Source organism: Streptomyces sp. NPDC031210 (genome assembly GCF_055570395.1).
On the sequence record NZ_JBVIHH010000011.1, the window covers coordinates 1 to 57,671 of the forward strand.

The 57,671-nt window shown below is 72.3% G+C and carries 49 protein-coding genes (1 of these 49 running past the window's edge); 33 read left to right on the top strand and 16 right to left on the bottom strand.

All coding sequences use genetic code 11. The features are described from left to right. Positions 1-265: 265 nt before the first annotated feature. The 4 genes from ACZ45Z_RS20600 to ACZ45Z_RS20615 form a co-directional block, all read right to left on the bottom strand. A complete protein-coding gene (locus tag ACZ45Z_RS20600) occupies positions 266-2,686 on the bottom strand; it encodes a transglutaminase TgpA family protein (RefSeq protein WP_468364211.1) in 2,421 nt (806 codons plus the stop codon). Between the two features lie 109 nt (positions 2,687-2,795). Continuing rightward, entirely contained in the window at positions 2,796-4,172 is a 1,377-nt protein-coding gene (locus ACZ45Z_RS20605; protein ID WP_468364213.1) for a DUF58 domain-containing protein, read from the bottom strand. Beyond that, positions 4,172-5,203 (bottom strand): AAA family ATPase, encoded by a 1,032-nt coding sequence (locus ACZ45Z_RS20610; protein WP_468364216.1) that lies wholly within the window; start codon positions 5,201-5,203, stop codon positions 4,172-4,174. The genes ACZ45Z_RS20605 and ACZ45Z_RS20610 overlap by 1 nt, the downstream gene beginning before the upstream one ends. Before the next feature lie 285 nt (positions 5,204-5,488). Continuing rightward, a complete protein-coding gene (locus ACZ45Z_RS20615; protein ID WP_468364218.1) occupies positions 5,489-6,049 on the bottom strand; it encodes a beta-class carbonic anhydrase in 561 nt (186 codons plus the stop codon). A gap of 423 nt (positions 6,050-6,472) precedes the next feature. Between ACZ45Z_RS20615 and rsmH the strand changes: the two genes are divergently transcribed. The 16 genes from rsmH (at position 6,473) to ACZ45Z_RS20695 (ending at position 24,340) form a co-directional block, all read left to right on the top strand. Next, on the top strand, positions 6,473-7,441 hold the full coding sequence (gene rsmH / locus ACZ45Z_RS20620) for a 16S rRNA (cytosine(1402)-N(4))-methyltransferase RsmH (RefSeq protein WP_468364220.1): 969 nt from the start codon (positions 6,473-6,475) through the stop codon (positions 7,439-7,441). Next, positions 7,438-7,893, top strand: coding sequence for a cell division protein FtsL (ftsL, locus tag ACZ45Z_RS20625; protein ID WP_468364223.1), 456 nt, complete (start codon positions 7,438-7,440; stop codon positions 7,891-7,893). The genes rsmH and ftsL overlap by 4 nt, the downstream gene beginning before the upstream one ends. A gap of 72 nt (positions 7,894-7,965) precedes the next feature. Beyond that, on the top strand, positions 7,966-9,969 hold the full coding sequence (locus ACZ45Z_RS20630; RefSeq protein WP_468364226.1) for a peptidoglycan D,D-transpeptidase FtsI family protein: 2,004 nt from the start codon (positions 7,966-7,968) through the stop codon (positions 9,967-9,969). A gap of 17 nt (positions 9,970-9,986) precedes the next feature. Continuing rightward, entirely contained in the window at positions 9,987-11,738 is a 1,752-nt protein-coding gene (locus ACZ45Z_RS20635; RefSeq protein ID WP_468364228.1) for a UDP-N-acetylmuramoyl-L-alanyl-D-glutamate--2,6-diaminopimelate ligase, read from the top strand. A 62-nt stretch (positions 11,739-11,800) separates the two neighbouring features. Continuing rightward, positions 11,801-13,234: a UDP-N-acetylmuramoyl-tripeptide--D-alanyl-D-alanine ligase gene (locus ACZ45Z_RS20640; protein WP_468364231.1), complete on the top strand. Its 1,434-nt coding sequence runs from the start codon at positions 11,801-11,803 to the stop codon at positions 13,232-13,234. Between the two features lie 5 nt (positions 13,235-13,239). After that, complete coding sequence (gene mraY / locus ACZ45Z_RS20645) at positions 13,240-14,304, top strand: phospho-N-acetylmuramoyl-pentapeptide-transferase (RefSeq protein ID WP_468364801.1); 1,065 nt, start codon at positions 13,240-13,242, stop codon at positions 14,302-14,304. Next, positions 14,301-15,740, top strand: a complete 1,440-nt coding sequence (gene murD, locus ACZ45Z_RS20650; RefSeq protein ID WP_468364235.1) for a UDP-N-acetylmuramoyl-L-alanine--D-glutamate ligase — start codon at positions 14,301-14,303, stop codon at positions 15,738-15,740. The genes mraY and murD overlap by 4 nt, the downstream gene beginning before the upstream one ends. Positions 15,741-15,794: 54 nt before the next feature. Next, positions 15,795-17,147 carry a putative lipid II flippase FtsW gene (gene ftsW / locus ACZ45Z_RS20655; RefSeq protein ID WP_468364237.1) on the top strand — a complete coding sequence of 451 codons (1,353 nt, stop codon included), beginning with the start codon at positions 15,795-15,797 and terminating at the stop codon, positions 17,145-17,147. 6 nt (positions 17,148-17,153) lie between these two features. Further along, complete coding sequence (gene murG / locus ACZ45Z_RS20660) at positions 17,154-18,245, top strand: undecaprenyldiphospho-muramoylpentapeptide beta-N-acetylglucosaminyltransferase (RefSeq protein ID WP_468364240.1); 1,092 nt, start codon at positions 17,154-17,156, stop codon at positions 18,243-18,245. Between the two features lie 24 nt (positions 18,246-18,269). Further along, a complete protein-coding gene (locus ACZ45Z_RS20665; protein ID WP_468364242.1) occupies positions 18,270-19,094 on the top strand; it encodes a cell division protein FtsQ/DivIB in 825 nt (274 codons plus the stop codon). Between the two features lie 287 nt (positions 19,095-19,381). Further along, positions 19,382-20,602: a cell division protein FtsZ gene (ftsZ, locus tag ACZ45Z_RS20670; RefSeq protein ID WP_468364245.1), complete on the top strand. Its 1,221-nt coding sequence runs from the start codon at positions 19,382-19,384 to the stop codon at positions 20,600-20,602. Positions 20,603-20,615: 13 nt separating this feature from the next. Beyond that, positions 20,616-21,350, top strand: a complete 735-nt coding sequence (pgeF, locus tag ACZ45Z_RS20675) for a peptidoglycan editing factor PgeF (RefSeq protein WP_468364247.1) — start codon at positions 20,616-20,618, stop codon at positions 21,348-21,350. 3 nt (positions 21,351-21,353) lie between these two features. Next, a complete protein-coding gene (locus ACZ45Z_RS20680) occupies positions 21,354-22,088 on the top strand; it encodes a YggS family pyridoxal phosphate-dependent enzyme (RefSeq protein ID WP_468364250.1) in 735 nt (244 codons plus the stop codon). A gap of 123 nt (positions 22,089-22,211) precedes the next feature. Next, entirely contained in the window at positions 22,212-22,832 is a 621-nt protein-coding gene (locus tag ACZ45Z_RS20685; protein WP_468364252.1) for a cell division protein SepF, read from the top strand. Positions 22,833-22,899: 67 nt separating this feature from the next. Beyond that, on the top strand, positions 22,900-23,193 hold the full coding sequence (locus ACZ45Z_RS20690; RefSeq protein WP_393892293.1) for a YggT family protein: 294 nt from the start codon (positions 22,900-22,902) through the stop codon (positions 23,191-23,193). Between the two features lie 49 nt (positions 23,194-23,242). Beyond that, entirely contained in the window at positions 23,243-24,340 is a 1,098-nt protein-coding gene (locus ACZ45Z_RS20695) for a DivIVA domain-containing protein (protein ID WP_468364255.1), read from the top strand. Between the two features lie 162 nt (positions 24,341-24,502). Here ACZ45Z_RS20695 and ileS read toward each other — a convergent pair whose 3' ends face one another. Then, complete coding sequence (gene ileS / locus ACZ45Z_RS20700) at positions 24,503-27,652, bottom strand: isoleucine--tRNA ligase (protein ID WP_468364257.1); 3,150 nt, start codon at positions 27,650-27,652, stop codon at positions 24,503-24,505. 627 nt (positions 27,653-28,279) lie between these two features. On the opposite strand from ileS, the gene ACZ45Z_RS20705 reads away from it, so the two are divergent. From ACZ45Z_RS20705 to ACZ45Z_RS20720, 4 genes are all read left to right on the top strand, one after another. Then, positions 28,280-29,062: a TraR/DksA family transcriptional regulator gene (locus ACZ45Z_RS20705; protein ID WP_468364260.1), complete on the top strand. Its 783-nt coding sequence runs from the start codon at positions 28,280-28,282 to the stop codon at positions 29,060-29,062. A gap of 208 nt (positions 29,063-29,270) precedes the next feature. Further along, positions 29,271-29,873, top strand: a complete 603-nt coding sequence (gene lspA / locus ACZ45Z_RS20710; RefSeq protein WP_468364263.1) for a signal peptidase II — start codon at positions 29,271-29,273, stop codon at positions 29,871-29,873. A gap of 102 nt (positions 29,874-29,975) precedes the next feature. Next, on the top strand, positions 29,976-30,917 hold the full coding sequence (locus tag ACZ45Z_RS20715; RefSeq protein WP_468364265.1) for an RluA family pseudouridine synthase: 942 nt from the start codon (positions 29,976-29,978) through the stop codon (positions 30,915-30,917). Between the two features lie 117 nt (positions 30,918-31,034). After that, positions 31,035-32,630 (top strand): Na+/H+ antiporter, encoded by a 1,596-nt coding sequence (locus ACZ45Z_RS20720; protein ID WP_468364268.1) that lies wholly within the window; start codon positions 31,035-31,037, stop codon positions 32,628-32,630. A gap of 19 nt (positions 32,631-32,649) precedes the next feature. On the opposite strand, the gene ACZ45Z_RS20725 is transcribed toward ACZ45Z_RS20720, so the two are convergent. Continuing rightward, positions 32,650-33,744, bottom strand: a complete 1,095-nt coding sequence (locus tag ACZ45Z_RS20725) for a mechanosensitive ion channel family protein (protein WP_468364804.1) — start codon at positions 33,742-33,744, stop codon at positions 32,650-32,652. Positions 33,745-33,860: 116 nt separating this feature from the next. Between ACZ45Z_RS20725 and ACZ45Z_RS20730 the strand changes: the two genes are divergently transcribed. Beyond that, entirely contained in the window at positions 33,861-34,472 is a 612-nt protein-coding gene (locus tag ACZ45Z_RS20730; RefSeq protein ID WP_468364270.1) for a dienelactone hydrolase family protein, read from the top strand. A 55-nt stretch (positions 34,473-34,527) separates the two neighbouring features. On the opposite strand, the gene ACZ45Z_RS20735 is transcribed toward ACZ45Z_RS20730, so the two are convergent. The 6 genes from ACZ45Z_RS20735 to ACZ45Z_RS20760 form a co-directional block, all read right to left on the bottom strand. After that, positions 34,528-36,171, bottom strand: coding sequence for an alkaline phosphatase D family protein (locus tag ACZ45Z_RS20735; protein ID WP_468364273.1), 1,644 nt, complete (start codon positions 36,169-36,171; stop codon positions 34,528-34,530). Between the two features lie 89 nt (positions 36,172-36,260). Then, positions 36,261-37,214 (bottom strand): thioredoxin domain-containing protein, encoded by a 954-nt coding sequence (locus tag ACZ45Z_RS20740; protein WP_468364275.1) that lies wholly within the window; start codon positions 37,212-37,214, stop codon positions 36,261-36,263. Between the two features lie 39 nt (positions 37,215-37,253). Then, a complete protein-coding gene (locus ACZ45Z_RS20745; RefSeq protein ID WP_468364278.1) occupies positions 37,254-37,988 on the bottom strand; it encodes a hypothetical protein in 735 nt (244 codons plus the stop codon). A gap of 86 nt (positions 37,989-38,074) precedes the next feature. After that, positions 38,075-38,932 carry a thioredoxin domain-containing protein gene (locus tag ACZ45Z_RS20750; protein ID WP_468364281.1) on the bottom strand — a complete coding sequence of 286 codons (858 nt, stop codon included), beginning with the start codon at positions 38,930-38,932 and terminating at the stop codon, positions 38,075-38,077. A gap of 126 nt (positions 38,933-39,058) precedes the next feature. Beyond that, positions 39,059-39,718 (bottom strand): hypothetical protein, encoded by a 660-nt coding sequence (locus tag ACZ45Z_RS20755; protein ID WP_468364284.1) that lies wholly within the window; start codon positions 39,716-39,718, stop codon positions 39,059-39,061. A 120-nt stretch (positions 39,719-39,838) separates the two neighbouring features. Continuing rightward, on the bottom strand, positions 39,839-41,191 hold the full coding sequence (locus tag ACZ45Z_RS20760) for a DUF2252 domain-containing protein (RefSeq protein WP_468364285.1): 1,353 nt from the start codon (positions 41,189-41,191) through the stop codon (positions 39,839-39,841). A gap of 205 nt (positions 41,192-41,396) precedes the next feature. Here ACZ45Z_RS20760 and dnaE point away from each other — a divergent pair, with 205 nt between their 5' ends. After that, positions 41,397-44,939: a DNA polymerase III subunit alpha gene (gene dnaE / locus ACZ45Z_RS20765; RefSeq protein ID WP_468364288.1), complete on the top strand. Its 3,543-nt coding sequence runs from the start codon at positions 41,397-41,399 to the stop codon at positions 44,937-44,939. A 123-nt stretch (positions 44,940-45,062) separates the two neighbouring features. Here the strand turns inward: dnaE and ACZ45Z_RS20770 are convergent, their stop codons facing one another. Then, entirely contained in the window at positions 45,063-45,236 is a 174-nt protein-coding gene (locus ACZ45Z_RS20770) for a hypothetical protein (RefSeq protein ID WP_468364291.1), read from the bottom strand. 271 nt (positions 45,237-45,507) lie between these two features. On the opposite strand from ACZ45Z_RS20770, the gene ACZ45Z_RS20775 reads away from it, so the two are divergent. From ACZ45Z_RS20775 to ACZ45Z_RS20790, 4 genes are all read left to right on the top strand, one after another. After that, complete coding sequence (locus ACZ45Z_RS20775; RefSeq protein WP_468364294.1) at positions 45,508-46,812, top strand: NYN domain-containing protein; 1,305 nt, start codon at positions 45,508-45,510, stop codon at positions 46,810-46,812. Positions 46,813-46,885: 73 nt separating this feature from the next. Then, positions 46,886-47,896, top strand: a complete 1,011-nt coding sequence (locus tag ACZ45Z_RS20780) for an ABC transporter ATP-binding protein (protein ID WP_468364297.1) — start codon at positions 46,886-46,888, stop codon at positions 47,894-47,896. Positions 47,897-47,975: 79 nt separating this feature from the next. Then, positions 47,976-48,812, top strand: a complete 837-nt coding sequence (locus tag ACZ45Z_RS20785; RefSeq protein WP_468364299.1) for an ABC transporter permease — start codon at positions 47,976-47,978, stop codon at positions 48,810-48,812. 68 nt (positions 48,813-48,880) lie between these two features. Further along, positions 48,881-49,714 (top strand): ABC transporter permease, encoded by an 834-nt coding sequence (locus ACZ45Z_RS20790; protein ID WP_468364302.1) that lies wholly within the window; start codon positions 48,881-48,883, stop codon positions 49,712-49,714. Between the two features lie 38 nt (positions 49,715-49,752). Here ACZ45Z_RS20790 and ybaK read toward each other — a convergent pair whose 3' ends face one another. From ybaK to ACZ45Z_RS20805, 3 genes are all read right to left on the bottom strand, one after another. Continuing rightward, a complete protein-coding gene (gene ybaK, locus ACZ45Z_RS20795) occupies positions 49,753-50,265 on the bottom strand; it encodes a Cys-tRNA(Pro) deacylase (RefSeq protein ID WP_468364304.1) in 513 nt (170 codons plus the stop codon). A gap of 17 nt (positions 50,266-50,282) precedes the next feature. Continuing rightward, complete coding sequence (locus ACZ45Z_RS20800; protein ID WP_468364307.1) at positions 50,283-51,029, bottom strand: LON peptidase substrate-binding domain-containing protein; 747 nt, start codon at positions 51,027-51,029, stop codon at positions 50,283-50,285. A 76-nt stretch (positions 51,030-51,105) separates the two neighbouring features. Further along, on the bottom strand, positions 51,106-52,707 hold the full coding sequence (locus ACZ45Z_RS20805; protein ID WP_468364309.1) for an oxidoreductase: 1,602 nt from the start codon (positions 52,705-52,707) through the stop codon (positions 51,106-51,108). Positions 52,708-52,960: 253 nt separating this feature from the next. Between ACZ45Z_RS20805 and hisD the strand changes: the two genes are divergently transcribed. The 7 genes in view from hisD to ACZ45Z_RS20840 are tightly spaced (at most 46 nt apart) and all read left to right on the top strand, a layout consistent with a single transcriptional unit that may run on beyond the window. Further along, positions 52,961-54,310 carry a histidinol dehydrogenase gene (hisD, locus tag ACZ45Z_RS20810; RefSeq protein WP_468364312.1) on the top strand — a complete coding sequence of 450 codons (1,350 nt, stop codon included), beginning with the start codon at positions 52,961-52,963 and terminating at the stop codon, positions 54,308-54,310. A gap of 8 nt (positions 54,311-54,318) precedes the next feature. Further along, on the top strand, positions 54,319-55,437 hold the full coding sequence (locus tag ACZ45Z_RS20815; protein WP_468364807.1) for a histidinol-phosphate transaminase: 1,119 nt from the start codon (positions 54,319-54,321) through the stop codon (positions 55,435-55,437). A gap of 46 nt (positions 55,438-55,483) precedes the next feature. Continuing rightward, positions 55,484-56,077 (top strand): imidazoleglycerol-phosphate dehydratase HisB, encoded by a 594-nt coding sequence (gene hisB / locus ACZ45Z_RS20820; protein WP_468364314.1) that lies wholly within the window; start codon positions 55,484-55,486, stop codon positions 56,075-56,077. Beyond that, entirely contained in the window at positions 56,074-56,238 is a 165-nt protein-coding gene (locus tag ACZ45Z_RS20825) for a hypothetical protein (protein ID WP_468364316.1), read from the top strand. The genes hisB and ACZ45Z_RS20825 overlap by 4 nt, the downstream gene beginning before the upstream one ends. Continuing rightward, positions 56,229-56,873 carry an imidazole glycerol phosphate synthase subunit HisH gene (hisH, locus tag ACZ45Z_RS20830; RefSeq protein WP_468364319.1) on the top strand — a complete coding sequence of 215 codons (645 nt, stop codon included), beginning with the start codon at positions 56,229-56,231 and terminating at the stop codon, positions 56,871-56,873. Before ACZ45Z_RS20825 ends, hisH begins: the two co-directional genes overlap by 10 nt. Then, a complete protein-coding gene (priA, locus tag ACZ45Z_RS20835; protein ID WP_468364322.1) occupies positions 56,873-57,604 on the top strand; it encodes a bifunctional 1-(5-phosphoribosyl)-5-((5-phosphoribosylamino)methylideneamino)imidazole-4-carboxamide isomerase/phosphoribosylanthranilate isomerase PriA in 732 nt (243 codons plus the stop codon). The genes hisH and priA overlap by 1 nt, the downstream gene beginning before the upstream one ends. Before the next feature lie 25 nt (positions 57,605-57,629). Then, positions 57,630-57,671 carry the start of a Rid family hydrolase gene (locus ACZ45Z_RS20840; protein ID WP_468364324.1) on the top strand. Its footprint extends 363 nt past the window's final position, so the window shows 42 of its 405 coding nt (coding positions 1-42); it begins with the start codon at positions 57,630-57,632; its stop codon lies off the right edge, out of view.

A 57,671-nucleotide genomic window follows, 5' to 3' on the forward strand; every position in this document is an offset into this window, starting at 1 on the left:
ACCACCACCCCCCCCCCCCCCCCCCCCCGCCCCCCCCCCCCCCCTCCCCCCCCCCCCCCCCCCCCCCCCCCCCCCCCCCCCCACCACCCCCCCCCCCCCCCCCCGGCGCTTTTTCGTGGGGAATGCCTGGGGGAATCCTTGCGCCGGGTGCCGTGGCCCGGTTGCCGTGCCCGTCGGTCAGGGCCGTTGGTAAGGCTCGTTCGTGAGGCCCCTCCCGAGGCTCGTCCCTCGGGATCCGCCCCGCCGCCGGCCGCCCCGCCGTCGGCTAAGCCCGCTGTCGTCCCGGCCGGAGGGCGGCGCCCGCGCGGCGGGCCTTGGCCACCGGGCGGCTGGTGGCGCAGCGGGTGACCACCGCGCCCCACCGGTCGGACAGGGCCCGCGCCAGGCGGCTCGCCGAGCGCGGGGCCAGCAGCGCGCGCAGCCGCATGCCACGGGTGGCCCCCTCCCGCAACCCCGCCCGCACCCGCTCCACGTCGGCGGCGAGCCCGGACGCCGGCCGGGGGCGCGGGGCGTACAGCGCCTGCTCGACCGCGGCCGCCACCCGCTCCGCGGCCGCCGCGGCCTCCGGTTCCAACTGCCCCACGCGCACGAGGCGCGCGACCGCACCACGCGGGCTCAGCGACTCGTCGGGCGGTATGCCGTAGTCCCACGCGGTGTCCAGCAGCTCGCGCCAGGCCGCCACCGTGACCTCCGCGCTCTCGCGGCCGAAGCCGCCGGGCGCCAGCCGCCGGGACCGCTCCCGGATCCGCCACAGCAGCGGCACCACGGGCAGCAGCAGGACGAACGGCGCCGCGACGGACAGGACGATGACCGCCCACAGCGGGAGGCCGTCGTCCGGCGGCAGGGCGCCCGACCCGGGGGTCACCGGCCCGCAGGACGCCGCCGACCCGGGCCGCTCCTCGCCCGGCCCGCAGGACGGCGCCGCCGACGGCCCGTCCGAGGGGTCGGCGGGCCGGGACCGCTCGGGCGCCGGCACAGCGGGATCGGCCGTGTCCCCGGTGTCGGGATAGGTGTAGTCGGGGACACTGCCGCGGCTCGGGGTCGGCTCGAAACGCGTCCAGCCGATGCCCTGGAAGTACAGCTCGGGCCAGGCGTGGGCGTCCTTGAGCCCCACGGACGTCGTGCCGTCCGGCTGCCTGGTGCCCGGCGTGAAGCCGACCGCGACCCGGGCCGGTATGCCCAGCGTCCGCGCCATCGCCGCCATCGAGAAGGAGAAGTGGACGCAGAAGCCCTCCTTCTGCGCCAGGAACCGCGCGATGGCCTCCGATCCGCTGCCGGCCCGCACCTCGGTGTTGTAGCTGAAGCCGCCGTGGAGCGCGAACCAGTCCTGGAGCTTGACGGCCTTGGCGTACGGGGTGCGGGCACCGCGGGTAACCTGGCGGGCCGTCGAGCGCACCACCGGCGGCAGCGACCGCGGCACCTTGGTGTACTCGCGCACCAGCGCGGCCGGTGGCGGCGGGGCCGTGGCGAGCTGCCGGGAGGTGGGCCGCACCAGCAGGCTCTCCACCTGGTAGCGCAGGTCGCGGGTGTTCTGCCCGCGGTCCCCGACGAGGGTGCGGCCCGAGGGCTCGAAGCGCCAGCGCCCGGAGATCTCCACGCGGGCCGCCGGATAGGGCAGCGGCAGCCAGTTCTGGGCGTACCACTGGGCCGTCGAGACGGAGGTGTTGACGCGGTCGACGGCGACGCCGGGGCCGAGGCCCGGCGGGTCCGGCAGCCGGTCGGGGACGTCCGTGACCGTCCGCTCGGACGGCTTCCAGGCGGTGCCGTCGAACTGGTCCAGGGCGACGATGCGCAGATACAGGTCGCGGGTGTCGGCCGCGGTCGTGCGGTAGTTCAGGACCTGCCGGTCGGAGGGCTGGTTCAGGCTGTTCTGCAGCGACACCAGCGGGTTGACCGCCGAGATCGTGCCGCCACCGCCGCCCGGCCCCTCGCCGGCCGACGGGGCGAACAGCCCGCCGCCCAGGGACGGCAGCAGCGCGGGCACCACCAGCGCGATCCCCAGGACCAGCGCGCCGATCCTGCGCCCCGTGCGCAACGGGGCGGGAGCCTGCCCGCCGGCCCCGACGGCGAACGAACGCCTGCTCGCCCGGCCCGCGCCGAACACCCGGCCCCACCGGGCGAGCCGGTCCCGGCCCTCCGCCAGGAGCAGCAACAGATAACCGGCCGCCGCGACCAGGAACAACAGCCATCCCGCGCCGCCCGGGGACAGCCCCGCCGCCACCGAATACAGAGCGAGCAGCGGCAGCCCGGCGGGCGCGGCACTGCGGTAGGTGACGGCCAGCGCGTCGACGATCAGGCCGATCAGCAGGACGCCCGCGACCAGCAGCAGCCGGATGCCGGGGGTGACCGGCGCCGGGATGGCGTACCTCCCGACGTCCGAGACGCCGCCGCGCAGCAGCCGGACGAACTCCGCGACGGCGTCCGGGCCGGGCAGCAGCCACCCGACGGCCTGGCCTCGGGCGAACAGGAGGGTCAGCAGGACAACACCGGTAAGCGCCTGCGCGCCGATGGTCAGCGGCCTGGCCAGCGGGGCCCGGCGGGCCAGCGCCCCCACGCCCGTGACGAGCCCCAGCACGATGACCGCCTGGAACATCCAGGTGACCGGCTCCACCAGCGGCAGCAGCGCGCAGGCCGCGCACAGGGTCGCCGCCGTCGCACACAGCGCGAGCCGCGCCCGGCCGCTCATGCCCGTCCCCCGCTTCGCTCCGAGCCACCCGCGCGCGCCCCGCGCCGGTCCGCCGCCCCCGGCCGCGCCGCGCGCCCGCCCGGACCGCTCCCCTGGCCTGTGTCCCCGCTCACGCGTCTCCCCCCGCCGTCGCCGAGGCACCGGTCTCCGCCATCCGGTCCGGCCGCACTCCGGCGCGGTCCGCGGACCGCCACAGGTCGGCGAGCGCGGCGCCGGGCGCCACCGGCAGGGCCGTCCAGCCCGCCTCGCGCAGCCCGCGCAGGCGTTCGGCCACCGGCGTGCCGTCGCCGCCGAAGCGGATCCCGCCGGGGCCGCGCGTCCAGGCGTCGCCGTCCAGGACGAAGGCGACCGCCGTCCCGCTGCGCTGCCGCATCCGTCCGGCGATCACCGCCTGCTCCGCGTCCAGATCGCCGAAGAAGGCGACCAGCAGCCCTTCGTTGCCGCCGCGCAGCACGTCGTACGCCGCGGAGAGGCCGTCCTCGTCGGACTGCTCCACGACGGCGAGGGTGTCCAGCAGCAGGCCCGCCGCGTCGGCGGACTCCGTGCCGCCCGCGAAGCCGCCGGCGCCGTCCGGGCCGGGCACCGAGGTGCCGGTGTCGGTCAGCAGCCGCACCGAGAAGCCCCGCTCCAGCAGATGCACCGCGATCGACGCGGCGCCCGCGACCGCCCACTCGAACGCCGAGTCGGGCCCGGAGCCCTGGTGGGCGGTGAAGCGGGTGTCGAGCAGGATCGTGCAGCGGGCCTTCTGCGGCTGCTCCTCCCGGCGGACCATCAGCTCGCCGTAGCGGGCGGTGGAGCGCCAGTGCACCCGGCGCAGATCGTCGCCGTGGCGGTAGCCGCGCGGGATGATGTCGTCCTCACCGGCCAGCGCGAGCGAGCGCTGGCGGCCGTCGCCGTACCCGGACGCCTCGCCCCCCAGCCTGACCGGCGGCAGCGGTTCGACGCGCGGCACGACCGTGAGGGTGTCGACGGCGCTGAAGGCGCGGGTCAGCTCGCACATCCCGAACGGATCGGACAGCCGCAACTGGAGCGGGCCCAGCGGATAGCGCCCGCGCAGGTCGGAGCGGACCCGGTAGGACACCTCGCGGCGGCCGCCGGCCTCGACGCGGTCCAGGACGAAACGCGGCCGGGGCCCCAGGACGTAGGGCACCCGGTCCTGGAGCATCAGCACCCCGGTGGGCAGCCGTGAGAGGTTCTCCATCCGCAGCCCGACCCGCGACTCGGCGATCGCGGACACCCGGGCGGGGGAGAGCGAACGGCTGCCGGAGACGTGGTAGCGAGTGCGGTGCAGGACCAGGACGCACACCACGGGCAGCGCCGCCAGCAGTAACCCGACCCGCAGCAGGTCCGCCTGCCCGAGGAGGTAGGAGCACACCGCGGCGGCCACCCCGGCCGCCAGGAACGACCGGCCTCGGGTGGTCAGCCCCCCGAAGGCCGCCCGCAGACCGCCGCGCTCCGGCGCCCCCTCGCTCCCCCCGCCGGACATCACACGCCCCGTGCGCCGGGCGGCTGCCGCAGACGGCCCTCGGGGGGATGCCACCACTGCTGGGAGGAGGGATCGGGCACCGAGGTGCGCCGCAGGATCTCCAGCACCACCTGCTCGGCGGTGCGGCGGTTCAACTGCGCCTGGGCGGTGGGCAGCAGGCGGTGCGCCAGGACCGCCACCGCCAGGGACCGCACGTCGTCGGGCAGGGCGTACTCCCGCCCGGCGAGGGCGGCCGCCGCCTTCGCGGCGCGCAGCAGATGCAGCGTCGCCCGGGGCGAGGCCCCCAGCCGCAGCTCGGGGTGGCCGCGGGTGGCGGAGACCAGGTCCACGGCGTACCGGCGCACCGCTTCGGCGACATGGACCGTGCGCACCGCGTCGATCAGCTTGAGGATCTCGTGGGCGTGCGCGACCGGCTGGAGATCGTCCAGGGGAGAGGCCGCGCCGTGCACGTCGAGCATCTGCAATTCGGCCGCCGGGCTCGGATAGCCGATCGAGACCCGGGCCATGAAGCGGTCCCGCTGCGCCTCGGGGAGGGGGTAGGTGCCCTCCATCTCCACCGGGTTCTGCGTGGCGACCACCATGAACGGGCTGGGCAGCTCATAGGTCTGACCGTCCATCGTGACCTGGCGCTCCTCCATCGACTCCAGGAGCGCCGACTGGGTCTTGGGCGAGGCGCGGTTGATCTCGTCGCCGATCACGATCTGGGCGAAGATCGCGCCGGGCTTGAACTCGAAGTCGCGGCGCTGCTGGTCGAAGACGCTGACGCCGGTGATGTCGGACGGCAGCAGGTCGGGCGTGAACTGGATGCGTCGCACCGAGCAGTCGATGGACCGGGCCAGAGCCTTGGCGAGCATCGTCTTGCCGACGCCGGGCACATCCTCGATGAGCAGATGCCCCTCGGCCAGCAGCACGGTCAGCGCGAGCCGTACGACCTCCGGCTTGCCCTCGATCACACCCTCCACCGACCGGTGAACCCGTTCCGCCGTGGTGGTCAGATCGCTGAGGCTCGCTCGTTCGTCATACGTCGTCACTCGGCCCTCCTCGGCCCTTCCCCGCGCCCCCAAGGAGCAGGAGATCGCTGGCCCGACGCCCCTTGACGGCCCCGGTCCACCCCGAAACGCGCGCCGCGACCGGCCCCGGCCGACGCGACGTCACGTACGCATTGTTGCCGTCCCCGCGCCCTCGCGTCATGGCCTGTGGATAACTGGCACGACCACACCCGGGCAATTCCGGCCTTCCGGACTGCCCGGGCGCTTCGGCGGTTCCGGCGCCGCGTCCGGCGCTCACCCCTGCTCCGGCTCACCCACGCCGCCGGCTCACCCCCGCGGCTCGATCTCCCGCAGCAGCCCCGTCTTCACGTCGAAGACGAAGCCGCGCACGTCGTCCGTGTGCGGCAGGAAGGGAGAGGTGCGCACCCGCTCCATGGACTGCCGTACGTCCTCATCGAGGTCCTTGAACGCCTCGACAGCCCAGGTGGGCCGCTGCCCGACCTCGGCGGCCAGCTCGTGGCGGAAGTCCTCGGTCAGGCTCAGCAGACCGCAGCCGGTGTGGTGGATGAGCACGACCGAGCGGGTGCCCAGCGCGCGCTGGCTGATCGTCAGGGACCGGATGATGTCGTCGGTGACGACACCGCCGGCGTTGCGGATGGTGTGGCAGTCGCCCAGCTCCAGGCCGAGGGCGTCGTGAAGGTCGATTCGGGCGTCCATGCAGGCCACCACGGCGACCTTGAGAACGGGCCTGGCGTCCATTCCCGGGTCCTTGAAGGCGGCGGCGTAGCGCGCGTTCGCCTCGACGAGACGGTCGGTGACCGTCCCGTGCTCGGGCACGGCGGCGCTGTCGGTGGGCTGGGGCAGCGGCTGCGATGCAGGTATGGGCATGGATTCACGTTAATCGGCATCGGCCGATCCGGCCGCATGTGAGGACGGGCATAGGGGTCAACATCACTCCTTGTGAGGTAATCCACACGGGTTGCCCGCGTTGCCTCCGTCCGGGTGACGCGGCCGCGTGAAAGCCGCCGGAGGACGCGCGGAACCAGTTGATTGACCGGGGCCGCCGGTGGACTAAAGTGGCGCGAAGTGGGAGGCGTGACGCTCTCCTCGGATCCCGAAACCCTCGCGTGCGCGATTTTTCCGTACGTACGGCTCGGCCTCCTCCCGCTCCACCGGTCTTCCGACGTCACTTCCCCGTCGCCGGAGGGCCACTTCCCCTTCAGAGCGGGCGGGGACCAAGCGGTACGTGCGGCATTCCCCCAGCCAACGGCCCCGGGGGACCCACCTGCCGCCCAGCCCATCGGAAGGCGCATGAGCAGCAACACTCGCCACGTCCCCGTCATGCTCCAGCGCTGCCTGGACATGCTCGCCCCCGCGCTCGCCGAGCCCGGTGCGGTCGTCGTCGACTGCACCCTCGGCCTCGGAGGGCACAGCGAGGCGCTGCTCTCCACCTTCCCGGCGGCCCGCCTCATCGCCCTCGACCGGGACCCGGCCGCGCTGCGCCTGGCGGGGGAGCGGCTGGCCCCCTTCGGTGAGCGCGCCACCTTGGTCCACGCGGTCTACGACGAGCTCCCCGAGGTCCTCGGCCGGCTCGGGCAGCCCCGCGTCCAGGGTGTCCTGTTCGACCTCGGCGTGTCCTCCATGCAGCTCGACGAGGCCGACCGCGGCTTCGCGTACGCCCAGGACGCCCCCCTGGACATGCGGATGGACCAGACGACGGGCATCAGCGCCGCCGATGTCCTCAACACGTACGCGCCCGGCGAACTCGTCCGGATCCTGCGCGCCTACGGCGAGGAGAAGCAGGCCAAGCGGATCGTCGAAGCGGTCGTCCGCGAGCGCGCCAAGGAGCCGTTCACCAACAGCGCGCGCTTGGTCGAGCTCATCCGGGACGCGCTGCCGCAGGCCGCCAAGCGCACCGGAGGCAACCCCGCCAAGCGCACGTTCCAGGCGCTGCGCATCGAGGTCAACGCCGAGCTGGCCAGTGTCGAGCGCGCCATCCCGGCCGCCGTGAACGCGCTGGCGGTCGGCGGCCGGATCGCCGTGCTCTCCTACCACTCGCTGGAGGACCGCCTGGTCAAGCAGGTCTTCGCGGCCGGCGCCGCGAACACCGCACCGGCCGGCCTGCCGGTCGTCCCCGAGCGCTACCAGCCCCGTCTGAAGCTGCTGACCCGCGGCGCGGAACTCCCCACCGAGGAGGAGGTCGCCGAGAACCGGCGCGCGGCCCCCGCCCGCCTGCGCGGCGCCGAACGGATCCGCGAGAACGTCGAGGACACTGCGTGAAGGGCCAGGGGCGGTCGCGCGGCGGGGCAGGACGCCTCGCCGCGCTCTTCCCCTCCGGCGCCGGCTCCGCGGCGCGAACGCCCTTCGTACTCCTCGTCGTCGTGCTGCTCGGCTCCGGACTGATCAGCCTGCTGCTGCTCAACTCGGCCCTCAACCAGGGCTCGTTCGAGCTGAGCAAGCTGGAGAAGGAGACCGACGACCTGACGGACGAACAGCAGGCGCTCCAGCAGGAGGTGGACGCCCTCTCCGCGCCCGGCGCCCTGGCCCGGCGCGCCCGCGAACTGGGCATGGTGCCGGGCGGCAACCCGGCCTTCCTGCGGCCCGACGGCACGATCCTCGGCAAGCCCGGCGAGGCCCGCGCGGCACGGTCCGAGGGGGCCGCGCGGCGAGCCCCCGCCTGGCTGCCGTACCTGGCCCCGGCCGTCCCCTCCCCGACGAGCTCCGGCAGGTGACCCCGTGACGCGAGAGCCCGCCGCCCCCCGCGCCGCCGCGCCGTACGCCGCCCCCGCCGGCGAGGCCACGGCATGACCGAGCCCAAGGACCCCCGCCGCCCCGTACCGCGCCCCGCCGGGCGCGCGCGGTCCGCCAAGCCCGCCGGTGCCCGCCGGCCCGCTTCCCGGCCGTCCGCCGCCAAGCGCACCGCCCCCAGGCCCGGCGCGCCCCGGCCCCCGGCGGTCCGCCGCCCCGGCACCGCGACGCTCCGCCTCGGCAGCCCGCGCCCCCGGCTGCGGCTGGTCTCGCTCGCGCTGACGCTGGTCATGCTGGTCTTCGTCGTCCGGCTCTTCCAGGTGCAGGCGGTGGACGCCGGGGCGTTCGCCGCCAAGGCCAACGAGAACCGCTACGTCCCGGTCAAGCTGGCCGCCGAACGCGGCGCGATCACCGACCGGGACGGCGAGGACCTGGCGACCACCGTGGACGCCTACGACATCACCGCCGATCCCAGCCTGCTCGCCCCCGCCAAAACCAAGATCGACGACGCTCCGCAGCAGGCCGCCGCGCTCCTCGCGCCGATCCTCGGCGAGCCCCAGGCCACCCTCGCCGAGAAGCTCGCCAAGCCCAGGTCGCGCTATGTCCTGCTCTCGCGCCAGCAGACACCGCAGGTCTGGAAGCAGATCAAGGACCTGCGCGGGGCCCTCGAAGCCAAGGCGGCCGCCGCCCCCAAGCGCGCGCCCCGCCCGAACGTCCTGGTCGGGATCTTCGCCGACAAGCACAGCAAGCGCGTCTACCCCAACAAGGACCTCGCCGCCGGCGTCCTCGGCTTCGTCAACGGCCAGGGCCGGGGCGGCGGCGGCCTGGAGGCCCGGCTCGACAAGGAGCTGGCCGGCCGGGACGGCAAGCTGGTCTACGCCCAGTCGGGCGGCCGCCGCGTCCCCACCGCCGACGCCCAGGAACATCCCGCCGTCCCCGGCACCGACGTCGAGCTGACCCTCAACCGCGACATCCAGTGGGCCGCCCAGCAGGCCATCAGCAAGCAGGTCGCGAAGTCCGGCGCCGACCGCGGCTATGTCGTCGTGCAGGACACGACGACCGGCGAGATCCTCGCACTGGCGAATTCTCCCGGTTTCGACCCCAACGACATCTCCAAGGCCGACCCGGAGGCACTGGGCAACGCCGCGCTCTCCGACGCGTACGAGCCCGGTTCCACCAGCAAAGTGATGGCGATGGCCGCCGTCCTGGAGGAGGGCGCCGCGACCCCCGCCACCCGGGTCACCGTGCCCAACCGGCTGCACCGCGGCGACCGGCTCTTCGCCGACGACATCGACCACCCCACCTGGCATCTCACGCTCAACGGCGTCCTCGCCAAATCCAGCAACATCGGCACCATCCTGGCGGCCGGCCAGCTCGGCAAGACCCAGCGCCAGGCCAACCAGGTCCTCTACTCCTACCTGCGCAAATTCGGCATCGGCCGGCCCACCGGCCTGGGCTTCCCCGGCGAGACGGCCGGCATCCTGGCCAAACCGCAGGACTGGAACACCTCGCAGCAGTACACGATCCCGTTCGGCCAGGGCCTGTCCCTCAACGCCGTCCAGGCCGCCTCCGTCTACTCCACGATCGCCAACGGCGGCGAGCGCGTCGCCCCCTCGCTGGTGCGGGGCACCACCGGCCCCGACGGCCGGTACGTCCCCGCGCCCAAGCCCGCCAAGACGCGCGTGATCAGCCGGAAGACCGCCACCACCCTCGCCACCATGCTCGAATCCGTGGTCGACGACGAGGAGGGCACCGGTGCGAAGGCGAAGATCGACGGATACCGCGTCGGCGGCAAGACGGGCACGTCCAACCGGGTGGACCCCCAGCGCGGCGGCTACCACGGCTACACGGCCTCCTTCGCCGGTTTCGCGCCCGCCGACAAGCCCCGCGTCACGGTCTACTGCGCCGTACAGAATCCGACCACGGGCAGCTATTTCGGCGGCCAGGTCTGCGGCCCGATCTACCAGCAGGTCATGGCGTTCGCGCTGAAAACCCTCCAGGTCCCGCCGACCGGCGCCAAACCCCCGCGGCTGCCGGTCGCCTTCACGCCAGGCGAATGAATCGAGGCAAACCCGCCGTGACGACGATCACTCCCGACGGCCCGACCGACGGCACTCCCGACCGCGCCCCCGACCGCGCGAACGGCTCCCGCACGACGCCCTCACTTCGCCCCGGGCCCGTTGTGCCCGGTACGCTCACCGCCGTGTCACAAGCTGATCAGTCCCCGAAAGCCCAGAACGCTCAGACGGGGGGCGCGACGACCTACCCGGGAGCGCCCCGCCCCGAGCGGGTCCGCCCCACCCCCCTGGCGGACCTCGCCGAGCAGCTCGGCACCCCCGCTCCGGCCGGCGCCGCCGCCGTCCAGGTGACCGGCATCACGCACGACTCGCGGGCGGTCCGCCCCGGCGATGTCTACGCGGCCCTGCCGGGCGCCCGCCTGCACGGTGCCGACTTCGTCGCCCAGGCCGCCGACCTCGGCGCCGCCGCGATCCTGACCGATCCCTCGGGCGCCGACCGCGCCGCCGGGACCGGCCTGCCGGTCCTCGTCGTGGACAACCCGCGCGCGCGGATGGGCGCCCTGGCCGTCTCCATCTACGGGGCGCCGGGCGAGGACCTGCTCCAGATCGGCATCACCGGCACCTCCGGCAAGACCACCACCGCGTACCTCATCGAGGGCGGGCTGCGGGCCGCCGCCGCGCGCGGCGAGGGCTGGCTGACCGGGCTGATCGGCACGGTGGAGACCCGCATCGGGGACGAGCGCATGAAGTCCGAGCGCACCACCCCCGAGGCCACCGACCTCCAGGCGCTCTTCGCTGTCATGCGCGAGCGCGGGGTGCGGGCGGTCGCCATGGAGGTCTCCAGCCACGCGCTTGTCCTCGGCCGCGTCGACGGCTGCGTCTTCGACGTCGCGATCTTCAACAACCTCAGCCCGGAGCACATGGAGTTCCACTCCGGCATGGAGGACTACTTCCAGGCCAAGGCCCGGCTGTTCACCAAGGCCCGCAGCCGCGCCGGCGTCGTCAACCTCGACGACGAGTACGGCAAGCGGCTGGCCGAGGGCGAGTCCGAGGTCCCGGTCACCACCTTCTCCGCCGAGGGCCACCCCGACGCGGACTGGCGCGCCTCGGACGTCGAGGTCGGCGCGCTCGGCTCGACCTTCACCGTGCACGGCCCCGATGGCGTGACGCTGCGCGCCGCCTCCCCGATCGCCGGCCCGTTCAACGTCGCCAACGCGCTCGCCGCCATCACCTCTCTGGTGGTCGCCGGCATCGACCCGCAGACCGCCGCCGACGGCGTCGCCGCGGTCCCCGGCGTCCCCGGCCGCCTGGAGCGCGTCGACGCCGGCCAGCCCTACCTGGCGGTGGTCGACTACGCCCACAAGACCGACGCCGTCGAGTCGGTGCTGCGCGCGCTGCGCAAGGTCACCGACGGCAAGCTGCACGCCGTCCTCGGCTGCGGCGGCGACCGCGACCCGCACAAGCGCGTCCCGATGGGCGCCGCGGTGGCCCGCCTCGCCGACACGGCCGTCCTGACCTCCGACAACCCCCGCGGCGAGGACCCCCTCGCGATCCTCGCCACGATGCTCGCCGGCGCCGCCGAGGTGCCCATCCACGAACGCGGCACGGTCCTGGTCGAGGAGGAGCGGGCAGCCGCCATCGCCGCCGCCGTCGCCCGCGCCGAGCCCGGCGACACGGTGATCGTCGCGGGCAAGGGCCACGAGCAGGGCCAGGACATCGCCGGAGTGGTCCGCCCCTTCGACGACCGCCAGGTCCTGCGCGAGGCCATCGAGGCTTCCTTGACGTCACAGCAGCCGAACCACCAGGGATGACACACCGCCATGCGCGCACAACCCTTCTGCAGGCCCCACCCGTCCCTCGCCGGGGGTGACCTGTGATCTCCCTGTCCCTAGCCGAGATCGCGGGCATCGTCGGCGGGCAGCAGCACGACATACCGGACGGCGGCCTGAAGGTCACCGGTCCCGTCGTGAAGGACTCCCGCGAGGTGGTCCCCGGTGCCCTGTTCGTGGCCTTCGCCGGTGAACGCGTCGACGGCCACGACTTCGCGCGGCGCGCCGTCGAGACGGGTGCCGTGGCCGTACTGGCCGCCCGCCCGGTCGGCGTCCCCGCCATCGTCGTCGACGACGTGGTCGCCGCCCTCGGGGCGCTCGCGCGCGCCGTCGTCGGACGCCTGGGCACCACCGTCATCGGCCTCACCGGCTCGGCCGGCAAGACCAGCACCAAGGACCTGATCGCCCAGCTCCTGGAGCGGCGCGGGCCCACCGTCTGGCCGGAGGGCAGCCTCAACAACGAGATCGGCCTGCCGTTGACCGCGCTGCGCGCCGAGGCCGACACCCGCCATCTCGTCCTGGAGATGGGCGCCCGCGGCATCGGCCACATCCGCTACCTCGCCGAGCTGACCCCGCCCGAGATCGGTGTGGTGCTGAACGTCGGCACCGCGCACATCGGAGAGTTCGGCGGCCGCGAGCGGATCGCCGTGGCAAAGGGCGAACTGGTCGAGGCGCTCCCCGAGAACGGCGTGGCGGTGCTCAACGCCGACGACCCGTTCGTGCGCGCCATGGCCTCGCGCACGAAGGCCCGCACGGTGCTCTTCGGCGAGTCCGCGGACGCCGCCGTCCGTGCCGAGAATGTCCGGCTCACCGACCTCGGACAGCCCGCCTTCACGCTTCACACACCCTCCGGGTGCAGTGATGTGACCATGCGGCTGTACGGTGAGCACCACGTGTCGAACGCGCTTGCCGCGGCCGCCGTCGCCCATGAGTTGGGCATGCCCGCAGACGAGATCGCCGTCGCGCTCTCCGAAGCCGGCACGCTCTCCCGCTGGCGTATGGAGGTCACCGAGCGCGCGGACGGCGTGACGGTCGTCAACGACGCCTACAACGCGAATCCCGAGTCCATGCGAGCGGCGCTGCGAGCGCTGGTCGCGATGGGCACCGCCGCCAAGGCGAAGGGCGGTCGTACGTGGGCGGTGCTCGGAGAGATGGCCGAGCTCGGCGAGGACTCACTCGCCGAACACGACGCGGTCGGGCGCTTGGTCGTCCGGCTCAACGTCAGCAAGCTCGTGGCAGTCGGCGGCAGGGAAGCGGCCTGGCTCGACATGGGCGCCAAGAACGAGGGTTCGTGGGGTGAGGAGTCGGTGCACGTGTCCGACGCGCGGGCGGCGGTCGACCTGTTGCGCAGCGAGCTGCGACCGGGAGACGTCGTGCTGGTGAAGGCGTCCAGGTCGGTGGGCCTGGAACGAGTCGCCGTGGCATTGCTGGACGGCGAGGGCGTACCGGTCGCCGAGGGCGGAGTCGCGTCCCGATGAACTCGATGAAGCAGATCCTCTTCTCCGGAATGATCGGGCTCTTCCTGACCTTGATCGGCACTCCGCTGCTGATCAAACTGCTGGCCAAAAAGGGCTACGGGCAGTTCATCCGTGACGACGGCCCACGGGACCACCACAGCAAGCGCGGTACGCCCACCATGGGTGGTATCGCCTTCATCCTGGCCACGATCATCGCCTACGCGCTCACCAAGGTGATCACGAGCAGCGATCCCACCTTCTCCGGTGTGCTGGTGCTGTTCCTGATGGCGGGCATGGGCCTGGTCGGCTTCCTGGACGACTACATCAAGATCGTCAAGCAGCGGTCGCTGGGCCTGCGGGCCAAGGCCAAGATGGCCGGCCAGCTCATCGTCGGTATCGCCTTCGCGGTGCTGTCGCTCCAGTTCGCGGACCTGCGCGGGCAGACCCCGGCCTCCGACCGGCTGTCCTTCACCCAGGACTTCGGCTGGCAGGTCGGCCCGGTGATCTTCGTGATCTGGGCGCTGTTCATGATCCTGGCGATGTCCAACGGCGTGAACCTCACCGACGGTCTCGACGGCCTGGCCACCGGCGCCTCCGTGATGGTCTTCGGCGCCTACACCTTCATCGGTATCTGGCAGTACCAGGAGTCCTGCGCCAACCAGATCACCGCCGGCCCCGGCTGCTACGAGGTCCGCGACCCCCTCGACCTCGCGGTCGTCGCCTCCGCGCTGATGGGCGCCTGCTTCGGCTTCCTGTGGTGGAACACCTCGCCCGCCAAGATCTTCATGGGTGACACCGGCTCGCTCGCCCTGGGCGGCGCGCTCGCGGGCCTGGCGATCTGCTCCCGTACGGAACTGCTGCTGGCCCTGCTCGGCGGCCTGTTCGTGCTGATCACCATGTCCGTGGTCATCCAGGTCGGGTCCTTCAAGATGACGCGCAAGCGCGTCTTCCGCATGGCGCCGCTCCAGCACCACTTCGAACTGAAGGGCTGGAGCGAAGTCCTGGTGGTGGTCAGATTCTGGATCATCCAGGGCATGTGCGTGATCGTCGGACTCGGCATCTTCTACGGCGGCTGGCAGGCGGCCAAGTGAGCACGTACGACCCGCAGGACTTCGCCGGTCGGCACATCACCGTCGCCGGCCTCGGCGTGAGCGGCATCAGCGCCGCCCGCGCCCTGGCCGGCTTCGGCGCCCGCGTCACGGTCGTGGACGGCGGCGACGGCGACAAGCAGCGCGCCGCCGCCCGCGAGCTGGAGGCGGCGGGCATCACCGTCCGCCTCGGTGACGGCGCGACCCTCCCCGAGGGCACCGACCTCGTCGTCACCTCGCCCGGGTGGAAGCCCGACAGCCCGCTCTTCGCGGCGGCCGCCGCCGCGGGCGTGGACGTCGTCGGCGACGTCGAGATCGCCTGGCGGCTGCGCGGCCCCGACGCCCCCGCCTGGCTCGCCGTCACCGGCACCAACGGCAAGACCACCACGGTCCGCATGCTGGCCGCGATCCTGGAGGCCGAGGGCCTGCGCACCGCAGCCGTCGGCAACATCGGCACCCCGATCATCGACGTCGTCCTCTCCGACGAGCCGTACGACGTCCTGGCCGTCGAGCTCTCCAGCTACCAGTTGCACTGGGCGCCCTCGCTGCGCGCCCACTCCGCCGCGGTCCTCAACCTCGCCCCCGACCACCTCGACTGGCACGGCTCCATGGAGGCGTACGCCGCCGACAAGGGCCGGATCTACGAGGGCAACACCGTCGCCTGCGTCTACAACGCGGCCGACCGGGCGACCGAGGACCTGGTCAGGAAGGCCGACGTCGAGGAGGGCTGCCGCGCCATCGGCTTCACCCTCGGCACGCCCGGCCCCTCCCAACTGGGCGTCGTCGAGGGCATCCTCGTCGACCGCGCCTTCGTCGAGAACCGGCACCAGCAGGCCCAGGAACTGGCCGAGGTCGCCGACATCGCGCCCGGCTCCGGCAGCCCGGCGCCGCACAACATCGCCAACGCCCTCGCGGCGGCGGCACTGGCCCGCGCCTTCGGCGTACGCCCCACGGCCGTACGCGACGGACTGCGCGCCTTCCACCCGGACGCGCACCGTATCCAGCACATCGCCGACGTCGGCGGCGTCACCTACGTCGACGACTCCAAGGCCACCAACACCCACGCCGCCCAGGCGTCGTTGGCGGCGTACGAGCACATCGTGTGGATCGCCGGCGGCCTGGCCAAGGGCGCGACCTTCGACGAGCTGGTGCGGGGGGCGGCGGCGCGGCTGCGCGGTGTCGTCCTGATCGGGGCCGACCGGGCGCTGATTCGCGAAGCCCTGGCGCGACACGCCCCCGATGTGCCGGTCGCCGACCTGGACCGGACCGACACTGGGGCGATGTCCGAGGCGGTCCGGGAAGCCTCCCGTCTGGCCCGGCCCGGTGACACGGTCCTGCTGGCCCCGGCGTGTGCCTCGATGGACATGTTCGTGAACTACAACAAGCGGGGCGACGCCTTCGCCGACGCGGTCGGCGAGCTGACCGCGCGGGACCACTAGGCGCTTCCCGCCGTCGGCGCGTCGCGGCGAGCGCATCTGTGGGAGGGGACGAGGATGACGGCTCGATCGGCGAAGGCGGCCCCCTCGCGTCCGGTGCGCCGGACCTCCCCACCGCGCCCGCCGCGTCCGGGCCGCACCCTCACCGGCGGCCCCGGACGGCTCTACGCCCGCGCCAGACGGGCCTGGGACCGGCCTCTGACGGCCTACTACCTCATCCTCGGCGGCAGCCTCCTGATCCTCGTCCTGGGCCTGGTGATGGTGTACTCCGCCTCCCAGATCAAGGCCCTGCAGTCCGGACTCGCCCCGTCGTACTTCTTCCGCAAGCAGCTCCTCGCCGCCGCCCTGGGCGCCGTGCTGCTCCTGGCCGCCTCCCGGATGAGCGTCCGGGCGCACCGGACGCTGGCCTATCCGCTGCTGGCCGGCTCGGTCTTCCTGATGTGCCTGGTGCAGATTCCGGGCATAGGGGTCGCGGTCAACGGCAACCAGAACTGGATCAATCTGGGCGGGCCTTTCCAGATGCAACCGAGCGAGTTCGGCAAACTCGCGCTCGTCCTGTGGGGCGCGGACCTGCTGGCCCGCAAGCACGAGAAGAAGCTGCTGGTGCAGTGGAAGCATCTGCTGGTGCCGCTGGTCCCGGTCGCCTTCCTGCTGCTCGGGCTGATCATGCTCGGCGGCGACATGGGCACCGCGATCATCGTCACGGCCGTCCTGTTCGGAGTGCTGTGGCTGGCCGGTGCCCCCACCCGGCTGTTCGTCGGCGTCCTCGGCGCCGCGGCCGTCATCGGGGCACTGCTGATCAGGACCAGCCCCAACCGGATGTCCCGGCTGGCCTGCATCGGAGCGACCGATCCGGGCCCGGGAGACCAGTGCTGGCAGGCCGTACACGGCATTTATGCCCTTGCGTCCGGCGGATTCTTCGGATCCGGGCTCGGCGCCAGTATGGAAAAATGGGGTGAACTCCCTGAACCACACACCGACTTCATCTTCGCCATCACCGGGGAGGAACTGGGTCTGGCGGGGACGCTGTCGGTGCTCGCCCTCTTCGCGGCTCTAGGCTATGCGGGTATCCGCGTGGCCGGACGCACGGAGGACCCCTTCGTCAGGTACGCCGCGGGAGGTGTGACCACCTGGATCACGGCGCAGGCCGTGATCAATATCGGTGCGGTGCTCGGCCTGTTGCCGATCGCCGGTGTCCCGCTCCCGCTGTTCTCCTACGGAGGGTCGGCCCTGCTGCCGACGATGTTCGCCATCGGGCTACTGATCGCCTTCGCGCGAGACGAGCCCGCCGCGCGAGCCGCGCTGGCCGCGTTGGCCACGCGGAAGCCGGTTTTCGGAAGAAAACCGGCTGGGGTGAGATGGAAGACGATGAGACGGCGCGTGAAGAAGCGGCCGTCCGGAGAGCGGTGAATTTCGGTGCATGTCGTACTCGCCGGCGGGGGGACCGCCGGCCACATCGAGCCCGCGCTCGCCCTCGCGGACGCCCTGCGGAGGCAGGACCCGACCGTGGGGATCACGGCCCTCGGCACGGAAAAGGGACTGGAGACCCGGCTCGTCCCGGAGCGGGGCTACGAGCTCGGCCTGATCCCGGCCGTCCCGCTGCCGCGCAAGCCCACCCCTGAACTGATCACCGTCCCCGGACGGCTGCGCGGCACGATCAAGGCCGCCGAGCAGATCCTGGAGCGCACGAAGGCGGACTGCGTGGTCGGCTTCGGCGGCTATGTGGCGCTGCCCGGCTATCTGGCCGCCAAGCGGCTCGGCGTGCCGATCATCGTCCACGAGGCCAACGCCCGCCCGGGCCTGGCCAACAAGATCGGCTCGCGGTACGCCAAGTTCGTCGCCGTCAGCACCCCGGACAGCAAGCTGCGCGGCGCCCGCTACGTCGGCATCCCGCTGCGCCGCACCATCGCCACCCTGGACCGCGCGGCGGTCCGCCCGGAGGCGCGGGCGGCGTTCGGCCTCGACCCCAACCTCCCGACGCTGCTGGTGTCCGGCGGCTCGCAGGGCGCCCGCCGGCTCAACGAGGTCATCCAGGCGGCGGTGCCCGCGCTCCAGCGCTCCGGCATCCAGGTGCTGCACGCCGTCGGCCCGAAGAACGAACTGCCACACGTCGACAACATGCCCGGGATGCCGCCGTACGTCCCGGTACCGTACGTGGACCGGATGGATCTCGCGTATGCCGCCGCGGACATGATGCTCTGCCGCGCGGGCGCGATGACCGTCGCCGAACTGTCCGCCGTCGGACTGCCGGCCGCCTTCGTCCCGCTGCCCATCGGCAACGGCGAACAGCGGCTCAACGCCCAGCCGCTGGTCAACGCCGGCGGCGGCCTGCTGGTCGACGACGCCCAACTGACGCCGGAGTGGGTGCAGAGCACGGTGCTCCCGGTCCTGGCCGATCCGCACCGGCTGTACGAGATGTCCCGCGCGGCCTCCGAGTTCGGCCGCCGGGACGCCGACGAGCTGCTGGTCGGCATGGTGTACGAGGCGATCGCCCAGCGCGACAAGTAGCCGACGAGCAGGAAGCAGGGGAGCGTGGCCGGACCGTCGACCGCCCGGCGCGGCGAGCGGAACCAGAACAAACCGCCGTCCGGCCCGCCCGCTTCCCCCGCGCGGCGCGCGTGGCTCCTGACGCGGCCGCGCCTTGCCCTCCGCCCGCCCGGCCGTCGCGGTCTGATCATCATCACGCTCCTCGCGCTGCTGCTCGGCGCGTTCGGCGCCTGGGCGCTCTACGGCTCGGACTGGCTGCGGGTGCGGCACGTCCGGGCCGTCGGCACCGAGGTCCTGACGGAGGATGAGGTCATCGCCGCGGCCGACGCCCCGATGGGCACTCCGCTGGCCTCCGTGGACACCGACGCGATGGCCCGGCGGCTGCGCGCGCGGCTGCCGCGCGTCAAGACCGTCGATGTCGTGCGATCCTGGCCGCACACCATCGGTCTCGAAGTGACCGAAAGAAGGCCGGAACTCCTGATGCGTTCGGGCAAGAAGTTTGTCGAAGTGGACGCCGAAGGCGTCCGTTTCGCCACTGTGGGCACCGCTCCCAAGGGCGTTCCGCTTCTGGAAATGGCCGCATCGGACTCTCCCAGTCTGCATCGCTTCGGAATCGACCGGTTGCGGCGCGCCGCGGTCGGCGTCGCCGGGGACCTGCCCCACGCCGTGCGTAAGGACGTACGGAAGATCCGCGTACAGTCCTATGACTCCCTCACCCTCGAACTGGCGGGTGGCCGCACGGTCGTGTGGGGAAGCGGCGAGCAGGGCGCCCGGAAGGCCGGGGTGCTCACCGCGCTGCTGAAAGCGGCCGGTGGCGCGCGCCACTTCGATGTCTCGGTGCCCAGTGCGCCTGCGGCATCGGGGAGTTGACGTCCGTAGCCGCAGGCCAGCACCCTGGATGGCTACGACTATGGGTGATCACATAGGGTGAAAAGAAAAACGGGAGGTTCGGCGTGTTCGTTGAACGGGCGCGCCTTGTCGACTTAGTGTCTCGTTCCAAAGGGACTATGGAACTACCAAGGAACACGGACACAGGTAACCCTAAAGTTCAACGTTAGGGTTCGGGTCGGCGATACGGACCGTCCCAATCGGCATCAGTCGGCGTCCACACGCAATGTGCGGCGACGACACGTAACTCGAGGCGAGAGGCCTTCGACGTGGCAGCACCGCAGAACTACCTCGCAGTCATCAAGGTCGTCGGCATCGGCGGCGGTGGCGTGAACGCCATCAACCGGATGATCGAGGTCGGGCTCAAGGGCGTCGAGTTCATCGCGATCAACACCGATGCGCAGGCGTTGCTGATGAGCGACGCCGACGTCAAGCTCGACGTCGGCCGCGAAATGACGCGCGGACTCGGCGCGGGCGCCAACCCGGACGTGGGGCGCAAGGCGGCCGAGGACCACCGCGAGGAGATCGAGGAGGTCCTCAAGGGGGCCGACATGGTCTTCGTGACCGCGGGCGAGGGCGGCGGCACCGGCACCGGTGGCGCGCCCGTCGTCGCCAACATCGCCCGTTCGCTCGGGGCCCTGACCATCGGTGTGGTCACCCGGCCCTTCACCTTCGAGGGCCGCCGCCGCGCCAACCAGGCCGAGGACGGCATCGCCCAGTTGCGCGAAGAGGTCGACACCCTCATCGTCATCCCGAACGACCGGCTGCTGTCCATCTCGGACCGCCAGGTGAGCGTGCTCGACGCGTTCAAGTCCGCGGACCAGGTGCTGCTGTCGGGTGTCCAGGGCATCACCGACCTGATCACCACACCGGGTCTGATCAACCTCGACTTCGCCGACGTCAAGTCCGTGATGTCGGAGGCCGGATCGGCCCTGATGGGCATCGGCTCGGCGCGCGGCGACGACCGCGCGGTGGCGGCGGCGGAGATGGCGATCTCCTCGCCGCTCCTGGAAGCCTCCATCGACGGCGCCCGCGGGGTGCTGCTCTCCATCTCCGGTGGCTCCGACCTCGGTCTCTTCGAGATCAACGAGGCCGCGCAACTGGTCAGCGAGGCGGCGCACCCCGAGGCGAACATCATCTTCGGCGCGGTCATCGACGACGCGCTGGGTGACGAGGTCCGGGTGACCGTGATCGCCGCGGGTTTTGACGGAGGGCAGCCGCCTGCCCGCCGTGACTCGCAGTCGGGCCTGTCGGCCGCCAAGCGCGAGGAGCCGGCGCCGGCTCCGAGCCGTCCGGCCGCGCCGGCCGAGCCCCGCTCGTCGTCCTTCGGAGGTCTCGGCTCGGTCCCGGTCCGCGAGGAGCCGGCCGAGTCCGCGTCCTCGCTCGGCGAGGTGCCGGCGCCCCCGGCGAGCGCCCCGCAGGTTCCCCCGGCCCGTCCGTACTCGGACTCCGCGGCCGAGGAACTGGACGTCCCCGACTTCCTGAAGTAGCCGAAGACACCACGTGATAGGGCAACAGCACCACGAGAGCGGCGCGCATTTCGCCTTCACCGACAGGTGGGGCGGGGTGAGCGCCGCTCCGTATGACGAGCTCAACCTGGGCGGCGCGGTCGGCGACGACCCGGAGGCCGTACGGACCAACCGCGAACTCGCCGCCAAGGAACTCGGCCTCGACCCGACCGGTGTGGTCTGGATGAACCAGGTGCACGGCCGGGACGTGGCGGTGGTCGACGGGCCGTGGCGCACGGCCGAGGTCCCCTGCGTCGACGCGGTCGTGACCGCCCGTCGGGGTCTCGCGCTCGCCGTCCTGACCGCCGACTGCACGCCGGTCCTCCTGGCCGATCCGGTCGCCGGGATCGCGGGCGCCGCCCACGCCGGCCGGCCCGGCCTGGTCGCCGGGGTGGTCCCGGCGGCCGTCGAGGCGATGACCGCCCTCGGCGCGCGGCCGGACCGGATCCTCGCGCGCACCGGACCCTCGGTGTGCGGACGGTGCTACGAAGTGCCCGCGGCGATGCGGGACGAGGTGGCCGCGGCGGTGCCGTCGGCACGGGCGACGACCCGGTGGGGTACGCCCGCGGTGGACGTCACCGCGGGGGTGCGGGCCCAACTCGCCGCGGCGGGTGTGTCGGTTGGTGAGGATTCCCACATTTGTACGCTGGAGTCCCCCGACCACTTCTCTTACCGGCGTGACCGCACCACGGGGCGGCTCGCGAGTTACGTATGGCTTGGGAGCGACTGAGCTGTGACGGAAGACCGCAGGACCGAACTGGCCGACAACCTGGCCAGGGTGGAGAACCGTATCTCCGCCGCGTGCGCCAAGGCCGGCCGCCCGCGGGAAGAAGTAACCCTGATCGTGGTCACCAAGACCTACCCCGCGAGCGATGTCCGGCTGCTCGCGGAGTTGGGTGTGCGTCATGTCGCGGAAAATCGCGATCAGGATGCGGCACCCAAGGCCGCCGAATGCGCCGATCTGCCCGTTAGTTGGCACTTCGTCGGTCAATTGCAGACCAATAAGGTGCGGTCTGTGGCACGTTATGCCGATGTGGTCCAGTCGGTCGACCGTCCCAAGCTCGTCACCGCGCTGTCGAGGGAAGCCGTCCGCGCGGGGCGCGAGCTGGGGTGCCTGATCCAGGTGGGACTTGACGCCGAGTCGGGGCACGCGGCGGGCGGCATCGCCGAACGCGGCGGGGTGGCGCCGGACGGCGTCCCCGCGCTCGCCGAGGCGATCGCGGCCGCCCAAGGTCTGCGCCTGGACGGGGTGATGACCGTCGCCCCGCTGGCCGGGCCGTACGCCGGACGCCAACTCGCCGCTTTCGAGCGATTGCTGGAAATCTCATCCCACCTGCGCGCAACCCATCCTGCTGCCAACATGGTGTCAGCGGGTATGAGCGCGGACCTCGAAGAAGCCGTGGCGGCCGGGGCGACACATGTGCGCGTCGGCACTGCGGTACTCGGTGTCCGACCACGGCTCCGGTAACGTCGCCAAGCAAGTCGGACCACAGCACAAAATATGGTCATTCCCGCAAAAAGCGGGCAGGCCGAGTGGATCCAAGGCACCCGGTGACGGAGCCGATCCACCACAGAGCGGAGGACGCAGAGAATGGCCGGCGCGATGCGCAAGATGGCGGTCTACCTCGGCCTCGTGGAGGACGATGGGTACGACGGCCGGGGTTTCGACCCCGACGACGAGTTCGAGCCCGAGCTTGATCCGGAACCGGACCGGGGGCGGCGGCAACAGCACCAAGTGCAGGCCGAAACGCGCCCGGAACGGGAGGAACCGGCCCGAGTTGTCCAGCCTCCGGCGCAGCGCGAACCCGCTCCTCTGGCCGCGGAAAGCGGACGACCCGCGCGAATCGCCCCCGTGGCGTCCATCACACCCGACCGTCCCAATTTGGAGAAGAACGCCCCGGTGATCATGCCCAAGGTTGTGTCCGAGCGGGAGCCGTACCGCATCACCACACTTCACCCCCGGACCTACAACGAAGCCCGTACCATCGGGGAACACTTCCGTGAGGGCACTCCGGTGATCATGAATCTCACGGAGATGGATGACACCGACGCGAAGCGACTTGTCGACTTTGCCGCCGGTCTCGTCTTCGGCCTGCACGGCAGCATTGAGCGGGTGACGCAGAAGGTGTTCCTGTTGTCGCCTGCTAACGTCGATGTCACGGCGGAGGACAAGGCCCGTATCGCAGAGGGCGGGTTCTTCAACCAGAGCTGAGACGCAACACCGGGCACACCGGGCCGCGAAGGCCAACACAGGACGCAAGGGGAGAGGGAAGCGCGAGATGAGTGTCGCTGGTCAGGTGATCTATATCGCGCTGTACTGCTTCCTGATCGTGTTGATCTTCAGGCTGGTGATGGACTATGTCTTCCAGTTCGCCCGTTCATGGCAACCCGGCAAGGCGATGGTGGTCGTTCTGGAGGCCACCTACACTGTCACCGATCCGCCACTCAAGCTTCTGCGGCGGGTCATCCCGCCGCTGCGTCTCGGGGGCGTGGCGCTCGACCTGTCCTTCTTCGTATTGATGATCATCGTCTACATCCTGATCACCGTCGTCAGGTCGGTGTTGTTGGTGTGAACGAGACGGTCTTGCCGATTGCCGACGACTACGTTGAGGTGAAGTAGAGATGCCGTTGACCCCCGAGGACGTGCGGAACAAGCAGTTCACGACCGTCCGCCTTCGAGAAGGCTATGACGAGGACGAGGTCGATGCCTTCCTCGATGAGGTCGAAGCCGAACTGACCCGCCTTCTGCGGGAGAACGAGGACCTGCGCGCCAAGCTGGCCGCCGCCACCCGCGCGGCCGCACAGAACCAGCAGCAGCAGGGCATGCGCAAGGGCCCGGAGCAGCAGGACCAGCAGCAGCGTCCGGGTGCCCCGGTGCCCGCCGCCATATCCGGTCCGCAGCCGGTCCCGCCGCAGCAGCAGGGGATGGGTGGCCCGCCCCAACTGCCCGGTGGTGCACCGCAACTGCCTCCCGGTCCTGGTGGCCACGGTCCGCAGGGTCCGCACGGTCCCGGCCCGATGGGTCCCGGTGGCCCTCTGGGCATGGGTGGTCCCGGCGGTCAGCAGCAGTTGCCGCAGGCTCCCCAGCAGGGTGGCCCCGGCGGTGACAGTGCCGCGCGGGTGCTGTCGCTGGCACAGCAGACCGCCGACCAGGCGATCGCGGAGGCCCGTTCCGAGGCCAACAAGATCGTCGGCGAGGCGCGCAGCCGTGCCGAGGGCCTGGAGCGGGACGCCCGCGCCAAGGCCGACGCGCTGGAGCGGGACGCGCAGGAGAAGCACCGCGTGGCGATGGGCTCGCTGGAGTCGGCCCGCGCGACGCTGGAGCGCAAGGTCGAGGACCTGCGCGGCTTCGAGCGCGAGTACCGCACGCGTCTGAAGTCCTACCTGGAGAGCCAGCTCCGCCAGCTGGAGAACCAGTCGGACGACTCGCTGGCCCCGCCGCGGACCCCGGCGGCCGCCTCGTTGCCGCCGTCGCCGTCGATGGCGTCGGCCGGTGCGGGCACCATGGGGGGTAACCACACCATGGGTGGCGGCCAGACGATGGGCGGCAACCACTCGATGGGCGGCCCCTCCGGCGGCGGTCCGTCCTACGGCGGCCAGCAGCAGATGTCACCGGCGATGACCCAGCCGATGGCACCGGTGCGGCCGCAGAGCCCGCAGCCGATGCAGCAGGCGCCGTCGCCGATGCGTGGCTTCCTCATCGACGAGGACGACAACTGAGGGCCGCTCAGCGCAGCGCGTCGGTAGTCAGGGCCGGGCCCCGAGGGATCTCCCTCGGGGCCCGGCCCTTTCGCGACCGGAGCCGGTCCCGCCCCGGGCCCGCGGATACGGAGAAGCCCCCGACGCCGACGGCGCCGGGGGCTTCCCTGGTGAGGCGGACGCTTACGCCTTGCGGAGACGGAAGGTGAGCGCCAGGCTCTCGTCCGTGAACGGCTCGCCGAAGCCGGCGGCGGCGTCCTCGCCGGCCTCGTCGCTCTCGAAGGAGGTGGCGAGCACCTCGTCGGAGATCAGGCCGGCGTGGTCGGTCAGCGCCGTCCGCACCTCCTCGTCGGTGGACCGCCAGCGCAGCGCGATCCGGTCGGCGACGTCCAGCCCGCTGTTCTTGCGGGCCTCCTGGATCAGCCGGATGGCGTCGCGGGCCAGGCCCGCCCGGCGCAGCTCCGGGGTGATCTCCAGGTCCAGCGCGACCGTCGCACCGGAGTCGGAGGCCACCGACCAGCCCTCGCGCGGGGTCTCGGTGATGATGACCTCGTCGGGCGCGAGGGTGACGGTCTCGCCGTCGACCTCCACGCTCGCGGTGCCCTCACGCAGCGCGAGCGAGAGCGCCGCGGCGTCCGCGCCGGCGACGGCCTTGGCGACCGCCTGGACGCCCTTGCCGAAGCGCTTGCCCAGGGCACGGAAGTTCGCCTTGGCGGTGGTGTCGACCAGTGAGCCCCCGACCTCGGAGAGTGAGGCGAGCGAGCTGACGTTGAGCTCCTCGGCGATCTGCGCGCGAAGGTCCTCGGACAGCTCCGCGAAGCCGGCGGCGGCCACCAGGGCGCGCGAGAGCGGCTGGCGGGTCTTCACGCCGGACTCGGCGCGGGTCGCGCGTCCCAGCTCGACCAGTCGCCGCACCAGCAGCATCTGCGCGGACAGCGCCGGGTCGATGAGGGCGGTGTCGGCTACCGGCCAGGTGGACAGGTGGACGGAGTCCGGGGCGTCCGGGCTGACCGGCACGACCAGGTCCTGCCAGACCCGCTCGGTGATGAACGGGGTGAGCGGCGCCATCAGGCGGGTGACCGTCTCGATGACCTCGTGCAGGGTGCGCAGCGCGGCCGCGTCGCCCTGCCAGAAGCGGCGGCGGGAGCGGCGGACGTACCAGTTGGAGAGGTCGTCGACGAAGGAGGACAGGAGCTTGCCGGCCCGCTGGGTGTCGTACGCCTCCAGGGCGGTGGTGACCTCGCCGACCAGGGTGTTCAGCTCGCCCAGCAGCCAGCGGTCCAGCAGCGGGCGGTCGGCCGGGGCCGGGTCGGCCGCCGACGGCGCCCACCGGGAGGTGCGGGCGTACAGCGCCTGGAAGGCGACGGTGTTCCAGTACGTCAGCAGGGTCTTGCGGACGACTTCCTGGATGGTGCCGTGACCCACCCGGCGAGCCGCCCAGGGAGAGCCGCCGGCCGCCATGAACCAGCGGACCGCGTCGGCGCCGTGCTCGTCCATGAGCGGGATCGGCTGGAGGATGTTGCCCAGGTGCTTGGACATCTTCCGGCCGTCCTCGGCCAGGATGTGGCCCAGGCAGACGACGTTCTCGTAGCTCGACTTGTCGAAGACGAGGGTGCCGACGGCCATCAGGGTGTAGAACCAGCCGCGCGTCTGGTCGATGGCCTCCGAGATGAACTGCGCCGGGTAGCGCTTCTCGAACAGCTCCTTGTTGCGGTACGGGTAGCCCCACTGCGCGAACGGCATCGACCCGGAGTCGTACCAGGCGTCGATGACCTCCGGTACGCGGGTCGCGGTCCCCTGGCACGTCGGGCAGGCGAAGGTGACGTCGTCGATGAAGGGGCGGTGCGGGTCGAGGCCGGACTGGTCGGTGCCGGTCAGCTCGGTCAGCTCGGCGAGCGAGCCGACGCAGGTGAGGTGGTCCTCCTCGCAGCGCCAGATGGGCAGCGGGGTGCCCCAGTAGCGGTTGCGCGAGAGTGCCCAGTCGATGTTGTTGTTCAGCCAGTCGCCGAAGCGGCCGTGCTTGACCGAGTCGGGGAACCAGTTGGTGTTCTCGTTCTCCCGCAGCAGGGCGTCCTTGACCGCGGTGGTGCGGATGTACCAGGACGGCTGGGCGTAGTAGAGCAGCGCGGTGTGGCAGCGCCAGCAGTGCGGGTAGCTGTGCTCGTAGGCGACGTGCCGGAAGAGCAGGCCGCGGGCTTCGAGGTCGGCGACCAGGGCCCCGTCGGCCTTCTTGAAGAACTGCCCGCCCACCAGCGGCAGGGCCTCCTCGAAGGTGCCGTCGGGGCGGACCGGGTTGACCACCGGCAGGTCGTACGCCTTGCAGGTCTTGAGGTCGTCCTCACCGAAGGCGGGGGCCTGGTGGACGAGGCCGGTGCCGTCCTCGGTCGTGACGTAGTCGGCGTTGACGACGAAGTGGGCGCCCTCCAGCTCGACGAGGGCGAACGGGCGCTCGTAGGCCCAGCGCTCCATCTCGCGGCCGGTGAAGGACTCGCCGGTGGCGGACCACCCCTCGCCCAGGGCCTTGCCCAGCAGCGGCTCGGCGACCACCAGCCGCTCGGTGCCGTCGGTGGCGACGACATAGGTGACGTCGGGGTGCGCGGCGACCGCGGTGTTCGACACCAGCGTCCAGGGGGTCGTCGTCCACACCAGCAGCGACGCCTGGCCGGCCAGCGGGCCGGAGGTCAGCGGGAGCCGGACGAAGACGGAGGGGTCGACGACCGTTTCGTAGCCCTGGGCCAGCTCGTGGTCCGACAGGCCGGTGCCGCAGCGCGGGCACCAGGGGGCGACGCGGTGGTCCTGGACCAGCAGGCCCTTGTTGAAGATCTCCTTCAGCGACCACCAGACCGACTCGATGTAGTCGGGGTCCATGGTGCGGTACGGGGAGTCGAGGTCGGTCCAGTAGCCCATACGGGTCGTGAGCGCGGCGAAGGCGTCGGTGTGGCGGGTCACCGACTCGCGGCACTTGGCGTTGAACTCGGCGATGCCGTACGCCTCGATGTCCTGCTTGCCGTTGAAGCCCAGCTCCTTCTCCACGGCCAGCTCGACCGGGAGGCCGTGGCAGTCCCAGCCGGCCTTGCGGCCGACGTGGTAGCCCTGCATCGTGCGGAACCGGGGGAAGACGTCCTTGAAGACGCGGGCCTCGATGTGGTGGGCGCCGGGCATGCCGTTGGCGGTCGGGGGGCCTTCGTAGAACACCCACTCGGGCCGTCCCTCGGACTGCTGGAGGGTACGGGCGAAGACCTTCTGCTCCTGCCAGAAATCGAGCACGGCGTGCTCGAGGGCGGGAAGGTCTACCTGGGCGGGCACCTGGCGGTACTGGGGCTGCGGACTCATCGGGGTCTTCCTCCGGGCGGACACCTGCTGCTTCTCCGTCCGGAGGGACGAGAGCGCCTGCGCTCCCGCGGTACCACCCTCCTTGGCGGTGCCTGCGCACCGCCCCCTCATTGGGGTCGCGCTGCCGGTTCTACTCGCCCCGGGAACTCCCGTGGCTTTCTTCCGACGGCTCCGGGCTGATCTTCACGTCGCGCACGCCCCCGGGCTCGCACCGTCCCCGGATCGCTACTGGCTGCGTACGACGCTACTCGTCCCATCAACGCCTCTCGCTGGGCTTCAGTGTACGGGGCGGCGGGGCGGGCGGCCGACCGGATTTCCGTCCGGCCGGCGGGCGGCGACCCGGGGGCGGCGCCGGGCGCGCGGCCACGGAGGCCGAGGGTGACCCGAATGGCCAGACGGCGGGCGCCCGGCATCCGGAGCGCCCCCGCGGGCGGTGCGGTGGCACGGGGCTGCCCGGTCACCTGGCGGTTACCGGGCGGGGAGCGGGGCACAACCGAGGCAGACCGCAGTTCCGGGCGGGGCGGTCGGCCCGCCGGGCGGTGCGTCCCGTTGCCGCGTGCCGCGCGGCGATTTATCGTTCCCGTCACGATTCGCGCACAAGATCACATATGTGAAGGGGTCGCGGCCATGGTGGCGAAAAAGACCGCCGCGGAGCAGAGCACGACGCCTGCCGACGAGGCCGTCGCGAAGCAGCCCGCACCGATCACGACAGCTCCGGCGAAGAAGGCCGCGGCCAAGAAGGCGGCACCCGTGAAGGCCGCGGCGAAGAAGGCGGCCGCGAAGAAGACGCCGCCGAAGAAGGCCGCGGCCAAGAAGTCCCCGGCGAAGAAGTCCCCGGTGAAGAAGACGGCCGCCGAGCAGGCGGCGCGGAAGAAGACCGCGGCCAAGAAGGCCGCGGTGCCCGCGAAGAAGACGGGAGCCAAGACGGTGGTGGCGAAGAAGACTGCGGCCGAGGAGGCCGGGGCGCACAGCGACGACTCCGCGGTGCCACAGGCCCGCGTGGCGGCGGCGCCCGACGAGCTCGCCGTACGACCCGGCGAGGAGCCCTGGACGCCGGACGAGGTGGCCGAGGCGCGGGCCGCGCTGCTGAGGGAGGTGGAGCGGCTGACCACCGAGATCGCCGCGTCCGAGGCCGCCGTCGCCGGGCTGATGCGCGACTCCGGCGACGGCGCCGGGGACGACGAGGCCGACACCGGCACCAAGAACATCACCCGCGAACACGAACTGGCGCTCGCCTCCAACGCCCGCGAGATGCTGCTCCAGAACGAGCGGGCCCTGAGCAAGCTGGACGCGGGCACCTACGGACTGTGCGAGAACTGCGGCAAGCCGATCGGCAAGGCCCGCATGCAGGCGTTCCCCCGCGCGACCCTGTGCGTGGAGTGCAAACAGAAGCAGGAGCGGCGCACCTGACGCCGCCGCCCGTCCGCGCCCCGGCACACCCGTAACGGCCACGGCCGTACGGGTGTGCCGTACCCTCGTGCGCAGAGCCTGTCCGGGCAACCGCGGGCCGGGGGCAGCGGGCACCATCGCCGCGGAGCCTTCCGGCCGGGGCGCCGTGCGCGGGCTCTCAAGCCAGGCGTGGCCTGGCCGCGGATTCGACGGGCTGAGGGACTCACACGTGGCAGAGGCGGAACGCATCACCGGTACGCCGGAATCCGAATCGGGTTCCGGAGCGGATCCCGCTGCGGGATCCGAAGGGGGACAGCCGGCGGAGCCGGAGCGGGGCACCGGCCGGGGCAAGCGGCGGATCCTCGCGCTGCTCCTTGTCGCCGCCCTCGTCTACATGCTCGACCTGGGCAGCAAGCTGCTCGTGGTCGCCAAGCTGGAGCACCACGCGCCGATCGAGGTCATCGGGACGCTGCTCCGGTTCGAGGTGATCCGCAACCGCGGTGCCGCGTTCAGCATCGGCGAGGCGCTGACGATCTTCCTGACGATCATCGCGACGGCCGTGATCATCGTCATCGCCCGCATCGCGCGCAAGCTCTACAGCCTGCCCTGGGCCATCGCCCTCGGACTGCTGCTCGGCGGTGCCTTCGGCAACCTCACCGACCGCGTCTTCCGCTCGCCGGGCGTCTTCGAGGGCGCGGTGGTCGACTTCATCGCCCCGGCGCACTTCGCGGTGTTCAACCTCGCCGACTCCGCGATCGTCTGCGGCGGCATCCTGATCGTGATCCTCTCCTTCCGCGGCCTGGACCCCGACGGCACGATCCACAAGGACTGAGGCGGGGCCGGAACCCTTGCGCGGCGGCCGCGCGGACCGGCCCCGGGGGCCCGGTGGCGGCCGCCGGGCGGGGCACCGTGTCGCGACTGCCATACTCGTGGGGTGAGCACCGTTCCCGAGATCCGCACCCTGCCCGTACCGGACGGCCTGGAGGGCGAGCGCGTCGACGCCGCGCTGGCCCGCATGTTCGGCTTTTCCCGTACGAAGGCGGCCGAGCTCGCCGCGGCCGGAAAGGTCCGGGTCGACGGATCCGAGGTGATGAAGTCCGAGCGGGTGCACGGCGGTGCCTGGCTGGAGGTCGAGATGCCGCGGGCCGCGCCGCCCGTGGAGGTCGTCGCCGAGCCCGTCGACGGCATGGAGATCGTGCATGACGACGACGACATCGTCGTGATCGTCAAGCCCGTCGGCGTCGCCGCGCACCCCAGCCCCGGCTGGAGCGGCACCACCGTCATCGGCGGCCTCGCCGCGGCCGGCTACCGCATCTCCACCTCCGGCGCCGCCGAGCGCCAGGGCATCGTGCACCGCCTCGACGTCGGCACCTCCGGCCTGATGGTCGTCGCCAAGTCCGAGCGCGCCTACACCCTGCTCAAGCAGCAGTTCCGCGAGCGCACGGTCGACAAGCGCTACCACGCCCTCGTCCAGGGCCACCCGGACCCGATGAGCGGCACCATCGACGCCCCCATCGGCCGGCACCCCCAGCACGACTACAAGTGGGCGGTGACGGCCGAGGGCAAGCCGTCGGTCACCCACTACGACCTCATCGAGGCGTTCCGGGCGGCCAGCCTGCTCGACATCAAGCTGGAGACCGGCCGTACCCACCAGATCCGGGTGCACATGGCCGCCCACCGCCACCCCTGCGTCGGCGACCTGACCTACGGCGCCGACCCCACGCTCGGCAAGCGGCTCGGCCTGGCCCGCCAGTGGCTGCACGCCATGCGGCTGGGCTTCGAGCACCCCTCCGACGGGAGCTGGGTGGAGTTCGAGAGCGCCTACCCCGACGACCTCCAGCACGCGCTGGACACCGTCCGCGCCGAGAGCGCGTAACCGCGGCACCGCGGCGGGCGGGGAGCGGGCCGGCGGTCCGGCGCGGCGGGCACGGCGCGCCGCCGTGGCAGGCTGGGGGGCGGAAGTGATCGGAACCGACCCCGGAGCGTAGCCACCGTGGACCAACTGGCTCTGATGTTCGTCCTGCTCCTCGGGGCCGTGGTCATGGTGCCGGTCGCTGACCGGCTGAGGCTGCCGTCGCCGGTGCTGATGACCCTCGGCGGGGCCGTCCTGGCGCTGCTGCCGTTCGTGCCCAACGTCGAGGTGCCGCCCGAGTTCATCCTTCCGCTGGTGCTGCCGCCGCTGCTGTACGCCGCGGTGCAGCGCACCTCCTGGCGCCAGTTCACGGCCAACCTGCGGCCGATCTTCCTGCTCGCCGTCGCCCTGGTCTTCGCCACCATGGCCGCCGTCGCCGCGGTCGCGCAGGCCGTGGTGCCCGGTATGCCGCTGGCCGCGGCCGCCGTGCTCGGCGCGCTGGTCGCGCCGCCCGACCCGGTCGCCGCCACCGCCGTCGCCGGCAAGCTCGGGCTGCCCCGCCGGATGGTGTCCATCCTGGAGGGCGAGGGGCTGTTCAACGACGTCACCGCGATCGTCCTCTACCACGTGGCGCTCGCCGCGGCCGTCACCGGCACCTTCTCCGTCCCCGCCGCGCTCGGCTCCCTCGTCCTGTCGGCGGTGGTCGCCATAGCGGTCGGGCTGGTGATCGGCTGGGTGGCCAACAAGCTGATGGGACTGCTGGACGATCCGACCCTCCAGATCGGCCTGACGCTCCTGGTGCCGTTCGTCGCCTACGTCCTGGCCGAGGAGTTCCGCGGCTCCGGCGTCCTGGCGGTGCTGACCTGCGCGCTCTTCCTGGCCGAGTACGCCGTCGACGCCGACGACGTGCTGGGCCGGCTCGCCGGCTACACCTTCTGGGAGGTCGTCGACACCCTCGTCACCGGCGTCGCGTTCGGCCTGATCGGCCTGGAGCTGCACAACATCTTCGGGACGGCGTCCGGCCGTTGGGGACAGATGCTCGGCGCCGGCGCGGCCGTCGTCGGCGTGGTCGTCGCCGTCCGCCTGCTGTGGCTGCTGCCCGCCGCCTGGCTGGCCAAGCGGCTGCACAAGCGCCGGGACTACGACGAGGACATCCCGATGACCCATCGCGAGACCCTGATCATGTGGTGGTCGGGGATGCGCGGGGTGGCCTCGGTGGCGCTGGCGCTGGCCGTTCCGTACACCGTCGACGGCGGCGGCGACTTCCCCGCCCGCGACGAGATCCTCTTCATCGCCTTCGCGGTGGTCCTGACCACCCTCGTCGTCCAGGGCCTGTCGCTGCCCTGGCTGGTGCGCCGCCTGGGGGTACGGGCCGACGCCGACGTCGAGGACGCGCTGGAACGGGAGCTGGCGGTGCGGGTGGTCAAGGCGTCCAAGCGGCGGCTGCGCGAGATCATGGCCGTCGAGGAGCTGTCCGACGAGGTCAGCGACCAACTCGCCCGCCGCGCCTACGACATCGGCGCCCGCATCGCCCCGGACATCGTCGACGAGGAGCGGCGCGAACACTTCGAGGCGCGCCTGACGCGGATGAAGAAGGTCCAGCGCATCCAGGGCGAGATGCTCTCCGCCGCCCGGCACGAGGTGCTCGCCGCCCGCAGCGAGCCGGGCGCCGACCCGGAGATCGTGGACCGGGTGCTGCGCCATCTGGACATGCGGAGCCTGCGCGGCACGCCGTGAGGGGGGACCGGGCGGACGGTCAGCGGTCGGACCCGCGCGGGCCGCCCCGCTCCTCCTGACCGCGGCCCAGGGCCCGGTATTCGGGCGCCTCGGCGGTGCTGATCCGCGGCAGCGCGTAGGAATGCTCGGCGCGCAGCCACTCGATCATCTTCTCGCGGACCTGGCAGCGCACCGTCCAGACGGTGTCCGCGTCGCGCGCCGTCACCAGGGCGCGCACCACGATCGTGGTCGGCGTGGTGTCGGTGACCACCAGACTCCAGGCCCTCCCGTCCCAGTCCGCGCAGTCCTGGAGGATCTCGTGAAGCTGCTGGCGCATCTTCTCCACCGGCGCCGAGTGGTCGAGGTGGAACAGGACGGTGCCGGTCATCTGCGCGCCGCCGCGCGACCAGTTCTCGAACGGCTTGCCGGTGAAGTACGACACCGGCATCGTGATCCGCCGCTCGTCCCAGGTGCGGACGGTCAGGAACGTCAGCGTGATCTCCTCGACCGTGCCCCACTCCCCGTCCACGACGACGGTGTCGCCGATCCGCACCATGTCGCCGAAGGCGATCTGGAGGCCGGCGAAGAGGTTGCCGAGGGTGGACTGGGCGGCGATACCGGCGACGATGCCCAGCAGCCCGGCCGAGGCCAGCATGGACGTGCCGACCGCGCGCATCTCGGGGAACGTCAGCAGCATCGAGGCGGCCGCCACGACGATCACCACGGCCGTCACCACGCGCTGGATCAGCGTGACCTGCGTCCGCACCCGCCGCACCCGCGCGGCGTCCCGCGCGAGAGCCGCATAGCGGGTGTAGGACGACTCCACGATCGCCGCGGAGGCCCGCACGACCAGCCACGCGGTGGCCGCGATCAGCACCAGCGACAGGGTCCGGCCGATACCCACGGCATGCTGGTCGACGACGGTGAGCGCGCTCTCGTCGTACGAGCCGCGCAACAGCGCCGCGCAGAGCACCACTTGCAGCGGCATCCGGCAGCGCCGCAGCAGGCCCCACAGCGGGGTCTCGGGATGGGCGCCGTCGACGCGGCGCAGGGCCCGGTCGGCGAGCCAGACCAGGATGAGCGTGACGACGATCGAGCCGCCGATGACGGCGATCGGGCGCAGCACGTCGTCCAGGGACACGGTTTTCCTCCTCCGCGCGGGGGCGTGGTCGTCGGTGCGGTGTGCTTGTGCCGGTCCCCCCGACCGTAGCTGGCACGATGGGGGAAGTGCGATCCAACTCCAGGGAAGTGATGACAGTGCCGGCCTCCACCGAGCCCTCGACCAGCGGGTCCTCGACGATTGTCCTTTTTCATTCGGTGTGCGGGCTGCGGCCCGCGGTGCGCGCGGCGGCGGACCGGCTGCGCGCCGCCGGCCACGAGGTGATCGTCCCCGACCTGTTCGACGGCCGGACCGCCGACTCGGTGAGCGAGGGCATGGTCATCAAGGAGGAGATCGGCAAGGAGGAGCTGCTCAAGCGGGCCATCACGGCCGCCGCCCCCTACTCCGACCGCGGCCTGGTCTACGCCGGGTTCTCCTTCGGCGGCGCGGTCGCGCAGAACCTCGCGCTGGGTGACGAGAAGACCCGCGGGCTGCTCCTGCTGCACGGCACGTCCGACATCGCCGAGGACGCCGACGCGCACGACCTGCCGGTGCAGTTGCACGTCGCCGACCCCGACCCCTACGAGCCGCACGACTGGCTGAACGCCTGGTATCTGCGGATGCGCCGGGCCGGCGCGGACGTCGAGGTCTACCGCTACCCCGGCGCCGGCCACCTCTTCACCGACCCCGATCTGCCGGACCACGACGCGGAGGCGGCCGAGAGCGCCTGGAAGGTGGCGCTGGGGTTCCTGTCCGGCCTGTGAGCCGGGCGCCGGTGAGCCGCCGGACCCGGGGCCCGCGCTCACCGGCGCCGTCGGCTCAGCCCACCGGCCGGTCCGTACGCTCCACCCGCTGGGTGCCCGACAGCGTGCGGTAGGAGCGCAGCAGCCGGCTGGTGGCGCCGGGGTCGGTCCGGTCGGAGACGCCGAAGTAGTCCATCTGCGTGCGCTCGGCGCTGACGTCGAGGACGCCGTAGCCGTGCGAGTCCATGTCCAGCCATTTCACGTGCCGGTTGGCGGCCCTGATGGCGGCGACGCCGGCCAGCGAGACGGTGTGCGGGGCGACGTGCAGGAAGTCGTCGACGTTGTCGGAGGTGACGGAGGTGACCACGAACTCCGTCGCCACCGGCGCGGTCGCGGGGTAGGTGGCCGCCTTCAGCGGTACGTCGTTGGCCCAGGCCATGTGGATGTCGCCGGTCAGGAAGACGGTGTTGTCGATGCCGCGGTCGCTGAGGTGGCCGAGCAGCTCCCGGCGGTCGTCGGTGTAGCCGTCCCACTGGTCGGTGTTGATGGCCAGGCCCTCCTTGGGGATGCCGAGGATCTCGGCGAGCGGGCCCATCAGGTACGCGGGGAGGGAGCCGAAGGCGACCTGCGAGACCATCACGGATGTGCCGACCAGGCGCCAGGTGGCGTCGGAGCGTTCCAGTCCGGCCTTCAGCCAGTCGAGTTGGGCCCGGCCGGTCAGGGTGCGGCCCGGGTCGTCGACCGCCCCGCTGCCGGGCGCGGCCTGCGCGTCACGGAACGAGCGCAGGTCCAGCAGATGCAGGTCGGCCAGGGTGCCGAAGCGGAGCCTGCGGTAGGTCGTACCGGCCACCGACGGGCGGACCGGCATCCACTCGAAGTACGCCTGCTTCGCCGCGGCCATCCGCGCCGACCAGGAACCCTCGGTCTCCGGCGTGTGGTTGGCCGCCCCGCCCGACCAGGCGTTGTCGGCGAACTCGTGGTCGTCCCACATGGCGATGACCGGGTGCGCGGCGTGCAGGGCGAGGGCGTCGGGGTCGGTCTTGTGGACGCCGTGCCGGGTGCGGTAGTCGGCGAGGGTGAGCAGCTCGTGGGCGGGGGAGTGCGGGCGCACCACGTCTTTGAACGCCGGGTACTCGCCGGACTTGTACTCGTAGAGGTAGTCGCCGAGATGCAGCACCGCGTCGAGGTCCTTGCGGGCCGCCAGGTGGCGGTACGGCGAGAAGTACCCGGCCTCCCAGTTGGCGCAGGAGACCACGCCGAAGCGGACGTTGCCGGCCGCGGCGTCGGGGGCGGGGGCGGTGCGGGTGCGGCCGACGGGGGAGTGCTCGCCGGCCACGGTGAAGCGGTAGTAGTAGCGCGTGGCCGGGCGCAGGCCGCGGACGTCCGCCTTGACGGTGTGGTCCGCGGCCGCCGTGGCGGTCACGCTGCCCCGCGCCACCACGGAGGCGAACTCCGCGTCCGCCGCCACCTGCCAGCCCACCTCGGTGTCCGGGCCCCGTCCCGAACCCGGTATCGCCTCCGGGGCCGGCGTCACCCGGGTCCACAGCAGGATTCCGTCGGGCAGCGGATCACCGGAGGCGACCCCGTGCTGGAAGAACCGGCCCCGGCCCGGGCCTTGTTGGGCGTACGCGGTGGCGGCGCCGGCGAACGGCAGCAGGGCGGCGGTGGCGGCTACGGCCGTGACGGCCGTGCGGCGGGAGATCTGGTCATGATCGGTCACGGCCGCTCACCCTACTGGCCGGTAGGCGGGACCGGGAGGGCGCTGACCGGAATCCCGGAGAATTCGCCCACCCGTTCCCTGACCGGCACTCAGCGGGCGCCCGTGGGGTCCTTTTCGCCCTCCCGGATCCCGTTCGCGCCGCCGTCACCCTTGCCGTCGCTCTTGTCGGGCTTCGTCGTGTCCTTGCCCGCGCCCGTCCCCTTGGCCGGGCCGAACTCCCGGTCGATCATCTTCTTGAAGTTCGCCAGCGACAGCTTGTTGTACTCCGCCTGCGTCATCCGCCGCTGCGGGATCTCGTCCATCACCAGCTTCTTGTCACCGTGGAAGAAGGTCGGCGTGCCCTTGACGCCCTTGCGGCCGAACAGCGCCGTCATCTCCATCGTCCAGCGGTCGTAGGTGCCCTTGCGGACGGCCTCCGCGAACGCCTTGTCGCCCTTGAGCTCGGGGACCTCGCCCGCGATGCGGAGCAGCTCGGAGTCCTTGGCGTAGACGTCCTCCCGCTCGTCGGGGTGGTTCTTGGCGGAGTACAGCGCCGTCTTGTACTTCAAGAACGCCTCCGGGCTGACGTTCAGCGCCGCGCCGAGGGCGCTGAGCGCGTTCTTCGAGCCCTCGCCGCCGCCCGGCATGCCGTCGATGAACGAGTACAGGGTGAACCGCACCTTGTACCGGCCGTCCTTGATGTCCTTGAGCAGCGCCTCGCCGCTGCTCTGCTCGAACGCGGCACACGCCGGGCAGCGGATGTCCTCGAAGACCTCCAGCGTCTCCTCGGCGCTCTTGTCGCCTATCAGGATCTCGGTGCCGTTCTCTCCCTGGGTGTGGGCGGGCTTGACGAGCTTGGCCTCCTTGGCCGCCTCCCAGCCGGTGGGCTCGTTGGCCTTCATCACGGCGAAGCCGACGCCGCCGGCCAGCACCAGGACGCCGATCACGGAGCCGGCCACGACCAGTTGGCGGCGCAGCCGGTCCTTCTTCTTCTGCCGCTCGCGCTCGGCGCGGATCCGTTCGCGGGCCGCCGACTTGCCGGCCTGGCTGTTGCGTGCGCTCATGGGGGGTTCCCGGTTCTCTCGTACCTGCGGTGGGCTGCTTCACGTCGGCGCGTGCCCGGGCGGCGGGCCGCGGCGCGGTACGCAGTGCGCGAGAAGGGGGAGCGGGCGGGCCGGTGGTCCGGGGGGCGGCGGGGCGGTCCGGCGGGGCGGCGGCGCGGGGGCGGCCGACGGCGCCTCCGCCAGGCGCAGCGGCCGGCGCGCGAGGGCGGCGGCCGCGCGCAGCAGCGCGTCCAGTGCCGCGTCCGCGCGGTGCAGCCAGGCCGCGGCGAGCAGGCCGACGACCAGATGGGCGGCGAGCAGCAGCCAGGGCAGGGCCGGCGGCAGGGAGCCGGCGGCGGTGGTGCCCGCCACGCCGCCAGGGGCGCGGGGCACGGCGGCCAGTCGGGCCAGGGGGGTGCCGAACTCGCCGCCCCGGCAGAGCAGTTCGACGCCGACCGAGCGCAGCGGCCCGGTGACCGGGCCGCCGGCCGACCCGTAACAGGTGTGCTGCCCGGCGGTGAAGACGGTGTCCGCGGCCAGCTCCAGCGGCACCAGGAGCAGCGCGACGGCGCCGAATCCGCGTTCTCGCCCCAGCAGCGCGTAGGCCGCGGCGAAGACGCCCACGCAGACGGCGGCGACCGTCGCGAGCGGCAACGGGGTGGCGGAGAGCAGCACATGGGAGGTGGCGGACAGGGTGACGCACAGCGCGGTGAACAGCGCCGCCCGCACCCCTCTGAGCCGACCCCCCGGCGAGGCCCCCGGCCGGGCCCGCGGGTGAACTCCCGTCCCCTGCATGCCGGGAGTCTGCCATGGGCACGGCAACGGCCCGGGTCAAGATTTGGCATCGGCCGGCGCGCCCGCGGCGCGCCGGCCGCGCCGGGTCAGGACTTCAGCGCCTTGTCGACCACGGTGTTGAAGGACTCCACGGTGGCCGGGGCGACCTTGCCCTGGGCGCCGTCCACAGTGAGCACCGTGTCGTTGAGCTTGACCGTCGGGGTGCTGGTGACGTCCTTGAAGGAGTTGAACACCTCCGACATCTCCAGCGCCCACCGGTCGTACGTACCGGCCTTGAGGGCCGCCTGGAACTCGGCGTTGCCCTTGAGCGCCGGCACGGTGTCGGCGACCTTGATCAGGTAGTTGTCGTCGGCGAACTTGTCCGGGCCCATCTCGTCCGGGTGGAACTCCTTGGAGTACAGCGCTTCCTTGTACTTCAAGAAGGCGTCCGGGTCGATGTTGAGGGCCGCGCCCATCGCGCTCAGCGCGTTCTTGGAGCCGGTGCCCTTGAGGTTGGCGTCGAGGAACGTACCGAGGTGGAAGGACGCCTTGTACTTGCCGTCCTTGATGTCCTTCTGGATCGTCTCCCCGACGTTCTGCTCGAAGTTGGCGCAGCCGGGGCAGCGCGCGTCCTCGAACAGCTCCAGGGTGTTCTTGGCGTCCGCCTTGCCGATGACGATGGTCGTGCCACCGGCGCCGCTGGTGTGCGCGGGCTTGACGAGCTTGGCCTTCGCGGCCTTCGTCCAGACACCGGCGGCCGCTTCGGTGTCGCCGCCACCGCCGCTGTCGTCGCCCGCGGTGGCGACCGCCAGCCCGATGCCGCCGGCCACCGCCAGCACGGCGACGACCGAGCCGGCGACGATCAGTTGCCGGCGGGTCCGCTCCTTCTTCGCCTGCCGTTCGCGCTCGGCGCGCAGCCGCTCGCGGGCTGCCTGCTTGTTGGACTGGTTGTTGCGGTTGCTCATGACTGTTCCTGCTCCGTGAGAATCCGTGGGGATCGCTGCGGATCCGGGTGTGGGGATGCGTGCGGTGCCGCCGGGGCGTACGCGCCGGTCGCGGGCGTACGCGTGCCGCCGCGGGCCCGGAAGGGCTCAGGCGGCGAGGGCGAGCGGCGGGCCACGGCGTACGACGCAGTGCACGAGCAGGGGGAGGTCACGGGCCGGCGGCGCGGGCCGGACGGCGGCGGTCGCCGGGCGGCGCGGCGCGGCGGTGGCAGCGGCGACCGCGACGGCGACCAGCAGCGGCCGGAAGGCGACGCCGGCCACCGCGCCCAGCAGCCGCGCCAGCGCCGCCTCGCCGCGGCGCAGCCAGGCGGCGGCCAGCAGCCCGATGAGCAGATGCGCCCCGAGCAGCAGCAGCCACGTCGTGGCGGACGCGGGGCGGGCCTCGGACAAGGGGGCCAGCGGCCCGCCGACGTCGCCGCCGCCGCACAGCAGATCCACGCCCAGGGAGCGCAGCGGGCCGGTGACCGGACCGCCGCCGCGCCCGTAGCAGGTGTGCTGGCCGAGGCTGAAGGCCGTGTCGGCGGCCAGCTCCGCCGGGACCAGCAGCGCGGCGATCCGCCAGTAGCCGCGCTCTTGGCCCGCGAGCGCGTAGGCGAGGACGAACACGGCGGCCGAGAGGGCGGCGACGGTGGTCAGCGGCAGCGGCATGCGGGACAGCAGCACGTGCGACGCCGAGGACAGCGTCACGCACAGCGCCGTGAAGAGCGCCGCGCGCAGTGCCCGCAGGGGTGCCGCCGAGATGTCCATTCCTGCGAGTGTGCCATGGGCGGGGCTAAGCGCCACCTAAGGGGGCGCCGCGCCGTCGGGCGGCCCGCGCGGCCCGCGAACCGCTCCGGGCCGGTGGCGCGCGCCGCCCGGCCGGCGGCCTCACAGGCCCGGGATGCGGCCGTTGCGGAAGAGGTCCACGAAGATCTGGTGGTCGGCGCGGGCGCGGGCGCCGTAGGAGTGCGCGAAGTCCACCAGCAGCGGCGCGAAGCCCTCCTCGTCGGCCGCCAGGGCCGCGTCGATGGCCCGCTCGGTGGAGAACGGCACCAGGGAGTGGCCGCTCTCGTCGTCCGCCGAGGCGTGCATCGTGGCCGTGGCCCGGCCCAGGTCGGCGACCACCGCCGCGATCTCCTGCGGGTCGTCGATGTCGGACCAGTCCAGGTCGACGGCGTACGGCGAGATCTCGGCGACCAACTGTCCGGCGCCGTCCAGCTCCGTCCAGCCCAGCCAGGGGTCGGCGTGCGCCTGGAGCGCGCGCTGGGAGATCACCGTGCGGTGTCCCTCGTGCCGGAAGTAGCCGCGGACCTCGGGATCGGTGAGGTGCCGCGAGACGGCCGGGGTCTGCGCCTGCTTCATGTAGATCACGACGTCGTTCTCCAGGGCGTCGCTGTTGCCCTCCAGGAGGATGTTGTACGACGGCAGGCCCGCCGAGCCGATGCCGATGCCGCGCCGCCCCACCACGTCCTTGACGCGGTAGGAGTCCGGGCGGTCCAGGCTCGACTCCGGCAGCGTCTCCAGATAGCCGTCGAACGCCGCCAGCACCTTGTAGCGGGTCGCCGCGTCCAGCTCGACGCTGCCGCCGTCGGCCGCGAAGCGCCGCTCGAAGTCGCGGATCTGCGTCATCGACTCCAGCAGCCCGAACCGGGTCAGCGCACGGGCGTCGCGCAGCGCGTCCAGCAGCGGGCCGTCGGCGGTGTCGAGCGTGAAGGGCGGCACCTCTTCCGTCTTCGCGCCGGAGGCCAGCGCGTGGATGCGCTCGCGGTAGGCCGCGGCGTAGGTGCGCACCAGGGCGGTGATCTGCTCGTCGCTGAGCGCCTTGGCGTAGCCGATCAGCGCGACCGAGGCGGCGAAGCGCTTGAGGTCCCAGGTGAAGGGCCCGACGTACGCCTCGTCGAAGTCGTTGACGTTGAAGATCAGCCGGCCCGTGGAGTCCATGTACGTGCCGAAGTTCTCGGCGTGCAGATCGCCGTGGATCCACACCCGGCCGGTCCGTTCGTCCAGATACGGCCCGCCGCGCACGCTCCCGTCCTGGCCGATCTCCGCTTCCAGGTCCCGGTAGAACAGGCACGCCGTCCCCCGGTAGAAGGCGAAGGCGGAGGCGGCCATCTTGCGGAATTTCACCCGGAAGGCCGCGGGGTCGGCGGCGAGCAGTGCTCCGAAGGCGGTGTCGAAGACGGCGAGTATCTCCTCGCCGCGCTGCGCGGCGTCCTGCGCCGGGGCGTGCTGGGACGGCATCGCTGGGGGCCTCCTGAAGTGCGGTGGACGGTCGGTGCCGGGTGACGCTTCTCGGTCATCCGGCTCTCACCGACAACGGGTGAGGCTACTCGTCGGTGCCCGGCGATTGTCAGCGGGGAGTCGTAGACTTCCCAACCGTCCAACCCTCCTCCAGCGACCGCTGGCAGGTACCCCAGCCGCCCACCTTTTCCGGAGGTCCTGCGCCGTGGCCAAGCCGCCCTTCACGCACCTGCACGTTCACACCCAGTACTCCCTGCTGGACGGTGCCGCGCGGCTCAAGGACATGTTCAACGCGTGCAACGAGATGGGCATGTCGCACATCGCGATGACCGACCACGGCAACCTCCACGGCGCCTACGACTTCTTCCACCAGGCCAAGAAGGCCGGGGTGACGCCGATCATCGGCATCGAGGCGTACGTGGCGCCGGAGTCGCGGCGCAACAAGCGGCGTATCCAGTGGGGCCAGCCGCACCAGAAGCGCGACGACGTATCCGGTTCGGGTGGCTATACCCACAAAACGATCTGGGCGGCGAACAAGACCGGGCTGCACAACCTCTTCCGGCTGTCCTCGGACGCGTACGCCGAGGGCTGGCTGACGAAGTGGCCCCGGATGGACAAGGAGACCATCGCCCAGTGGTCGGAGGGCCTGATCGCCTCCACCGGCTGCCCGTCCGGCGAGGTGCAGACCCGGCTGCGGCTCGGCCAGTTCGACGAGGCGGTCAAGGCGGCGTCGGACTACCAGGACATCTTCGGCAAGGACCGGTATTTCCTGGAGCTGATGGACCACGGCATCGAGATCGAGCGCCGGGTGCGCGACGGCCTGCTGGAGATCGGCAAGAAGCTCGGCATCCCCCCGCTGGTCACGAACGACTCGCACTACACCTACTCCCACGAGTCCTCGGCGCACGACGCCCTGCTGTGCATCCAGACCGGCAAGAACCTCTCCGACCCCGACCGCTTCCGTTTCGACGGCACCGGTTACTACCTCAAGTCCACCGACGAGATGTACGCCGTCGACTCCTCGGACGCCTGGCAGGAGGGCTGCCGCAACACGCTCCTGGTGGCCGAGCAGATCGACACCACCGGGATGTTCGAGAAGCGCGACCTGATGCCGAAGTTCGACATCCCGGAGGGCTTCACCGAGGTCACCTGGTTCCAGGAGGAGGTCCGCCGGGGCATGGAGCGCCGCTACCCGGGCGGCGTCCCCGAGGACCGGCAGAAGCAGGCCGAGTACGAGATGGACATCATCATCCAGATGGGGTTCCCCGGGTACTTCCTCGTGGTCGCCGACTTCATCATGTGGGCCAAGAACAACGGCATCGCGGTGGGCCCGGGCCGAGGCTCGGCGGCCGGTTCGATCGTGGCGTACGCGATGGGCATCACCGACCTGGACCCGATCACGCACGGCCTGATCTTCGAGCGGTTCCTCAACCCCGAGCGTGTCTCCATGCCCGACGTCGACATCGACTTCGACGAGCGCAGGCGCGTGGAGGTGATCAGGTATGTGACCGAGAAGTACGGCGCCGACAAGGTCGCCATGATCGGCACCTACGGAAAGATCAAGGCGAAGAACGCCATCAAGGACTCCGCGCGTGTCCTGGGCTACCCGTACGCGATGGGCGACCGCCTCACCAAGGCCATGCCCGCCGACGTCCTCGGCAAGGGCATCGACCTCGACGGCATCACCAACCCGAGCCACCCGCGCTACAGCGAGGCGGGCGAGATCCGGGGGATGTACGAGAACGAGCCGGACGTCAAGAAGGTCATCGACACCGCCAAGGGCGTGGAGGGCCTGGTCCGGCAGATGGGCGTGCACGCGGCCGGCGTGATCATGTCCAGCGAACCCATCGTGGACCACGCCCCGCTCTGGACGCGGCACACCGACGGCGTGACGATCACGCAGTGGGACTACCCCCAGTGCGAGTCGCTCGGCCTGCTCAAGATGGACTTCCTGGGCCTGCGCAACCTCACCATCATGGACGACGCCGTCAAGATGGTGCGGGCCAACAAGGGCGTCGACCTGGAGATGCTCTCGCTCCCGCTCGACGACCCGAAGACCTTCGAACTGCTCTGCCGCGGTGACACGCTCGGCGTCTTCCAGTTCGACGGCGGCCCGATGCGCTCGCTGCTGCGCCAGATGCAGCCCGACAACTTCGAGGACATTTCCGCCGTCTCGGCCCTGTACCGGCCGGGCCCGATGGGCATGAACTCGCACACGAACTACGCCGAGCGCAAGAACGGCCGCCAGGAGATCACGCCGATCCACCCGGAGCTCGAAGAGCCCCTGAAGGAGACGCTCGGCCTCACCTACGGCCTGATCGTGTACCAGGAGCAGGTGCAGAAGGCCGCGCAGATCGTCGCGGGCTACTCCCTCGGTGAAGCCGACATCCTGCGGCGCGTGATGGGCAAGAAGAAGCCCGAGGAGCTGGAGAAGAACTTCGTCCTCTTCCAGGCGGGAGCCAGGAAGAACGGCTACTCGGACGCGGCGATCCAGGCGCTGTGGGACGTCCTGGTCCCGTTCGCCGGCTACGCCTTCAACAAGGCGCACTCCTCCGCGTACGGCCTGGTCACCTACTGGACCGCCTACCTCAAGGCCAACTACCCGGCCGAGTACATGTCCGCGCTGCTCACCTCCGTGCGGGACGACAAGGACAAGTCGGCGGTCTACCTCAACGAGTGCCGCCGCATGGGCATCAAGGTGCTGCCGCCGAACGTCAACGAGTCGGAGGCCAACTTCGCCGCCCAGGGCGACGACGTGATCCTCTTCGGCCTCACCGCCGTCCGCAACGTCGGCCAGAACGTCGTCGACTCGATCATCCGGGCCCGCAAGGCGAAGGGGAAGTTCCTCTCCTTCCCCGACTACCTCGACAAGGTCGACGCGGTCGTCTGCAACAAGCGCACCACCGAGTCCCTGATCAAGGCCGGCGCCTTCGACGAGATGGGCCACACCCGCAAGGGCCTGACCGCGCACTACGAATCGATGATCGACAACGTCGTCCAGGTCAAGCGCAAGGAGGCCGAGGGCCAGTTCGACCTGTTCGGCGGCATGGGTGACGAGACGGACGACGACGGCCCCGGCTTCGGGCTGGACGTGGAGTTCTCCGACGTCGAGTGGGACAAGGCCTACCTGCTGGCCCAGGAGCGCGAGATGCTCGGGCTCTACGTCTCCGACCACCCGCTGTTCGGTCTGGAACACGTCCTGAGCGACAAGGCCGACGCGGCCATCGCCCAGTTGACCGGCGGCGACTACTCCGACGGGTCGATCGTCACCATCGGCGGCATCATCTCCGGCCTGCAACGCAAGATGACCAAGCAGGGCAACGCCTGGGCCATCGCCACCGTCGAGGACCTGGCCGGCTCCATCGACTGCATGTTCTTCCCCGCCACCTACCAACTGGTGTCCACCCAACTCGTCGAGGACACCGTCGTGTTCGTCAAGGGCCGGCTCGACAAGCGGGAGGACGTCCCCCGCCTCGTCGCGATGGAGATGATGGTCCCCGACCTCTCCGAGGCCGGCACCAACGCCCCGGTGACCATCACCATTCCCACCGTCAAGGTCACCCCGCCGATGGTGGAGAAGCTGGGCGAGGTGCTGAGCAGCCACCGCGGCTCCACGGAGGTCCGCATCAAGCTCCAGGGGGCGCGCAAGACAACCGTCCTGCGCCTGGACCGCCACCGGGTCACGCCCGACCCGTCCCTCTTCGGCGATCTGAAGGTGCTCCTCGGCCCGTCCTGCCTGGCCGGCTGACCCCACCCGGCACACACCACCCGGTCCGCCCCGCGCGCCGGACCGGCTTCGAGGGGCGCACCCGGTGCGGGTGCGCCCCTCGACTCATCGGCGGTGCGGTGCGGCGATGTCCTCGATCGCGCCTCAGTTGTGGCCGAAGCGCCGCTGGTGGCGGCGGGCGACGTCCGCCGGGCTGCCCTGCGGCGGACGCTGCGGCTGGGAAATCGCCTCGATGGTCGACTTCTCGGCCGCTTCGCGGCCGCGCTCGGCCTGGCCGCTCTTTTGCTGGTTACTCCGGTCCTTCTTGTTCTTGGCCATGACCGTGCCTCCTGAGGGGATCCTGGGATCGGGGCCGGGATCAGACTTACACGACGGGCGAAACGCCGCATTTCGGACCATTACCGGCTGTGACACCGCCGGTCGCCCCACGGCGCGGGCGGCCGCCGCCGAATCCGCCACGCCGATGATCGAGTTCGGGCAGATAACCCCCGGACGGTCGGGCAGACTCGAAGGAAGCCGAAGACAACTCGTGCCATGGGCCGAGCCGGGGGGCGACCGGACTTCAGCACCTCAGGGAAGAGGGTGGAACGTGGATCGCTGCGTCGTCCTGGTGGACGCCGGATACCTGCTCGGCGCCGCCGCGAGTCTGCTCGCGGGAGAACCCGCCCGGTCCCGGATCACCGTCGATCACGCCGCCCTCATCCAGGGCCTGCGCCAGCGCGCCGAAGCCGACACCGAACGGCCGCTGCTGCGGATCTACTGGTTCGACGGCGCCCCCGACCGCGTCCCGCAACCCGAACACCGCCGGCTGCGCGTCATGCCCCGGGTCACCGTCCGGCTCGGCGCCCTGACCCGCAGCGACGGACGCTGGGCGCAAAAAGGCGTGGACGCCGCCATGCACGCCGAGCTGACCGAACTCGCCCGCAACCGCGCCTGCTCCGACATCGTGCTGGTCACCGGCGACGGCGACCTGCTGCCCGGCCTGATGTCGGCCAAGGAACACGGCGTCGCCGTACACCTGTGGGCCGTACAGGCGGCGGACGGCGACTACAACCAGTCCGAGGACCTGGTCGCCGAGGCCGACGAGCGGCGGGTGCTCGACCGGGCCTGGATCACCCGCGCGGTCCGCCCCAAGGAAGTGGGCGGGCCCTGCGCCCCACCGCCCGTGCCCCGCCCCGAGATCGCCGCGATCCTCTCCGCGCCGCTGCCGGAGTCCGCCGTCGCGGCGGCCGCCGCGGCCGCCGCCTCGGCCACCGGACAGGACGGCGCCGGCCCCGGCCGCGACGGCGACGGCGCCAACGGATCGGCCCGTACCGCGCCCGCGAGCGAGGACGGCGAGCAGTCCGGCCGCGAGGCGGGCGGCGGCGCCAAGGTCGTGCCCACCCCCAAGGACCTCGCGGGCCTGGGCCGCGCCCACGCCGCGGGTCCGGGGCCGGCCGCGGCGGCCAACGGCTCCCCGGCGCCCGCGCCCAGCGCCACCCTGCGCTGGTCCTCCGACAAGGGCTGGGTCGAGCGCGGCGGCCCGGTCGGCGAACCCTCCGAGACCGCGTCGCTGCCGACACTGGCCCAGCTCACCAGCGCCGAACAGCGCTGGGCCGACCGCGAGGAGGACATCACCGCCGTCAGCGGCGACCCCTTCGAAGTCGGCCAGGTCTTCGCCCGGCGCTGGACCGAGCGGCTCTCCGACGCCGCCCATCTGCAACAGCTCTCCACGGAATACCCGCGCATTCCGCACCGTATCGACGGCGAACTGCTCCGCTACGCCGCCCGCTTCGGACTGCTCGCCCACAAGGACGACCAGATCGACGAACACGACCGTTACGCGATCCGGGCGGGATTCTGGCGCGAGGTGGACCTGCGCACCGCCGCCGAACACGCCCCCGCCGCGGACTGACCACCCGCCCCGCCCCCCTCCCGCGCGGCCCCGCGGACCGGGGGCGGCCCCGGGACGCGTACCCTCGTAGCTCGTGAGGACGGGCGCGAAACAGGTGGACCGCGGCGAGACGGTGTGTGCCGTGCGGGACCTGGTCAAGACGTACCCCGCGACGCGCGGGCGCCGCGGGGCGGCACAGGCGCCTGCCGTACGCGCCAGCGACGGCATCACCCTGAACGTGCGGCGCGGGGAGATCTTCGGACTGCTCGGCCCCAACGGCGCCGGCAAGTCCACCGTGGTGCGCCAGCTCACCGGACTGCTGCGGCCCGACTCCGGCGGGGTCCGCGTCCTCGGCCACGACCTGGTGCGCCACCCCGAGCGGGCCGCCCGCCTCCTCGCCTACCTCGGCCAGGAATCCACCGCGCTGGACGAGCTGACCGTCGCCCTGGCCGTGGAGACCACCGGACGGCTGCGCGGCCTGGGCGCGGGCGAGGCGCGCGCCGAGCGGGACGCGGTGATCGGCGAGCTGGGCCTCGCCGAGATCGCGGGCCGACCCCTGAAGAAGCTCTCCGGCGGACAGCGGCGGCTCGCCTGCTTCGCGACCGTACTGATCGGCGAGCGGCCGCTGCTGGTGCTGGACGAGCCGACCACCGGCATGGACCCCGTCGCGCGCCGCGCGGTGTGGGCCGCCGTGGACCGGCGCCGCGCCGAGCGGGGCGCCACCGTCGTGCTGGTGACGCACAACGTCCTGGAGGCCGAGAGCGTGCTCGACCGGGTCGCGGTGATCGACCGCGGACGCGTCATCGCCTGCGACACGCCCGGCGGCCTGAAGGAAAGAGTGGGGGAGGAGGTGCGGCTGGAGCTGGTGTGGCGCGCCGAGCCGCCCCTGGACGTCCCCGAGATCGCCGCCCTCGCCACTGCCGCCCGCGTCTCCGGCCGCCGCTGGACCCTCCGTCTGCCCGCCGACCGGGCCCGCGCCGCCGTGGCCACCGTCACCGCCGGCCCGGCCTTCGCCGCCCTCGACGACTTCACGCTCGCCACGCCCAGCCTGGAGGATGTCTACCTGGCCCTCGGCGGACGCGCGGAGGGGCTGGTCAAGGCGTGAGGCGCGGCGAGAGCCTGCGGACGTGCCCCGGACGGCGCGGACCCGCGGCACAGGTGAACGAGGAAGGCTTGGTGAACGCGTGAGTGTGGTTCCCGCGCAGGCGGTGGCCGGGGCCGGCGCCGGCCCACGGGACGCCGGAGCCCGTCCGCAGGACGGCCCGGCCGCCCCGCTGGCGCCGCGCGCCCGGCTGCTGCCCGCGCTCGGCGCCGTCTACCGCGCCCAGCTCTCCCGGGCCCGGGTCGCCCGGATCCCGCTGCTGTTCGTCGCCACCTTCCAGTCCATCGGGATCATGGTCCTGATGCGCGGCGTGGTCGACGGCGGCGACGAGGCCCGCGCCGTGGTCTCCGGCTCCAGCGTGCTGGTCGTGGCCTTCGTCGCGCTCAACCTCCTGGCCCAGTACTTCGGGCAGCTCAGGGCCGGCGGCGGACTCGACCACTACGCGACGCTGCCCGTCCCGCCGGCCGCCGTGGTGCTCGGCGCGGCCGGCGCCTACGCCTCCTTCACCGTGCCCGGGACGGTCGTCACCGCCGTCACGGGCTGTGCCCTCTTCGGGCTGCCGATGGCCAACCTGTGGGTGCTGGCCGCCGTGATCCCGCTGTCCGGCGCGGCCCTGGCCGGCCTGGGCGCCGCCCTCGGCCTGCTCGCGCCGCGCCAGGAGATCGCCACGCTCTGCGGCCAGCTCGGCATGTCGGCCGCGCTGCTGCTGGGCGTGCTCCCGGCCGGCCAACTGCCCGCGGCGATCGGCTACGCCCGCGATCTGCTGCCCTCCACCTACGGCGTCGAGGCGCTGACCCGCAGCTTCGACGCCCATCCGGACTGGGTCGTGATCGGCGCCGACCTCGGCGTCTGTGCGGCCGTCGGCGTCCTCTCGCTGGCCGTCGCGACCTGGGCCTACCGCCGGGCGGCCGTCCGGTGACCGGCCGCCCGCGCCGCAAGGGGCGTCCTGCCGCCGACCACACCGCGCCGACCTGGCACGATGACGGGGTGACCGCACCGCTGACGCCACGCGACAACCAACCGCCCCACGAGCCGCGGCACCCCGATGCCGCGCCCGGCGCCGACGGGGGAGCCCCCGCCGGCCCCGGCGGCCACCCCGCACCCGGCCAGGACGGCGACCACGGCGGGCTGGGCGGCCCCGAACTCGTCCGGGACCTGCGCGAGGGCGCCCTGATCGCCCTCCTGGTCGCGGTGAGCGGTGTGCTGCTCGGCGTGCTGTGGTCGTGGCTGGCGCCGCAGATCCCGCTGGTCGCCGACACCCGCAACGTCTACCTCAAGAACACCGAGGGCGAGGAGGCGATCGGCGCCGACGGCACGTTCGTGCTGCTCGCGCTGGCCTTCGGCGTGCTCAGCGCCGCCGTGGTGTTCGTCTTCCGCAGGCGGGGCGGCATCCCGCTGGTGGTGGCCCTGGTCGTGGGCGGAACGCTCGGCGCGCTGCTGGGCCTGCTGACCGGCATGTGGATGGGCCCCTCGCCGGACGTCGCCGGGCACGCGGAGAAGGTCGGCCCGGGCGTGACGTTCTACGGTCCGCTGCGGCTCCAGGCCAAGGGCGCGCTGCTGGCCTGGCCGATCGCGGCGATGCTCACGCAGTTGGTGCTGACCGGGCTGTTCGGGCCGCGCGACCCGGAGCCGCCGATGCCGCACTGGGCCGGGTACGACGCGTACGGCCCCCACCCCGCCGCCCCGAACGACCCGGCGCACCACGAGGAGAGCCGCCCGGAGGCCGGGCCCCACCCGCACGGGCCCCACGCGCCCGGTCCGCACGACGCGTCCGGCCACCCCGGGCCCGGTCCCCACGAGAACCCGCCCGCCCAGGGCTGACGCCACCGGCGGCCCGTCCCTCCCGGGGCGGGCGCCGCTCAGCCGCGCGCGATCGGCGCGACGCCGGCCCCGGTGAGGGCGACCAGATCCGCCGGGGCCAGCTCGATCTCCAGCCCGCGCCGGCCCGCCGAGACGCACACCGACGACCGGCCCTCGGCGGACGTGTCCACCACGGTGCGCAGCCGCCGGCGCTGGCCGAGCGGCGAGATCCCGCCCAGGACGTAGCCGGTGCTGCGCTCGGCCGCCGCCGGGTCGGCCATCGCGGCCCGCTTGCCGCCCACCGCGGCCGCCAGCGCCTTGAGGTCGAGCGAACCCGACACCGGCACCACCGCGACGGTCAGGGTGCCGTCGACCTCCGCGAGCAGCGTCTTGAACACCTGCTCGGGCGCCACCCCGAGCGCTTCGGCGGCCTCCTCGCCGTACGAGGCCGCCGCCGGGTCGTGCGTGTAGGCATGGAGCGTGAAGGGGACGCCGGCCGCGGCGAGCGCCACCGTCGCGGGGGTCCCGCCGGCGGCCTGGGACGTGCGGTTCCGCTTCGACTTCTTCGACAACTCGACAGCGCCTCGGGTCAGTTGGGACTGGTCGGCTGCCGGGTCAGATCCACCGCCGGCAGCGACGGGAGCTTACCGAGCAGCGCCGACTCCTGGCGCAGCAGTTTCAGCTCCTGCGCCAGCCGGGTCGCGGTGTCCGGCGCCTGGAGCAGCCGCTGCTTGGCCGGCACGTCCAGCACGGCGGCCGCGGCGACGAGGTAGGACAGCACCGACGGGTCGGCCGGCAGGTCCTGGCCGCTGGACAGGGTCCGCTCGTTCGCCCAGGCCAGCCGCTTCTGATAGGTGCGGAACGCCCGTACGACGCCGGAGGCGAGCGCGCCCGCGCTCTCGCCCTGCTCCTCGTCGAGCAGCTCGACCTCGCCGACCAGATACGGCCCGGAGGCGTCGACCGACAGCAGCCGGAAACGGGTGGTGCCGGTGGCCAGCACTTCGTAGCCGGTGTCCTCGCCGGAGGACTTCTCACGGATGGTCGCCGCGTCGGCGACGCAGCCGACGGTGTGGAAGGCCCGCACCGGGTCGTCGCCGAAGCCCGCGGCGGGGCCCTGCGCGGCCGGGAGGGTGGCGTCCGGCATGCCCTGCGCGGTGGGCGCCACCTCACGGCCGTCGCGGATCGCGATCACGGCGAAGCGGCGGTCGTCCTCGGGCAGGGCGATCAGGTCGCGCATCATCGCCCGGTACCGCGCCTCGAAGACGTTCAGCGGGAGCACGAGTCCCGGGAACAGCACCGAGTTCAGCGGAAAGAGCGGCAGGCGCACGGAGGTCACAGTCGGTAAGCCTAAAGGAGTAAGTCGGATCTTCCGCCCGCGGGGAGGCGGCGCGTCCGCGCCGCCCACCACCGCGCTACTGCCGCCGCAGCAGCCGCGACGCGCCCGCCGCGACCGTCGTGGCCAGCACCCAGCCCGCCAGGATCAGCACGGCCGCCGCCCACTGCGCCCCGCCCTGCGGTTTCCAGGCGGACCCCTGGTAGAGGTCGATCACCGGCAGCAGCAGGTCCAGGGCGTACAGGTACGGATTCCACGGTGGCGCCTCGCCGGGCTTCAGCGGCGGCGGCGGACTCTGCGAGAAATAGGCCGTGCCGATGGCCCACAGGATCGCCATCCACACCGCGGCCCGCCCCGGGCGGTAGCCGTAGGCCACCGTCCAGTCCTGGAGGAACCCCCACGCCTTCGCCGCCAGCGGCAGCGTCTCGCGCCGGCGCCGCTGCTTGGCCAGCAGCACCTCCCGGGCGTCGGAGTCCTCACCGCAGCCGCGCAGCGCCGTCGCCAGCATCTCGTACGGCTCCGGCGCGTACTCGGGAGTCGCCGCGGCCACCCACTCCACCCGCAGCGCGAGCGGGAAGTGGCCGCGCGGGATCAGCGTCTCGTAGGCGAAGCCGGCCATCCACAGGCCGCCCAGGCCCGGCCAGCTCGCCGACTTGTCGACCAGGTTCACCACCCGGGCGCCGGAGAGGATCACCCGCCCGCGCTGCGGACGCTCGCACAGGAACCGCAGCTCCGGCGTCTGGATCCGGCGCAGCGACAGCTCCTGGTCGGACTCCATGATGAAGCGGGCGTGTTCGAAGTCGACCGCGTCGCCGAACCGCCCGTCGTCCAGCCGTATCCCGCCCTCGCACTCGAAACGCCGCATGCGCGTGCCTCGGGAGGGGGTGTGCGCCACGCCGTACGGGGGAGTGGCGCTGGAGGAGAACGGCGAGTTCGCCAGGCCCGCAGCGGTCAGGTAGAGGGTGCGCTCGACGGTCAGTTGCGGGGCGTTCAGCGCGCGGCGGCCGAACGGATTGGTCAGCCGGCTGCCCCGCAGGCTCATCGACACGCCGATGGTCGCCCCGCGCAGCGACAGCTCGCCGTGGGACTCCATCATCTCCGCCTGGAGATCCTGGGCGACGGTCATGCCGTCCGCCATGATCGAGCGGCCCTGGCGGTCCTTGTGCACCACGGTCTGGTTGAGCATCAGGTCCGTGCCGATGTGCGCGTCGGTGAGCCGGATGCCGGACTGCACCACACAGCGCGGCAGATGCAGATCGCCCTCGGTGTGCAGCCGGGCCGCCTCCACCCGGGGTATCGCGCAGTTCACCATCCGCAGCGTCGTGAACCGGCTCTCCGGCAGCACCACCTCCGCCTCGAAACGGCAGTCCCGCAGCTCCACGAATGGCTTGATCGTGCCGCCCGCGAGGTCGAGAGTGTCCGTGATGTACGCACCGGTGAGCTTCAGCGCGGAGACCCGGCCCGGCTGGGCCGCCGGACCGTCCAGCAGCAACAGCGCCACCACGCGGGCGCGCACCCGGCGCTCGGCGCCCCACAGATGCTGCCCGTGCGGATCGTCCCTGGCCAGGTCGCCGATGTGCAGATCGCAGGTGCTGCCGTTGCGAAAGGCCTGCCACATGCTCCATTCCGCCGACGTCAGGCGCAGGTCGGCGGGCGCGTCACCGTCCCCGGGCTCGGTCACAGCGAATCCCCCTTTTGGTCTCATGCCTGCCGCGTCGCCCGCCGGTCCGGCTCCCGCGCGTCCCACAGGCGTCCCCGTACGCCCCGTACGGACCCCCTGCCCGCCCCCGTGACTGCTTGAACACGCGTGGTCAGGGCCAACTCCGGTCAACTTCGCGCGGCCCCGCACACCGCCCGCACGAGGCGCGTACCGCTGTGTATCACTGAGTGATACGGGCGGCCGGCCGCGAGATCCGGTCTGAGACACTGGGAGGGTGATCTCCCGAATCGATCTGCGCGGTGACGCCCTCCCCGAGGGCGGCGCCCTGCGCGACCTGCTGCCCCGTGCCGAGTTCGACGTGGAAGCCGCCCTGGAGAAGGTGCGGCCCATCTGCGAGGACGTACGCCATCGTGGCACCGCGGCGCTGATCGACTACGCGCGGCGGTTCGACGGCGTCGACATCGACCGGGTGCGGGTGCCCGCCGAGGCGCTGACCCGCGCCCTGGAGGAGCTGGACCCGGCCGTCCGGGCCGCCCTGGAGGAGTCCATCCGGCGCGCCCGGATCGTCCACCGCGAGCAGCGCCGCACGGACACCACCACCAAGGTCGTGCCCGGCGGCACCGTCACCGAGCGCTGGGTCCCCGTCGAGCGGGTCGGGCTGTACGTCCCCGGCGGCCTGGCCGTCTACCCCTCCTCCGTCGTGATGAACGTCGTCCCCGCCCAGGAGGCGGGCGTCGACGGCATCGCCGTCACCTCCCCGCCGCAAAAGGAGTTCGGCGGCCTGCCGCACCCGACGATCCTCGCCGCCTGCGCCCTCCTCGGCGTCGACGAGGTCTACGCCGCCGGCGGCGCCCAGGCCATCGCGATGTTCGCGTACGGCACCGACGAATGCCTGCCGGTCAACCTCGTCACCGGCCCCGGCAACATCTTCGTCGCCTCCGCCAAGCGCCTGCTCAAGGGCCGCATCGGCATCGACGCCGAAGCCGGGCCCACCGAGATCGCGGTCCTCGCCGACGCCACCGCCGACCCCGCGCACGTCGCCGCCGACCTGATCAGCCAGGCCGAGCACGACACCCTCGCGGCGGCCGTCCTCGTCACCGACTCCGCCGAGCTCGCCGAGGCCGTCGAGGCGGCGCTCAAGACGCAGGCCGAGGCCACCAAGCACACCGAGCGGATCACCACCGCGCTGGCCGGCCGGCAGTCCGCGATCGTCCTGGTCGACGGCGTCGACGAGGGCCTGAAGGTCGTCGACGCCTACGGAGCCGAGCACCTGGAGATCCAGACCGCCGACGCTTCCGCCGTCGCCGCCCGGGTCCGCAACGCCGGCGCGATCTTCGTCGGCCCGTACGCCCCGGTCTCCCTCGGCGACTACTGCGCCGGCTCCAACCACGTCCTGCCCACCGGCGGCTGCGCCTGCCACTCCTCGGGCCTGTCCGTGCAGTCCTTCCTGCGCGGCATCCACGTCGTGGACTACTCCCGCGAGGCGCTCGCGGAGGTCGCCCACCATGTGGTGACCCTCGCCGAGGCCGAGGACCTCCCGGCCCACGGTGCCGCTGTGAAGGCCCGTTTTGCCGGAGGCGAACGAGACCAGCACAGTGACTGGAAGGTCCCGCAGAGCAAGTGAGCAGGCACGTGACCCGCATCGACGATCTCCCCATCCGGGACGAGCTGCGCGGCAAGTCCCCCTACGGCGCGCCGCAGCTCGACGTCCCGGTGCGCCTGAACACCAACGAGAACCCCTACCCGCTGCCCGAGCCGCTGGTGCGGCGGATCGCCGAGCGGGTCACCGACGCCGCCCGGCAGCTCAACCGCTACCCCGACCGGGACGCGGTCGAGCTGCGTACGGAGCTGGCCGCCTACCTCACCCGCACCGCCGGCCACGACGTCTCCGCGTCCCAGGTCTGGGCCGCCAACGGCTCCAACGAGGTCATCCAGCAGCTCCTCCAGACCTTCGGCGGACCGGGCCGCACCGCCCTCGGCTTCGAACCGTCGTATTCGATGCACTCCCTGATCTCCCGGGGCACCGGCACCGGCTGGCTCTCCGGACCGCGCAACGACGACTTCACCATCGACGTCGACGCGGCCCGCGCCGAGATCGCCCGGCACCGGCCCGACGTCGTCTTCATCTGCTCCCCCAACAACCCCACCGGCACCGCCGTCCGGGCCGAGACCGTGCTCGCCCTGTACGACGCGGCGCAGGCGGCCAAGGCGGACGGCGCCGGGGCCCTGGTGGTCGTGGACGAGGCGTACGGCGAGTTCAGCCACCGGCCCTCGCTGCTGCCGCTGATCGAGGGCCGGCCCAACCTGGTCGTCTCCCGCACCATGTCCAAGGCGTTCGGCGCCGCCGGCCTGCGCCTGGGCTACCTGGCCGCCGACCCGGCCGTCGTCGACGCCGTCCAGCTCGTCCGGCTGCCGTACCACCTCTCGTCCGTCACCCAGGCCACCGCGCTCGCCGCCCTGGAGCACACCGACACGCTCCTGAAGTACGTCGAGCAGCTCAAGACCGAGCGGGACCGCCTGGTCACCGAGCTGCGCGCGGCCGGCTGCCAGGTCGTCGAGTCCGACGCCAACTTCGTCCAGTTCGGCCGCTTCGAGGACGCCCACGCCACCTGGCAGGCGATCCTCGACCACGGCGTGCTGGTCCGCGACAACGGCGTACCGGGCTGGCTGCGGGTCACCGCCGGCACCCCGGCCGAGAACGACGCGTTCCTCGACGCGGTGCGCGCCGTGCTGAAGGAGACCGAGCGATGACCCGCCCGCCGCACCAGTACCGCCCGTACGAACCAGGAGTATCGCGATGACCCGCGTTGGACGCGTCGAGCGCACCACCAAGGAAACCTCCGTGCTCGTCGAGATCGATCTCGACGGCACCGGGCAGGTCGATGTGGCCACAGGTGTCGGCTTCTACGACCACATGCTCGACCAGCTCGGCCGCCACGGCCTCTTCGACCTGCGGGTCAAGACCGACGGCGACCTGCACATCGACACCCACCACACCATCGAGGACACCGCCCTCGCGCTCGGTGCCGCCTTCAAGCAGGCCCTCGGCGACAAGGTCGGCATCTACCGCTTCGGCAACTGCACCGTCCCGCTGGACGAGTCGCTCGCCCAGGTCACCGTCGACCTCTCCGGCCGCCCGTACCTGGTGCACACCGAGCCCGAGACGATGGCGCCGATGATCGGCACCTACGACACGACGATGACCCGGCACATCTTCGAGTCCTTCGTCGCGCAGGCCCAGATCGCCCTGCACATCCACGTGCCCTACGGCCGCAACGCCCACCACATCGTGGAATGCCAGTTCAAGGCGCTCGCCCGCGCCCTGCGCTACGCCAGCGAACGCGACCCGCGCGCCGCCGGGATCCTCCCCTCCACCAAGGGAGCCCTGTGAACGGCCTCTCGACCGTCTTCCTCCTCGTCGGCCTCTTCCTGCTCGGCGGCGTCTACTCCTTCTGGAAGCAGAAGCTGCCCACGGGCGTGATCGTGCTGCTCGCCATCGGCTCCGCGATGTGCCTGACCGCGGGCGTGATGCGACTGGAGGTGTGGAATTGACCGCCAAGAAGGTCGTCGTCTTCGACTACGGCTTCGGCAACATCCGCTCCGCCGAGCGCGCCCTCGCGCGCGCCGGCGCGGACGTGGAGATCACCCGGGACTACGACCGGGCGATGAACGCCGACGGCCTGCTCGTCCCCGGCGTCGGCGCGTTCGCTGCCTGCATGCGGGGCCTCAAGGACGCCCGCGGCGACTGGATCGTCGGCCGCCGGCTGTCCGGCGGGCGGCCCGTCATGGGCATCTGCGTCGGCATGCAGATCCTCTTCGCCCGGGGCATCGAACACGGCGTGGAGACCGAGGGCCTGGACGAGTGGCCCGGCACGGTCGGCCCGCTCAAGGCCGACGTCGTGCCCCACATGGGCTGGAACACCGTCGAAGCCCCCGAGGGCTCGCGGATGTTCTCCGGCCTGGACGCCGGCACCCGCTACTACTTCGTGCACTCCTACGCCGTGCGCGACTGGGAGCTGGAGGTCACCAACCCCCACCTCACCGCGCCGAAGGTCACCTGGGCCACGCACGGTGAGCCGTTCGTGGCCGCGGTCGAGAACGGCCCGCTGTGGGCCACCCAGTTCCACCCCGAGAAGTCCGGCGACGCCGGTGCCCAGCTCCTGACCAATTGGATCGAGACCCTGTAATGCCGAACGCGTCGAAGCTCGAACTCCTGCCCGCTGTCGATGTCCGCGACGGCCAGGCCGTCCGCCTCGTCCACGGCGAGTCCGGCTCGGAGACCTCCTACGGCGACCCCCTCCAGGCCGCCCTCGCCTGGCAGCGGGCCGGCGCCGAATGGCTGCACCTCGTCGACCTCGACGCGGCCTTCGGCACCGGCGACAACCGGGCGCGGATCGCCGAGGTCGCCCGCTCCATGGACATCAAGGTCGAGCTGTCCGGCGGCATCCGCGACGACGCCTCGCTGGCCGCCGCGCTCGCCACCGGCTGCCGCCGCGTCAACCTCGGCACCGCGGCGCTGGAGACCCCCGAGTGGGTCGCCAAGGTCATCGCCGAACACGGCGACAAGATCGCCGTCGGCCTGGACGTGCGCGGCACGACGCTGCGCGGCCGTGGCTGGACCCGCGACGGCGGCGACCTCTACGAGACGCTGGCCCGCCTGGACTCCGAGGGCTGCGCCCGCTACGTCGTCACCGACATCAACAAGGACGGCACCCTCCAGGGCCCCAACCTGGAACTGCTGAAGAACGTCTGCGCGGCCACCGACCGGCCCGTCGTCGCCTCGGGCGGCGTCTCCTCGCTTGACGACCTGCGGGCGCTTGCGACCCTGGTACCGGAAGGCGTCGAGGGCGCGATCGTCGGCAAGGCGCTGTACGCGAAGGCGTTCACCCTCGAAGAGGCGCTGGCAGCGGTGTCGTAAGCGGCAGGGACCGAAAGGCGGCCAGATGACCATCGAGCGTGTACGGACCGGCAGTCACTGGGAAGAG

What these genes read in the sequence shown, in the direction of transcription:
- ACZ45Z_RS20600 (WP_468364211.1), bottom strand. Translation starts at nt 2,686, where the DNA reads ATGAGCGGCCGGGCGCGGCTCGCGCTGTGTGCGACGGCGGCGACCCTG.
- ACZ45Z_RS20605 (WP_468364213.1), bottom strand. Translation starts at nt 4,172, where the DNA reads ATGTCCGGCGGGGGGAGCGAGGGGGCGCCGGAGCGCGGCGGTCTGCGG.
- ACZ45Z_RS20615 (WP_468364218.1), bottom strand. Translation starts at nt 6,049, where the DNA reads ATGCCCATACCTGCATCGCAGCCGCTGCCCCAGCCCACCGACAGCGCC.
- rsmH (WP_468364220.1), top strand. Translation starts at nt 6,473, where the DNA reads ATGAGCAGCAACACTCGCCACGTCCCCGTCATGCTCCAGCGCTGCCTG.
- ACZ45Z_RS20630 (WP_468364226.1), top strand. Translation starts at nt 7,966, where the DNA reads ATGACCGAGCCCAAGGACCCCCGCCGCCCCGTACCGCGCCCCGCCGGG.
- mraY (WP_468364801.1), top strand. Translation starts at nt 13,240, where the DNA reads ATGAAGCAGATCCTCTTCTCCGGAATGATCGGGCTCTTCCTGACCTTG.
- ftsW (WP_468364237.1), top strand. Translation starts at nt 15,795, where the DNA reads ATGACGGCTCGATCGGCGAAGGCGGCCCCCTCGCGTCCGGTGCGCCGG.
- ACZ45Z_RS20685 (WP_468364252.1), top strand. Translation starts at nt 22,212, where the DNA reads ATGGCCGGCGCGATGCGCAAGATGGCGGTCTACCTCGGCCTCGTGGAG.
- ACZ45Z_RS20690 (WP_393892293.1), top strand. Translation starts at nt 22,900, where the DNA reads ATGAGTGTCGCTGGTCAGGTGATCTATATCGCGCTGTACTGCTTCCTG.
- ACZ45Z_RS20695 (WP_468364255.1), top strand. Translation starts at nt 23,243, where the DNA reads ATGCCGTTGACCCCCGAGGACGTGCGGAACAAGCAGTTCACGACCGTC.
- ileS (WP_468364257.1), bottom strand. Translation starts at nt 27,652, where the DNA reads ATGAGTCCGCAGCCCCAGTACCGCCAGGTGCCCGCCCAGGTAGACCTT.
- ACZ45Z_RS20705 (WP_468364260.1), top strand. Translation starts at nt 28,280, where the DNA reads ATGGTGGCGAAAAAGACCGCCGCGGAGCAGAGCACGACGCCTGCCGAC.
- ACZ45Z_RS20730 (WP_468364270.1), top strand. Translation starts at nt 33,861, where the DNA reads ATGACAGTGCCGGCCTCCACCGAGCCCTCGACCAGCGGGTCCTCGACG.
- ACZ45Z_RS20740 (WP_468364275.1), bottom strand. Translation starts at nt 37,214, where the DNA reads ATGAGCGCACGCAACAGCCAGGCCGGCAAGTCGGCGGCCCGCGAACGG.
- ACZ45Z_RS20745 (WP_468364278.1), bottom strand. Translation starts at nt 37,988, where the DNA reads ATGCAGGGGACGGGAGTTCACCCGCGGGCCCGGCCGGGGGCCTCGCCG.
- ACZ45Z_RS20750 (WP_468364281.1), bottom strand. Translation starts at nt 38,932, where the DNA reads ATGAGCAACCGCAACAACCAGTCCAACAAGCAGGCAGCCCGCGAGCGG.
- ACZ45Z_RS20755 (WP_468364284.1), bottom strand. Translation starts at nt 39,718, where the DNA reads ATGGACATCTCGGCGGCACCCCTGCGGGCACTGCGCGCGGCGCTCTTC.
- ACZ45Z_RS20760 (WP_468364285.1), bottom strand. Translation starts at nt 41,191, where the DNA reads ATGCCGTCCCAGCACGCCCCGGCGCAGGACGCCGCGCAGCGCGGCGAG.
- ACZ45Z_RS20770 (WP_468364291.1), bottom strand. Translation starts at nt 45,236, where the DNA reads ATGGCCAAGAACAAGAAGGACCGGAGTAACCAGCAAAAGAGCGGCCAG.
- hisB (WP_468364314.1), top strand. Translation starts at nt 55,484, where the DNA reads ATGACCCGCGTTGGACGCGTCGAGCGCACCACCAAGGAAACCTCCGTG.
- priA (WP_468364322.1), top strand. Translation starts at nt 56,873, where the DNA reads ATGCCGAACGCGTCGAAGCTCGAACTCCTGCCCGCTGTCGATGTCCGC.